A 57,671-nucleotide genomic window follows, 5' to 3' on the forward strand; every position below is an offset into this window, starting at 1 on the left:
AGAGTCAACCTCTTTCTCAGAAGTTTTTCTCCGGCGGCGCAGTCTCCTGTGCCTCCTGACCCGTTTTCCGTTGCCGGTTTGCCGTGTCAGTGGAGGCGCATTATAGGGAACGGCTCAGATAGCGCAAGTGCAAATTGAGACTTTTTTTCTGTTCGTCTGAAATTTGCACAAAAGCGCCGTTTTACCCCTTTTTAATGCGCGCCGGAAGCTCTGCCAGGCTATTAATCACCCAATCTGCTGCTGCTTCACCTTCAGCAGTGACCGGTTTGCCGCTGCGCACCAGTACTTTCTTGCCGACACCGGCAGCCTGCCCTGCCAGCATGTCTTCCAGCTTGTCACCCACCATATAAGAAGCGGCCATATCAATATTCAGTTCTTCCTGCGCCGTCAGCAGCATACCCGGCTGAGGCTTGCGGCAGTCACAGGCCTGACGGAACTCTGCTACTGTTGCTTCAGGATGGTGAGGACAGAAATAGATGCCATCAAGATCAACATCGCGATCGGCCAGCGACCAGTCCATCCATTCTGTCAGCCGCATAAAGGTATCTTCAGTAAACATACCGCGCGCGATGCCAGACTGATTGGTCACGACCACCAGCGCAAAACCCATTGTCTTAAGTTGTTGCAGCGCTTCAATCGTGCCGTCAATAAACTGGAAGTCATCGATCTCATGGACATAGCCATTGTCGACATTAAGGGTGCCATCACGATCAAGAAAAATAGCGGGGACTTTATTCGCCACGTAGAAACTCCTGCTGTAAAAATTGCCGATCAGTATCGCATGATTGCTATAAAAGGGAGAATGTCAGATTGAATCACTTCCATTGATTTAGACGTCTGGATGCCTTAACATCCATCCAGCTTTTATACCGAATAAAAGCGACGAGGCTTCCCACACCACGGACAACGCAACACGATAATAAATAACATAATGATTAAACTAGAAAATATCACCAAGGTGTTTCAGCAAGGCACGCGGTCTGTTCCGGCGTTAACGGATGTCAGCCTGCACGTGCCTGCCGGACAGATTTATGGCGTTATCGGTGCTTCCGGTGCCGGTAAAAGTACGTTGATTCGTTGCGTTAACCTGCTGGAGCGCCCTACTTCGGGCCGCGTACTGGTAGACGGTGCTGATTTAACCGCACTCAACGAACGTCAGTTAACTCAGGCGCGCCGCCAGATCGGCATGATCTTCCAGCACTTTAATCTGATGAACTCCCGTACCGTCGCGGGCAACGTCTCTCTTCCACTGGAACTCGGTAATCTCTCCCGCGCTCAGATCACGGCTCGCGTAACTGAGCTGCTGGAACTGGTGGGATTATCAGACAAGCATGATGCGTGGCCCGCCAATCTGTCGGGCGGACAGAAGCAGCGTGTCGCGATTGCCCGCGCCCTGGCCAGCAATCCCAAGGTTCTGCTGTGTGATGAAGCCACCAGCGCACTGGATCCCGCGACGACCCGCTCTATTCTGGAATTGCTTAAAGACATTAACCGCCGGCTTGGGCTGACGATTCTGCTGATCACCCATGAAATGGATGTAGTGAAACGCATCTGCGATCAGGTTGCGGTCATCAGTCACGGTGAGCTGATTGAGAAAGATAGCGTCAGTGAGGTCTTCTCTCATCCTAAGACACCGCTGGCGCAGCAGTTTATTCAGTCTACGCTGCATCTGGATATTCCGGATGATTACCAGCAGCGCCTTTCTGCCACCGCCGCTGAAGGCACCGTGCCCCTGCTGCGACTGGAATTCACCGGTAAATCGGTTGATGCGCCGCTGCTGTCTGAAGCCGCCCGCCGTTACAACGTGAATAACAACATTATCAGTGCCCAGATGGATTACGCCGGTGGCGTGAAGTTCGGCATTATGCTGGCCGAAATGCACGGCACAGAAAGCGATACCCGCGAGGCGATAGCCTGGCTGAAGGAGAATCATGTGAAAGTAGAGGTGTTAGGTTATGTCTGAAGCGATGATGTGGTTGCTGGGACGGGGCGTGTGGGAAACGCTGATGATGACCTTCGTTTCTGGATTTTTCGGTTTTGTGCTGGGTCTGCCGGTCGGCGTTTTACTCTATGTCACCCGTCCGGGCCAGATTCTGCAGAATCAGGGACTTTATCGCGTGCTCTCCGCGCTGGTGAATATCTTCCGCTCCATTCCTTTCATTATCTTACTGGTCTGGATGATTCCTTTTACTCGCGTAATCGTCGGCACCTCAATCGGACTGCAGGCGGCCATCGTGCCGTTGACCGTTGGCGCGGCGCCGTTTATCGCACGTATGGTTGAAAATGCCTTGCTGGAACTGCCAACCGGACTGATTGAAGCGTCACGTGCCATGGGCGCCACGCCAATGCAGATCATCCGTAAGGTTCTGCTGCCGGAAGCGATGCCTGGCCTGGTGAATGCTGCGACCATCACCCTGATTACCCTGGTTGGTTACTCCGCCATGGGTGGCGCGGTGGGTGCCGGTGGTCTGGGCCAGATCGGTTATCAGTATGGTTATATCGGATATAACGCCACTGTGATGAATACGGTATTGGTGTTGTTAGTGGTTTTGGTGTATCTCATTCAATTCTGTGGCGACCGCATCGTGCATGCGGTGTCCCATAAATAAGCCAGCAATATCACATTATTAAGAAGGAAAGGATATGTCTTTCAGATTCAAGAAAATTGCCGCTGTGGGTGCACTGATTGGCGCGATTGCGCTGGCAGGATGCGATCAAAAAGAGAAAGACCCTAACCACATCAAAGTGGGTGTGATTGTCGGTGCTGAGCAGCAGGTTGCTGAAGCAGCGCAGAAAGTTGCCAAAGAGAAATATGGTCTGGACGTTGAGCTGGTCACCTTCAACGATTACGTACTGCCGAATGAAGCGCTGAGCAAAGGCGATATCGACGTCAACGCCTTCCAGCACAAACCGTATCTGGATCAGCAGATCAAAGATCGTGGCTACAAGCTGGTTTCAGTGGGTAACTCCTTCGTCTACCCAATTGCGGGCTATTCGAAAAAGATTAAGTCACTGGATGAGCTGCAGGATGGCGCTCAGGTTGCTATTCCAAACGACCCGACCAACCTGGGCCGTACGCTGCTGCTGCTGCAGAAAGTGGGTCTGATCAAGCTGAAAGATGGCGTGGGCCTGCTGCCAACCTCACTGGATATCACTGAAAACCCTAAGCATCTGAAAATTGTTGAGCTGGAAGCGCCGCAGCTGCCACGCTCACTGGACGATCAGCAGATCGCGCTGGCGGTTATCAACACCACCTACGCCAGCCAGATTGGCCTGACGCCAGCCAAAGATGGCATTTTCGTCGAAGATAAAGATTCACCGTACGTGAACCTGATTGTGGCGCGCGAAGATAATAAAGATGCGGAAAACGTGAAGAAATTCGTCAAGGCTTACCAGTCTGACGAAGTCTACGATGCCGCTAACAAAGTCTTTAACGGCGGCGCGGTTAAAGGCTGGTAATTCAGCTGTTCATCTCCTTAAGGGCGGCGCTATGCCGTCCTTTCTGTTATTGGGTGCCCTGCCCGACTTGTTATTTATTCTTGTCCTTGTTTCAATAACGCCACTTTTTGAAACCTGAGGATGTTGCCATGCGTTTTTTACCGCTCTGCTTGTTAGCATTGATGCTGACAGGGTGTGTTCATGAGTATCACCCGATAAGCAGCGCACCGTCCCGGCCGCAGCAATCCAGTGAACCCACCCGCAAGCCTGTGTCACGACCGGCACCGGTTAAGCTCTATACTGATGCCGCCGATCTGGTCAGCAAGCCATTCCGCGATCTGGGTGAAGTCTCCGCTGAAGATTGCCAGATGAGTAATCAGAACTCCCCAGCCAACATCGCTACTGCACGTAAACGCCTGCAGATCAAAGCGTCACAGATGAAAGCCAATGCAGTGCTGCTGCATCAGTGTGAAATCGTCACCGGCACGCCAGGCTGCTATCGTCAGGCGGTGTGTCAGGGTTCGGCACTGAAAGTCAGCAATCAATGAGTGAATTCGCCTTTGCGCAAATTGGGGTAATCCGCTCACCATGGAAGGAGAAGTTTGCCGTGCCGCGCCAGCCAGGGCTGGTGCAGGATGGCGGCGGCGAACTGCACCTGCAGCCACCTTACAATCAGCCGGAAGCGGTGCGTGGACTGGAAGCGTTCAGCCACCTCTGGCTGCTGTTTGTCTTCCATCAGACGATGGAGGGCGGCTGGCGTCCCACGGTTCGCCCTCCCCGGCTGGGCGGCAATGCGCGCATGGGTGTATTTGCGACACGTTCAACGTTCCGTCCGAATCCCATTGGCATGTCGCTGGTTGAGCTAAAAGGTATCAGGATTGAAAAACAGCAGGTGATCCTGCAGCTTGGCAGTCTGGATCTGGTCGATGGCACCCCGGTGGTGGATATCAAACCTTATCTGCCCTTTGCCGAAGCATTGCCCCATGCCCAGGCGGGTTTTGCTCAGGCGGCACCTGCGGCTGATATGCCGGTTCGCTTCTCCGAGCTGGCACAACAGCAGCTCCACCAGCAGTCGCGCTACCCCAATCTGGCTCGCTTTATCAGTGAAGTGCTGGCACAGGATCCCCGTCCCGCTTACCGTCAGGGCGAGACACAGACGCGGGAATATGCGGCCTGGCTGATGGATTTTAATGTACGCTGGCGCATTGACGATGCCGGTACTGAAGTGATCGCCATCGACCCGCGTTAAAACCCGCTTTTGAGCCGGTGATCTCACTGGTACACTAGCCGCCAGCAAAATTCTGTCTGTGACTTTCCGATCAACTGGAACCGTAATCAATGCGTACTACTCAATATCTGCTCTCTACTCAGAAAGAGACGCCTTCCGACGCTGAAGTGATCAGCCACCAGCTGATGCTGCGCGCCGGTATGATCCGCAAACTGGCTTCTGGCTTGTACACCTGGTTACCGACCGGGGTTCGCGTGCTGAAAAAAGTCGAAAACATCGTGCGCGAAGAGATGAACAACGCGGGCGCGGTTGAGATTTTAATGCCGGTTGTGCAGCCCGCCGACCTGTGGCAGGAGAGCGGTCGCTGGGAGGAGTATGGCCCGGAACTGTTACGTATTGCAGATCGCCACGAGCGTCCGTTCGTGCTGGGTCCGACGCATGAAGAGGTGGTCACTGACCTGATCCGCAATGAGCTGAGCTCTTATAAGCAACTGCCGCTCAACCTCTATCAGATCCAGACCAAATTCCGTGATGAAGTCCGTCCGCGCTTTGGCGTGATGCGTTCACGTGAATTCATCATGAAAGATGCTTACTCGTTCCACGTTTCGCAGGAGTCGCTGCAGGAAACGTATGACGCGATGTACCGCGCCTATAGCCAGATCTTCAGCCGTATGGGTCTGGATTTCCGCGCCGTGCAGGCCGACACCGGCTCGATTGGCGGCAGCGCCTCCCATGAGTTCCAGGTTCTGGCGCAGAGCGGTGAAGATGATGTGATCTTCTCTACCGATTCTGATTACGCGGCCAACATTGAGCTGGCCGAAGCCGTCGCACCCGCTGGTGAGCGCGCAGCGCCGTCGCAGGAGATGCAACTGGTCGAGACGCCAGACGCAAAAACCATCGCGGAGCTGGTTGAGCAATTCAATGTGCCTGTTGAAAAAACAGTGAAAACGCTGATTGTTAAAGGTGCCGAAGAGAGCGGCCACGCGCTGGTTGCCCTGCTGGTACGCGGCGATCATCAGCTTAATGAGATCAAAGCGGAGAAGTCAGAGATCGTTGCGTCACCGCTGGTGTTCGCGACCGAAGAAGAGATTCGCGCCGCAGTGGGTGCCGGACCGGGTTCAATCGGCCCGGTTGGTCTGCAGATGCCTGTGATTGCTGACCGTACCGTGGCGAAGATGAGCGACTTCAGCGCCGGCGCCAACGTCGATGGTAAGCACTACTTCGGCATTAACTGGGAGCGCGATCTGCCGCTGGCCAGCGTTGCGGATATCCGTAACGTGGTCGAAGGCGATTTAAGCCCGGATGGTAAAGGTACGCTGCAGATTAAGCGCGGCATCGAAGTCGGTCATATTTTCCAGCTCGGCACCAAGTATTCTGACGCGCTGAAAGCGTCTGTTCAGGGCGAAGATGGCCGCAATCAGGTGATGAGCATGGGCTGCTACGGCATCGGCATCACCCGCGTTGTTGCGGCAGCCATTGAGCAGAACCATGACGACCGCGGCATTATCTGGCCAGCCGCACTGGCACCTTTCGAGGTTGCGATTCTGCCAATGAATATGCAGAAATCGTTCCGGGTTAAAGAGCTGGCGGAAGAGCTGTATGCCACCCTGCGTGCCAAAGGCGTTGAGGTTATTCTGGATGACCGTAAAGAGCGTCCGGGCGTGATGTTCGCTGATATGGAACTGATCGGCGTGCCACACACCATCGTCATTGGTGACCGCAATCTCGATAATCAGGAGATTGAGTACAAATCACGTCGTGCCGGTGAGAAGCAGATGATTAAGCAGGATGAAATTGTTGAATTCCTGCTGAAGGCTCTGAATAAGTAAGTTCTTAGCGTTAATCAAAGCGGGCTGAATCTGGCCGCAACAGATGAGCTCAACGCGAAGGGAACCGGGTCAGGAGAGGAAAGCGTCCCGCGCCAGGGACGGTGCGGGCCGAGCGGCCATGGATGGCTTTAGCGACTTTCCGATCTGACCCCGTTCCCTGAGCAGGCTCGAACTCTTCGCCGCTCGCCCCTGACGTTGTAAGTACTCAAACGCCCCGCCTGCGGGGCGTTTTTTATTGTACCTTGCCGCGCATCGATTTAGTTGAACTGCGGCGGGCTTTTCCTTCCAGACGGCGCTCTTTTGAGGCGCGGGTCGGCCGCGTGGCGCGCCGGGCTTTTTCCACGGTACTCAGCTCCTGGATCAGATTAACCAGACGTTGCAGCGCTGCTTCACGATTCATCTCCTGACTGCGATACTCCTGCGCCTTGATCACCACAACGCCATCACCGGTAATCAAATGATGAGTGGCGGTGAGCAGCCGCTCTTTATAAAACGCGGGCAGTGAAGAGGCAGCAATATCGAAGCGCAGATGAATGGCGGTGCTGGCTTTATTGACATGTTGTCCGCCTGCGCCCTGAGCACGAATCGCCGTCAGCTCAATCTCACTCTCCGGAATCTCAACCGAACGGGATAGCATAATCATAAGCTCGCTCCCCACACCTTAACCACGTTGACCTCCGATAACCTGTTCATCAAATTAACCTTTTGTGCTCTGATTTACTCCGCCTCAGACAGCGGAATCTGTCACTTTAGCAGTGATTCGCGCACTGTTCCTGCTTTACGCAGGCTGATTTCCTCTAAATGGCTATGATATAGTCGCCAGTTAACCAGAGTATTTACGCTCTGCCGAGGAGGGCCACGTGCAAAATTATTGTGAGTTAGTTCGCCGGAAGTATGCCGAAATCGGCAGCGGGGATTTAGGTTACATACCGGATGCGATTGGCTGCGCATTGAAGGCACTTAATGATGTTGCCGCAAATACTGAGCTAAACTCTTCTGTCAGGGAACAGGCGGCCTACGCCGCTGCTAACTTATTGGTGAGCGACTATGTTGATAAATGAAGCGTACCAACCTATCAATTGCGATGATTACGATAATCTGGAACTCGCCTGCCAGAACAACTGGATGCTGTCGCTGGAAATGAAAGATGGCGAGCAGCTTAAGGCAAAAGCCAAAGAGATCTTTTCACGTAAGAACGTTGAATATCTGGCTATCGATCTTTCCGGTGAACATCGCGAATTACGTCTCGACCATATCGCAAGCTTCACCCATCCCGAGTTGGGTACGGTGGTTGTCAGCGCAGAGTAACCTACGCATTCAGGGCGGGACCTTTCCGCCCTGTTAAACTTCAGGGCTGCAACGAACTGTAGTACGCCGCTAAATCCGCCATATCGCTGTCACTCAATCCCGCCACAAACGCCTTCATGACTTCAGCCTGACCGCCACTGCGTTCGCCATTTTTATAGGCCTGCAGCGCATGTTCCAGATAAGGTGCGTGCTGCCCGGCCAGGTCAGGATAGAGCGGCACCGCCGCTTTTCCTGCTGCGCCATGACAGGCCATGCAACTGCCCGCTTTCTGTGCGCCGCGCTGCGCATCACCCGCTGCCCATGCCGGTAACACGGTGACCGCTAAACAGGCAATAAGCCACTGTTTCATTATTGTTGTTCTCCTGCGCCGCATGCTCCGTCCCAGACTATCTGCCAGCCCTGCTGATTAGGGGCCGCGCCATCACGGGTGACAAAAAGAGTCGGAACGCAGACCAGCGTCTGGTTATAAAAAATTAACGGCAGCCGTTCACGCTGCCACGGCGGTATCTGTAACTCCTGCCACAGTTTTTTCATTTCCCTTCCGCCACGACGGCCCACCAGATGGACATGACCCTGTGCGTGAAACCGCACGCTGACCTGCTCATCCGGCTCAGGATAGCGCAACAGGCTCTCTGACTGGCTGGCACGCAGCGTGCCAAGGTTCTGCGGTAACGCCAGCGGCTGGCAGAGATCGGGCCATGCCAGCACGGTGTCGCGCAGTGAACTGAACAACGGCAGCCAGTAGAGCTGCTGACGGTAACGACGGAGTTCAGCCTGACCGAATCGCAGCCGGGGCTGCGCATCCTCCCGGCTCGCCATCACTTCGTCGTGGATGCGTTTCAGCGCTTCACGGGACGGCATCGCCCCACCCTGTCCGGCGATCCAGCGCCGCAATAAGGCATTAGCACGCAGCTCACTCATGGCCATTATGGGTGGAAAGTGCAGGCTGCCATCAGGCTGGATCAGCTCTGCCAGTTGCCCGGTGAGCAGTTCATCCAGCAACTGCTCCTGCTCACTGCATAACGCCGCACTGCGGGCCGCTGCCTCGGCAAAATGGGGCCAGCGCTGGTGAAGCTCAGGCAGCAGCCGCTGACGCAGAAAGTTGCGGTCGTAGCGAAGATCCTGATTGCTCTCATCTTCAATCCACGCCAGCTGATGCGCGTCGGCATAGGCTTCAAGCGACTGTCGCGTCTGATTCAGCAGCGGACGCACCAGCTGATGAGAACCCAGCGTGCGTGTCGCGGGCATCGCTGCCAGCCCGGCGGGACCACTGCCGCGCTTCAGCGCCAGCAGGAATGTTTCGCACTGATCGTCGAGGTGCTGCGCTGTGAGTAACACTTCGCCCGGCTGCAGTGCCGCACTCAGCGCCTGATAACGGGCAGTGCGGGCGGCTGCTTCAATGCCGTTTTCCCTGCCATCAACGTTAACGCGGAGCACTTCACAGGGCAGCTGCCACTGCGCGCAAATCGTCTGGCAATGGGTTGCCCAGCGATCGGCATTCGGGCTAAGCCCATGGTGAACATGCAGTGCCCGCAGGCGCAACTGAGGATGCTGCTGCTGCCAGCCGCGAAGCTGATGCAGCAGCACGGTTGAATCCAGTCCACCGCTGAATGCGACCACCAGGGCGGCATCAGGTTGCAAAAGGTTGTCAAAAGCGGGCAAAGACATGGCAGAATCCAGAAAATCGGGCCACTGAATGTCGCCCGCTGAGCGCGCTATTTTACGCCTGATAAAGCTCCAGCGGCAAACCATCCGGATCGGCAAAGAAAGTGCATTGTTTACCGGTCAGGTCATCAATGCGAATCGGTTCGCAGATAACGCCTTTATCGGCCAGCGTCGCGACGGCAGCGGCAACATCCGGCACGGTAAAGGCCAGATGACGCAGGCCACACGCTTCAGGATGACTGACCCGCGCCGGCGGCTCAGGAAAAGAGAACAGCTCAATGGTGTAGCGATCCTGTAGGGCAAGGTCGCCTTTCCAGGATTCCCGCGCTTCGCGGTAATATTCGCCCATCAGACGGAAACCCAGTACGTCACAATAGAATGCTTTGCTGCGCTGATAGTCAGAGGCGATGATGGCGATGTGGTGAATAGCGGTTAACTGCAACATGTTCAATTCCCTGATTCGGGCAGGCTGTCCGCAGACACCCTGCCGCTGATAGTCGTTTAAAGGTTTATGCGAGGTCGTTTTTCAGCACGCGGACGCGATACTCGCCCTCTTCGGTCAGGCTGGCGCCGTGAATATCCGTTTCGAAGCCCGGATAATGCCGTCCAATGCTGCACAGCATCAGCAGAAAATCGAGCACCGCGCGGCTCTTCTCAGTAATCATCTCGCCTGGCATCACCAGTGGAACGCCTGGCGGATAAGGCAGAATCATATTGGCCGACACCCGCCCGACCAGTTCGCTGAGATCCACCGTTTCGATGTTGCCCTTCACCTGCTGCTGAAACGCCTGATGCGGCGTCATCTTCATTTCGGGCAGGACATCAAATGCCTGCAGCATCAGACGCGGCAGATCGTGATGGCGGATCAGCTGATGGATCCCCTGCGCCAGTGTCTGAATGCGCATATTGCGATAGAAGTCAGGATCTTCGGCATAGAGATCCGGCAGCATGTTTTTCACCCGCAGATTAAGATCGTAGGCGCGTTTGAACTCGGTCAGTCCGCGCAGCACGCTCATTGCTTTGGTTTTGTCGATGCCGATGCTGAACAGGAACAGCAGGTTATAGGGACCGGTTTTCTCCACCACGATGCCGCGCTCATCCAGAAACTTCGCCACCAGCGCCGCCGGGATCCCCTCTTCCGCCATCTTCCCCAGTTCGCTCATGCCCGGCGTCAGAATGGTGACTTTGATCGGATCCAGGTACATGTGATCGCGATCGGCCTGAGTAAATCCGTGCCACTCTTCGTCGCCGGGCTGGATCGGCCAGCATTGCGCTTCGTCAACCTCTTCCGGTTGCCAGATATCAAAGAACCAGCTGTCGGACTCTTCGCGCAGGCGCTGGATCTCCCGACGGAAGTGCAGCGCGCGCTCCACCGAGCGATTGATCAGTCGTTTACCGGGATTGCCACGCAGCATGGCAGCAGCAGTTTCAATAGAGGAGACGATGGCGTAATTGGGCGAGGTGGTGGTGTGCATCATGTAGGCTTCGTTAAACGTCTGTTCGTCGTAGTCGCCCTTAATGTGAATCATTGATGCCTGCGAAAACGCCGCCAGCAGTTTGTGGGTCGATTGCGTCTCATACACCACTTTTCCCGGGATGCGGTCGCCACTCATGCCACTTTTACCGGCGTAGATCGGATGGAAATTAGTGTAAGGCACCCAGGCTGAATCGAAATGAATCGACGGTACATCCAGTGTCTCTTTGATGTACTGGGTATTGTAGAGCAGCCCATCATAGGTGGAGTTGGTGATCACCGCATGAACCGGCCACGTGGCACGGTCGGTGGCAGCCACCTTGAGCGAAATACTCTCGCGGGTGAACTCCTGCTTCGGGATACCGCCGAGAATACCCAACGCATTGCGGGTCGGCTTCAGCCAGATGGGGATAAGATCGCTCATCATCAGCAGATGGGTCAGTGACTTGTGGCAGTTGCGATCGATCAGCACGGTGCTGCCCGCCGGTGCGGCATACATGCCGACAATTTTGTTCGACGTTGAGGTCCCGTTGGTCACCATGTAACTCTGCTCGGCGCCAAAAGTGCGTGCAATGTACTCCTCCGCTTCAAGGTGCGGACCGGTGTGATCAAGCAGCGAACCCAGTTCGGTAACGGAAATTGAGATGTCCGATTTCAGGGTATTGGCCCCGAAGAAATCGTAGAACAGGCAGCCCACCGGGCTCTTCTGAAACGCGGTACCCGCCATATGGCCCGGCGTGCAGAAGGTGTACTTGCCCTCTTTCACATAGGTGAACAACGCTTTAGTCAGCGGCGGCGTAATGTGGTCGAGATAGTCATCGGTATATTGCCGGATATGCAGCGCGATATCGTCGGCGGCATTCAGCGCGTACTCAAAAAAGTGCAGCGGCATGCGCATCTCATTGACGCTGATATCCATCTGAGAGTGGGTGTTGATAAAGGCGTACAGCGGCAGGTATTCGTTGAGCTGATTAATCTCACCGCAGAGTTCCGGACTGTTGTGCGCGTCCCAGTCGAAGATGACGCCGCTGATACGCGGATTGTGCTCGATCAGTTTCAGCAGATCGTCACTGTTTTTCGGGTAAAGCAGCCTGAAGCCTTGCAGATTTAACGCCGCGTCGAGTTCGCGTAACGGTTCATCTTTATAAAACACGCCGTGCGCGCCCATGATCGCCAGAATATTCAATGCCCATCTCCCTGATTATTGTGGAACCGGACAAGCATAACCGCTAACCCGCGGAAGGTGTAGCAAGGCGGCTATCGGATGGCGCTGAAAGAGAGGGGAATAGCGTGCAGAGATAAACCGGCGGCATAAAAAAAGCGGACCGGAGTCCGCTTTTATTGATGGGGCTAAATCAGGCGTAGCCGTAGCTCATCAGGCGCTGATAACGACGATCCAGCAGCTCTTCAGTGCTAAATCCATCGAGATCGGCCAGATCGGCCAGCAGCTGCTGCTTCAGTGACTGCGCCATATCAACCGGACGGCGATGCGCGCCACCCAGCGGCTCAGGGATCACCGAGTCAATCAGCTTCAGCTCTTTCAGACGGTGAGCGGTAATGCCCATCGCTTCAGCGGCCAGCGGCGCTTTGTCAGCGCTTTTCCACAGAATAGATGCACAGCCTTCCGGCGAGATCACTGAATAGGTGCTGTACTGCAGCATATTCACTTTGTCGCCCACGCCAATCGCCAGCGCACCACCTGAACCGCCCTCACCGATGACCGTACAGATCACCGGCACTTTCAGGCCAGACATTTCACGCAGGTTGCGGGCAATCGCTTCAGACTGCCCACGCTCTTCCGCGCCCACACCCGGATAGGCACCCGGTGTGTCGATGAAGGTGATGATTGGCATTTTGAAACGCTCAGCCATCTCCATCAGGCGCAGCGCTTTGCGATAGCCTTCCGGTGCTGGCATGCCGAAGTTACGGCGAATTTTCTCTTTGGTCTCACGGCCTTTCTGGTGCCCGATGATCATCACCGGACGTCCATCAAGACGTGCAATCCCGCCCACAATCGCTTTGTCATCGGCATAAGCACGGTCGCCCGCCAGCTCATCGAAATCGTCGAAGGCGTTGCGCACGTAGTCAAAGGTGTAAGGACGCAAAGGATGACGCGCCAGCTGAGCGATTTGCCATGCGCCCAAATCGGCGAAGATTTTACGGGTCAGCTCAACGCTTTTCTCACGCAGACGCTGAACTTCTTCATCCAGATTAACGTGTTTATCATCCTGACGACCAATTGAGGTCAGCGAATCGATCTTCGCTTCCAGTTCTGCAATTGGCTGTTCAAAATCCAGGTAATTAAGACTCATAATGTTCCTGTTCTAGTCAAACTCCAGTTCCACCTGCTCCGATCCAATCAACGAGCGCAGATCGTTAAGTAAACGATCGCTGGGCGAAATTCGCCACGCTGCACCAAAGCGCAGCTTCGCTCGCGCGTCGGCTCTCTGATAGTAGAGATGCACCGGAATAGTCCCTGATCGATGAGGTTCCAGAGACTGACGGAGTCGGTTTAATAGCTGGTCATCAATTTGCCTGTCCGTCAGCGAGATAGCAAGTCCGCGCGCGTATTTTTCGCGAGCTTCGTCGATGTCCATGACTTCACGAGCGGTCATTTTAAGGCCACCACTGAAGTCATCAAAGCTGACCTGTCCGCTGACGATCAGAATTCGGTCTTTCTCCAGCAACTGCTGGTATTTATCTAACGCATCGGTAAATAACATCACCTCAAGACGACCGGAGCGATCGTCCAGAGTACAGATACCAATTCGGTTGCCGCGTTTGGTGACCATTACCCGTGCCGCGATCACCAGACCGGCCGCCACGGTAATTTTACCCCGATCGGTAGGATGCATATCTTTCAGCCGCACCCCGCCAACGTAACGCTCAATTTCTTTCAGGTACTGATTAATCGGGTGGCCGGTAAGGTAAAGCCCCAGCGTTTCCCGTTCGCCATCCAGCTGCACCTGCTCAGGCCACGGCGTGACGCTGGCGTACGATTTCTCAACCTGTTCCGGCTCTTCCGCCAGTACGCCAAACATATCAGCCTGGCCAATCGCTTCCGCTTTCGCGTGCTGATCGGCCGCTTTTAACGCGTCACTGAGTGAACTCATCAGCGCAGCACGATGCGGTCCAAGGCGATCAAAGGCCCCGGACATGATCAATTTTTCCATTACCCGACGGTTGATCTTTTTGGTGTCGGTACGGGCGCAGAGATCAAACAACTCGCGGAAATAACCGCCTTCGTTACGGGCGTCGATGATCGCTTCGATCGGGCCTTCACCGACGCCTTTGATCGCGCCGATACCGTAAACGATCTCGCCCGCGTCATTAACATGGAACTGATAGAGACCGGAGTTGATATCAGGCGGCAGGACTTTCAGTCCCATCCGCCAGCACTCATCGACCAGGCCAACCACTTTCTCGGTGTTATCCATATCGGCGGTCATGACCGCAGCCATAAACTCAGCCGGATAGTGCGCCTTCAGCCACAACGTCTGGTAGGAGACGAGTGCGTAGGCCGCAGAGTGTGACTTGTTAAAGCCATAACCTGCAAATTTTTCTACCAGATCGAAGATCTTCATCGACAGTTCCCCGTCGATGCCCATACTTTCGGCACCGTCGCGGAATACAGAACGCTGTTTGGCCATCTCCTCGGGTTTCTTTTTACCCATGGCGCGACGCAGCATATCCGCACCGCCCAGCGTGTAACCGGAGAGAACCTGGGCGATCTGCATCACCTGTTCCTGATAGAGGATGATGCCGTAGGTCGGTTCCAGCACCGGTTTCAGGCTTTCATGCTGCCACTGAATGTCGGGATAGGAGATCGCTTCACGGCCATGCTTACGGTCAATGAAGTTATCCACCATGCCGGACTGCAGTGGGCCGGGACGGAACAGCGCCACCAGTGCGATCATATCTTCGAAGCAGTCGGGCTTCAGACGCTTAATCAGATCTTTCATGCCGCGCGATTCAAGCTGGAACACCGCGGTGGTTTCCGAGCGCTGCAGCATATCGAAGCTTTTCTTATCATCCAGCGGGATAGAGGCGATATCGATCGGCTCCAGTCCCTGCTTTTCCCGGCGCGGGTTGATCATCTTCAGCGCCCAGTCGATGATGGTCAGCGTACGCAGACCCAGGAAGTCGAACTTCACCAGGCCGGCATATTCCACATCATTTTTATCGAACTGGGTCACCGGGAACTGCCCATGCTCATCGCAATAGAGCGGCGCAAAATCGGTGATCTTCGTTGGCGCAATGACCACGCCGCCCGCATGTTTACCGGCGTTACGCGTGACCCCTTCCAGCTTGCGCGCCATGTCGATCAGCGCTTTAACCTCTTCGTCCGCGTCATACATGGCGGGAAGCTGCGGTTCAGCAATAAAGGCTTTTTCCAGCGTCATGCCGGGATCGGGCGGGATCAGTTTTGAAATGCGGTCAACGAAGCCGTAAGGATGTCCCAGCACGCGGCCCACATCGCGAATGACCGCTTTCGCCGCCATGGTGCCGAAGGTAATAATCTGGGAAACCGCTTCACGTCCGTACATATCTGCAACGTGTTCGATCACCTGATCGCGCTTCTCCATGCAGAAGTCGACGTCGAAATCGGGCATCGAGACGCGTTCCGGGTTCAGGAAGCGTTCGAACAGCAGGTCAAATTCCAGCGGATCGATATCGGTGATTTTCAGCGCATAGGCCACCAGCGAACCGGCACCGGAACCACGCCCCGGCCCGACCGGCACGCCGTTGTCCTTGGACCACTGGATGAACTCCATTACGATCAGGAAGTAGCCGGGGAAACCCATCTGGTTAATAACGTTGAGTTCAATCTCCAGACGTTCATCATATTCCGGGCGTTTCTCAAGGCGTTCGGCTTCGTCCGGGAACAGGAACTCGAGACGCTCTTCCAGACCCTCACGGGATTTCACCACCAGATAATCTTCGGTGGTCATGTCACCGGTCGGGAACTGCGGCAGGAAGTATTCGCCCAGCCGGACCGTGACGTTACAACGCTTAGCAATCTCTACGCTGTTTTCCAGCGCTTCCGGGATGTCCGAGAAGAGCTCGCACATCTCTTCTTCGCTGCGCATATATTGCTGAGGACTGTAGTTGCGCGGACGCTTGGGATCATCCAGCGTATAGCCGTCATGAATGGCAACGCGAATTTCGTGCGCATCGAAATCTTCTGCATTGATAAAGCAGACTTCATTGGTGGCAACCACCGGTATTCCCTCTGCAATCGCCAGTTCAACTGCCGCATGCAGATAGCTCTCTTCGTCCTGACGGCCGGTACGAATCAGCTCCAGGTAGTAGCGATCGGGGAAATGTTGCTGGTAAAACGACAGGCATTGCGAAACCAGGGCATTGTTGCCGCGCAGCAGGCTGCGACCCACATCGCCACGCCGTCCGCCCGACAGCAGGATTAATCCTTCCTGCAATTCAATCAGCCAGTCGCGGTCGATGATCGGTCCGTCCACGCCATACCCACGCTGATAGGCACGGGAGATCAGCAGCGTCAGGTTCTGATATCCGGTATTACTGGACGCCAGCACAGTAAGCTGTGTCAGTTCATCCCCCATCAGCTCACTGGCAACGTTGAAATCGGCACCAATGACCGGCTTTATCCCTGCGCTGTGCGCGCCACCGTAAAATTTCACCAGGCCACAGAGGTTAGTGAAGTCGGTAATCGCGATAGCCGGCATGCCAAGGGCAGCCGCCTTCTTGATTAACGGCCCGGTTTTCGCCAGGCCATCAACCATCGAATAGTCACTGTGGACACGCAGATGTATAAAACGGGGTTCAGCCATATCAGTTTCCGGTTAAAACAGCGTCAGGCTATTAAAGAGTAAGGGTCTGGCGTGCAGCCAGTACTTCAGCATCGAGCAGCGCATTGCGTACGGGCGCAAAACTGCGACGGTGGTGCGGCGTGACGCCATACTGCGTCAGTTTTTCCATATGCAGCGCCGTCGGATAACCTTTGTGCTGCGCAAAACCATACTGCGGGAACAGCAGATCGAGTTCGGTCATCTCCTGGTCACGCGACACTTTGGCGATGATCGATGCTGCACTGATTTCGGCAACCAGACTATCCCCTTTAACTACCGCCTGTGAAGGCATTGGCAATGCCGGGCAACGATTACCATCAATCAGCACATAATCGGGCTGAATGCCAAGGCCAGCTACGGCGCGCTGCATCGCCAGCATAGTGGCATGCAGAATGTTGAGCTGATCGATCTCTTCAGGCTCTGCGCGTCCCAGACTCCATGCCAGCGCTTTCTCTTTGATTTCGTCATACAACGCGAGGCGGCGCTTTTCAGACAGTTTCTTCGAGTCGGCCAGGCCGGTAATCGGGTTTGCCGGATCGAGGATCACCGCGGCAGTAACGACCGCGCCAACCAGCGGACCGCGCCCCACTTCGTCCACACCGGCAATCAGTCTGGCGACAGGATAGATAAAATCAGGCATTCACCAGCTCCAGTACCGCATCCGCTGCCTGCTCATCGGCGTTCCAGCGGATCTGTTGATGTAATTCATGAAACGTCTGCAGGAGTGTTTCTCGCTCAGGCCCGGCATGCAGCAGCGGATCTAACGCTGCGGCCAGGGCTTCAGGCTGACACTCATCCTGCAGTAACTCTTTGACCAGCTCACGCCCTGCCAGCAGGTTTGGCAGCGAGACGTAAGGGGTTTTGACAAGCCGTTTCGCCAGCCAGAAGGTGGCCGGCTTCATGCGATAACCGACGACCATTGGGCATTTTGCCAGCATGCACTCCAGTGCGGCAGTGCCTGACGCCAGGAGTGCGGCATCGCTCGCAATCATCGCCTCACGTCCCTGACCATCAAGCAGATGCATCGGCAGTTCGGGGGCGGTTTCGGCTTTAATCTTCTCAAACTGTTCGCGGCGACGGGCGTTGACCAGCGGCACCACGATTTCCAGCGCCGGATAGTGACGACGCAGCAACTGAGCGGTTTTCAGAAAATCGGCGCTGAGCATTTCCACTTCCGCACCCCGGCTGCCGGGCAGCAAGGCCAGGCAGAGCGCATCATCGGCAATGCCCAGATGACGGCGTGCAGCCAGCTTATCGGGTTGCAGCGGCATGGCATCCGCCATGGTGTGACCGATAAAACGACAGGGAACGTTATAGCGATCGTAAAAAGCTTTTTCAAATGGCAGGAACGCCAGCACCAGGTCGGTGTTACGACCAATCTTAAAGACACGCTTTTGCCGCCATGCCCACACCGAGGGGCTGACATAATGGATAGTGCGAATGCCAGTGCGTTTAAGATTGCCTTCCAGCGTGATATTGAAATCGGGCGCATCAATCCCGACAAAGACATCGGGTCGGAGTTCGGTAAAACGCCGGGTGAGATCGCGACGGATTGTCAGCAGGCGTCGCAGGCGACCGAGCACCTCGACAATGCCCATCACCGCCAGCTCTTCCATCTCATACCAGGCTTCACACCCTTCTGCCTGCATCAGGGGACCCGCCACGCCGACAAAGCGAGCATCCGGATGACGGGCTTTCAGGGCACGGATCAGACCTGCACCAAGAATATCGCCGGAGGTTTCTCCGGCGACCAGGGCAATCGTTAAGGGACGCGCTGACATGGATTAACGAATTAATCCACGGGTTGAACGGGTGAAGAAATCGTAGAAAGGTTGCACTTCGCTGTGCTGCTGTGCGATGGCTTCGATCTCCGGTTTCACTTCCTCCAGCGTTCTGCCGCTGCGATAGAGCAACTTGTAGGCGTTGCGGATAGCGTGCAACGACTCTTTGCTGAAGCCACGACGCTTGAGACCTTCGATATTGATCCCGAACGGCGTAGCGTGGTTGCCCTGCGCAATAACGTAAGGCGGCACATCCTGCGCCACGCCCGAACAGCCGCCAACCATCACGTGAGCACCGATGATGCACCACTGATGTACCGCTGTCATGCCGCCAATAATGGCGAAATCATCGACCGTCACGTGACCACCCAGGGTGGCGTTGTTGGCGAAGATACAGCGGTTGCCAATCACGCAGTCATGCGCGATGTGAGCATTAACCATCAGCAGATTATCGCTGCCCACTGTGGTGACCTGGCCACCCTGCGTGGTGCCGCGATGAATCGTCACGCTTTCACGGATGCGGTTACGATCACCGATCTCAACCCGTGTTGGCTCACCGGCATATTTCAGATCCTGATTCACTTCGCCAATTGAGGCGAACTGATAAATCTGATTATCTTTACCGATGCGCGTGTGGCCGTTCACCACAACATGTGACTTCAGTACCGTTCCTTCACCGATCTCAACATTCGCACCAATAAAGCAAAACGGGCCAATGTGAACGCGGGCGCCAATAATAGCGCCCTCTTCGATGACAGAACTGGGATGGATAGTGGCTGTTGGATCAATCACGAATTATGCCTCCCGGCTGCGGGCACACATCATGGTCGCTTCACAAACGATTTTACCGTCGACAGTCGCCACGCCTTTAAAGCGGGTCAGACCACGGCGGGTTTTCTCGAAAGTGACTTCCATGATCATTTGGTCGCCTGGTACCACAGGGCGCTTGAAACGGGCACTGTCGATACCGGCAAAGTAGTAGAGTTCGCCTGGCTCCAGTTTACCTACGCTTTTAAACGCCAGAATACCGGTAGCCTGCGCCATCGCTTCCAGGATCAGAACGCCAGGAAAAATCGGTTTACCAGGGAAGTGCCCCTGGAAAAACGGTTCATTAACAGAAACGTTCTTCACTGCACGCAGGTATTTGTGCTCTTCAAATTCCAGCACGCGGTCTACCAGCAGAAACGGATAGCGGTGCGGCAGCAGCTCTAAAATCTCTTCAATTTTCAGAGTATGAGTTTCAGTAGTCAAAATACTCTTCCTGTCCTAAAAATCTGATGACATCAATAACACGGCCTGCACAGATCAAAATGATCTTCCGCAGGCCGCAAATAGGTTCTGTGGCGCCGGGCTTCCCTGCTTAACATTTTTATTATGAAAGCCGGTCAGTTTTGGGATGGCGGTTAGTCGTCTTTGCCGACCTTGCGCTCGATGGCTTTTAAGCGTTTGCTTATGTCATCGATGTTCATCACCAGCGCTGCAGTTTTGCGCCAGGTTTTGTTGGGTTGCAGCGGAATGCCTGATGAATAGACACCAGGCTCTGTGATAGGACGCATGACCATACCCATACCGGTCACCGTTACTTTGTCACAGATTTCCATATGGCCGTTAATGACGCTGGCACCGCCAATCATACAGTAACGCCCAATTTTCAAACTACCCGCCATGATCACACCGCCTGCAACCGCAGTATTGTCGCCAATAACTACGTTGTGAGCGATCTGGCACTGGTTGTCTATGATAACACCATTGCCGATCAGAGTGTTATCCAGCGCACCGCGATCGATAGTGGTGCAGGCACCTATTTCTACGCGATCGCCGATTATCACTGCGCCTAACTGCGGGATTTTCACCCAGTTACCACGATCGTTGGCATAGCCGAAACCATCAGAACCGATGACGGTACCTGACTGAATCAGGCAATCCTGACCGATTTCAATTTCGTGATAAACAGAGACGTTGGCCCAGAGACGGGTACCGCTGCCGATACGGGTTTTTTTGCCAACAAAACATCCTGCACCAATGACCACGTTATCGCCCAGCTCAACATCCGCTTCGATCACCGCATTGGCGCCAATGGCGACGTTGCTCCCGAGTCGGGCTGAGGGATCGATCACTGCACTGGGGGCAATATTTTGCGCTGGCTGTGGCGTGGTATCGAGTATTTGTGCCATACGCGCATAGGTCAGGTAGGGATCTTTCACCACCAGCGCTGCGGTATTGCACCACTCCAGATCCGCTTCCGTCAGCACCACGGCTGAGGCCTTAATCAGGGCGAGTTGCTCGCGGTAACGGCTGTTTGCAAGAAAAGTGATTTGGCCAGTTGTGGCGGATTGCATAGAAGCAATGCCGGAGATGACGATATCGCCATCTCCGTGCAATTCTGCATCCAACTGCTGGGCTAAATCAGCCAGTCGAATAGATGACATGAATTATTTAACCTGTTTCAGCACGTCAGCAGTGATGTCTTTTGCGTTTGACGCATAAGCCACCGCGTTAGCGTCGATCACGACGTCGTAACCATCGCTGTCAGCGACTTTCTTCACGGCATCCTGAATACGGCTCAGCAGCTTGTTACGCTCTTCCATCTGACGACGGCGATTATCCTGCTCAAAAGACTGGGCTTTTGTAGAGAAAGCTTCACGCTGAGACATGACATCTTTTTCCATACGGCTGCGTTCGCTCGCCTTCATGGTAGAACCGTCACGCTGCAGACGCTGCATTTTGGTTTGCAGATCGCGCTCCTGGCTCTGCAACTCAGTTGCACGGCCTTTGAACTCGTTTTCCAGCTGTTTAGCAACAGTCGCACGTTGCGGTAACTGTTGGAAAATGCTGGACACGTTTACCACTGCAATTTTGTCGGCAGCCTGAACACCAGCGGAGACCGCTAAAGCAAGACCCAGACCTGCGGCACACAACAACTTTTTCACTATAAACTCCTTACCATCAACGTTTGTGTCAGCGACACAGTGTTTGCCCCGGAACAGCAACAGGTGCTGTCCGGCAGCAATACTTCAGCTATGCATCCATGCTCAGAACATTACCAGGTTTTACCAATGTTAAACTGGAACTGCTCTGACTTGTCTCCATCGACTTTCTTCATCGGCTGGGCGTAAGAGAACACCAGCGGGCCGAGCGGTGACATCCACTGTAGCGCAACACCGCTGGATACACGGATATTGTTTGGATCGCTGTAGTCAGGAATGCCCGCCGCACGCGTTTCTGCGGTATTTTCCCAATGGGTATCCCACGCTGTACCGGCATCGACAAACACCGAGGTACGAACCGAGTTAGCATACTTCTCGCTCAGGAACGGCGTTGGCGTAATCAGCTCAAGGCTGGCAATCGCCATGGCGTTACCGCCCACCGCATCGTCAGACTTACAGACGCCATTTGGATCGGCGATTCGGCAGTTCGACGAGTTGTTATTTAAGTAGGCTGCTTTCGGTCCAATGGTGTTGGACTGGAAGCCACGCACGGTGCTTGAACCACCGGCGTAGAAGTTCTCGTAGAACGGCATTTCTTTGCCGTCGAGACCATCGCCATAACCTACGCGACCACGGCCTAACAGCACCCAGGTACGATCCTGGTTAATCGGCACATACTGCTGAGTATCCAGCGTGGCCTTATAGAAGCTGTTATCCGAGCCCGGAATCGTCACCTTACCGTTCAGGTTGGTACGGTTACCGGACGTCGGGAAGAAGCCGCGGTCCAGGGTGTTATAAGTCCAGCCGTAGTTAAAGGTGAAGTCATCTGCTGAGAAATCACCTTCATCATTGAGCTGCTGCGGCTTGCCGACCGAGTCAAGATAACGCCACATCGCCACCTGAGGCTGCATGTTTGACAGGTCATTGTGGACATAGCCCAGACCGACACGCAGGGTGTTGTTTTCGTTAACCGGGAAGCCAAGCGTGCCATCCAGACCATAACTTTTGTTGGTATAGTCAGAAAGGTCCGCGTTATCTGCTTTAAAGTCGTTGTAGAACAGACGACCACCCAGACTGACACCATCAACGGTGAAGTAAGGGTCAGTCAGCGAGAATTCAGCATAGGTCTGGTAATCGTTCTTGGTCCCGCTGATGCCCACGGTATTACCGGTGCCCAGCCAGTTATCCTGCGTGACGCCGACCTGGAAGCTCACACCACTTTCGGTGCCGTAGCCGACGCCGAAGTTAAAGGTACCGGTGTTACGCTCTTTAACCTTGTAGACCACGTCAACCTGGTCTGGCGAACCTGGCACACGCTGAGTATCCACATCAACGGTTTCAAAGTAACCGGTACGGTTCAGACGCTCTTTACCCTGTTCAACCAGATCGCTGCCCAGCCACGCGCCTTCCATCTGACGCATTTCGCGACGTAACACGGAGTCTTTCGACGTGTCATTGCCTTCGAAACGGACGTTACGGACATAATAACGATTACCCGCATCCACATTAATATGCAGTTTTACGGTTTTGTCGGCGTCGTTGATTTCTGGCTGTGTTGCCACGCGCGGATAAGCATAGCCGTAGCGGCCCAGCAGTTTCTTGATGTCATCTTCCATTTTCGTGACTTTGGCGCCGTTATAAAGCTCGCCCGCCGGAATCTTGGTCAGATGTTCAATTTCTGCTGAATGGCCCGCCATGCTGCCATTGACGATCACGCCTGCGATTTTGTACTGGTCACCTTCGGTGATGTTCACCGTGATGTAGATGCCTTTTTTATCAGGCGTCAGGCTGACCTGCGTTGAATCGATGTTAAAGCGTGCATAGCCACGATCCAGATAGAAGCTGCGCAGGGTTTCAAGGTCACCCGCCAGTTTCTGCTTCTGATATTTACGATCGCCGACCACGTTCCACCATGGCACTTCATCGCGCAGCTGGAAGCGGGAAATCAGCTCATCGGAGCTAAAGGCTTTATTACCGACGATGTTGATCTGCTGAATTTTTGCAGAGACACCTTCAGTAAAGACCAGCTTCAGATCCACACGGTTACGCGGCAGTGGCGTGACCACGGCTTTCACGTTGGCGGTATATTTACCTACGCTGTAGTAGAAATCCTCAAGTCCCTTCTCGATAGAGGAGATGGTGGTACGGTCCAGCGCTTCGCCGACACGGACACCTGAGGCTTCCAGATTTTGTTTGAGCTGATCCTCTTTCACCGCTTTGTTACCGGTGAAGGTAATGCTGGCAATGGTAGGACGTTCTTTGACCTGGACAATCAGCGTTGTACCGTCTCGCAGGACCTGAACATCCTCAAAGTTGCCAGTAGCGAACAGCGAGCGAATGGTATTTCTGACATCATCGTCATTCACCGTATCGCCAACCCGTACTGGCATGCTCAGCAGAGCCGCGCCGACGGCGACTCGCTGCAGCCCTTCGAAATGAATATCCTTCACTACGAAATCGTCTGCACCGTAAACGGTGGCGCTGCTAAACAGCAGCGACGCTATGAGCAACTTTTTCATCGCCATCGTTGTTATGCGTTTTCCTAACACATCCCTCGAATGTTCGCGTTCCAGCGGTTACAAACGTGAGAAATCATTGAAAAGTGCAAGCCCCATTAACAGCACCAGTAAAATTGAACCGATGCGATAACTAAAGTCCTGAACTCGCTCGGACACCGGTCCACCCTTGATCTTTTCGATCGCCAGGAAGAGCAAGTGCCCACCATCTAAAACCGGCAGAGGGAACAGGTTGATGATGCCCAGGTTGACGCTAATCAACGCCAGGAACATCAGGTAGTAAATCAACCCATACTCTGCTGACAACCCTGCACCCTGCGCAATCGAAATTGGCCCGCTCAGGTTGTTCAGCTTCACATCACCGGTTATTAACTTGCCCAGCATGGAGACGGTGAGCTTCATCAGTTGCCAGGTTTTTACACTAGCCTCACCGATAGCCGCAAACGCGCCATACTGTCTTACCGTCTTGTACTCTTCTGGCAGAGGAACAATGCGCGGAATGACACCCGCAAATCCCGCTTTACTGCCAGATTTCGCTTCTGGCGTCATCGTCAGCGCAATAGACTCACCGCCGCGATCCACCTCAAGCGCCATGCTTTTGCCGGGGTTATCCCGGACCTGCGTGACAAAAGTCTGCCACTGCGATAATGGCTGACCATCGACTTTAACGATCCTGTCGCCTGCTTGCAAACCGGCTTCACTGGCTGGCGAGTTCGCCTGCACTTCTGCCAGCGTGGTCTCAATCTGCGGACCGCGTGGCTGAATCCCTAACGCGACGACCGGATCCTGCTTATCAGGCTCAAACTGCCAGTTACGCAAATCCAGCTGTTTCTGCTGGGTCGCGTCCTCGCCAAATCGAGCCACCGTTAAGGTGGTGCTGCTGTCGCCGATTTTACCCACCAGCGCCATACGCACAGCATCCCAGTCAGGCGTTTCGATACCGTCAACAGCCTTAAGTTCCATGCCGGGCGTAATTTGAGCTTCCGCAGCCACCGAACCGTTTAAAATTTCACCGATTACCGGGCGCACGCCGGGCACGCCGTGAATAAACACAACCCAGTAGGCAAAGATGGCAAAGATGAAATTAGCGACAGGACCTGCCGCAATGATGGAGGCGCGTTGCCAGACGGCTTTGTTGTTAAAAGCCTGATGACGAAATTCGGCTGGCACGCTTTCAACACGCTCGTCGAGCATTTTAACGTAGCCGCCAAGGGGAATCAGCGCGATGACAAATTCGGTGCCGTGGCGATCACGGCGCTGCCAGAGCGACTTACCAAAACCAATGGAAAAGCGCTCAACTTTGACGCCACAGCGACGAGCGACCCAGAAATGGCCAAACTCATGAACGGTAATTAATACGCCCAGCGCAACGATAAAGGCGACGAAACTCCAGAGTATGCTCAACATCTTTGCCTGTCCTTAAAGGGTGCGAAACACCAGCAGCAATAAACAGGCAAACACCGGCACCGCCGCAGTCAGACTATCAATACGATCAAGAATGCCACCGTGACCAGGAATCAGATTACCACTGTCTTTGATGCCCGCTTCACGTTTAAACATGCTCTCAGTGAGGTCGCCCAGCACAGAGGCCAGCGTCGCGATAATCGCGCAAATCACCAGCGTACCGGTGGAAACCGTCAGTGGCGCCAGCGTCGCAAACAGCACTGCAATCAGCGCCGAGGTGACCAGACCGCCCAGGAAGCCTTCCCAGGTTTTGCCTGGTGAGACCTTTGGCGCCAGCTTGTGCTTGCCGAACATCTTGCCAAACATATAGGCACCTGAATCCGCTCCCCATACCAGCAGCAACACAAACAGCAGCCACCAGGCACCGGCGAAGTGGTCGGTGTCATAGTGATACTGGCGCAGCGCCACCATGCCCCAGAAAAAAGGGACCAGCGTTAACACGCCAAAGAGTAAGCGAAGTGGACGCGAATGGCGCCAGAAGGCCGCAGAAGCGGGATAGGAGAGCACCAGCAGCAGTGCAACGATCCACCACACCAGCGACGCCCAAAGCGATGTCGCGATCTGTGGCAGATGCACCGTGTGTTGATAAGGTGGCAGCGTAAACTGCATCAGCGCCAGCAGCAGACCACAAAGTACAGCCAGCCAGACGCGCTGTTGCCGTGATGCCATCCCTGCAAACTGGCCCCATTCCCAGGCTGCCAGCATGCAGATAACGATGGTTGTCAGGGCGAAGCCAACAGGCGGTAACCAGAACAGTGCAGCTATTACCAGCGGAATTAATATCAACGCGGTAATCAGACGAGACTTCAGCAAAGGTTACCCCCAGATTGCTCAGGCGCCGCCTGGTGCAGCGCCGCCAAAACGACGCTCCCGCAGAGAGAATGCATTCAGTGCACCTTCAAAAACGTGTTCATCGAAATCCGGCCAGAGCACATCGGTAAAATAGAATTCAGCATAGGCAATCTGCCACAGCAGGAAGTTGCTAATCCGATGCTCTCCCCCGGTCCTTATCACTAAATCCACTGGCGCCAGCTCCTGCATACAGAGCTGCGACGTCAGGCTCTCTTCGGTAATCTGGTCAGGTCGCAGTAATCCTTCCTGAACCTGTTCAGCCAGTTTTTTCACGCCTTCGATAATATCCCAACGGCCGCCATAGTTGGCAGCAATGTTGAGCGTCAGGCCACTATTATTTGCGGTCAGCGTCTCAGAACGGCGAATACGTTCCTGAATACGCGGGCTGAAACGGCTGGTATCGCCAATGACGCGTAAGCGAACATTGTGTTTGTGCAGGCTCTTCACTTCACTATCAAGCGCCCAGACAAAGAGTTCCATTAACGCGGTGACTTCCTGCGGCGGACGACTCCAGTTTTCACTGCTGAAGGCGTAAAGCGTCAGGGCTTCAAGATTGTTACTGACCGCAAAGCTGACGGCACGGCGTACCGATTTAACGCCAGCTTTGTGGCCTGAAATGCGCAATTTTCCCTGATTTTTGGCCCAGCGGCCATTGCCATCCATGATGATAGCGACGTGGCGCGGACCGTTTCCCTGCTGGTCATCAGTGTTGTTGTGATTGTTAGACGACATAACGCTTAACCAATTCCTTTCATCAGAAATGCTGTGGTTTCTGAATACATTGCGCCCGATTCAAATCCCGACACACTCTCAGTGCCGGGCCACACCGAATTCGGTGACAGACCGTGAAACGCGAGCCAGCGACTATATCATTTTCACCTGAAGCGAACAAATGGCCTCATAACGATCGGCATCACGACGTGAAACGCGGCAACATTTCTGTCGCCAGCGCGCGCGCAGTGCGATCGATTTCAAGGACAGCGTCCACCGAATCCGGCTCCGGACACACTTGTGCCGCCATCACCTCACTATTAAGCGCGGCAATGTCGGTGAAGCGGATCTGGTGATTCAGGAAAGCCGCGACGGCAACCTCGTTGGCTGCATTCAGCGTGGTGGTCGCCGCCTGCCCTGCATCACAGGCATCAATGGCCAGTTTCAGACAGGGGTAGCGACTAAAATCAGGTTCTGCAAAGGAGAGCGCCGACATGCGGGTAAAATCCAGCGGCGTCACGCCTGCATTGATGCGCGAAGGCCAGGCCATGCTGTGGGCAATCGGCGTACGCATATCAGGAGAACCTAATTGAGCCAGCACGCTGCCATCGCAGTATCGCACCATGGAGTGAATCACCGACTGTGGGTGGAGTATCACTTCCATCTGCGCTGCGCTGGCATTAAACAACCAACGGGCTTCAATGTACTCAAGACCTTTATTCATCATGGTGGCCGAATCGACAGAGATTTTTCTCCCCATCGACCAGTTCGGATGTGCACAGGCCTGATCTGGCGACATGGCGCTGAGATCCGCTAAATCTGTGTCACGAAAAGGACCACCCGATCCCGTAAGGATAATCGACTCAATGCCATTATCCCGCAGGTCAGCGTAACCTAACTGATGCTGGATGGTAGCCGGTAAACTCTGAAAAATGGCGTTATGCTCGCTGTCGACCGGTAGCAACTGTGCGTTATGATGACGCACGGCCTCCATAAACAAACGGCCGCAGGTGACAAGCGATTCTTTGTTGGCCAGCAGCACCGTTTTTCCGGCGCGAATGGCCGCCAGCGTTGGCAGCAAACCCGATGCGCCGACGATCGCCGCCATCACCTGATCCACCTCATCCAGCGCAGCCAGCTCACAGGCTGCCTGAACGCCGGAGAGCACTTCAGTATTGACCCTGATTGCTCTCAGTCGCTCACGCAACGCAGCGGCGGATGCCTCGTCTGCCATGCAGGCGAAGCGCGGTGTAAAGGCCGCACACTGCTCGGCCATCAGCGCCACGTTATGGCCGGCAACCAGCGCCGTAATCTGATAAAGCGCCGGGTTGGCGCGCACCACCGCCAGCGTACTGGTGCCGATAGAGCCGGTGGATCCCAGCAGAGTTAATCGCTTCATGAAGCTATCCGTGTGAAGTCAGCGTGCCCAAAGGCACAATGTAAAACGCCGCCAGATGTCGCATTCATACGAATACCTCTCTGTACGGCGTTTTGTCCGGCAGTGATGGGATTAGAAATCCATCAGCTCCGTCTCTTTTTCTGACAGTGCAGCATCAACTTTCTTGATGTACGCATCGGTCATTTTTTGCACTTCATCCTGCGCACGACGTTCGTCGTCTTCGCTGATCTCTTTATCTTTCAGCAGCGCTTTGATTTTATCGTTGGCATCGCGACGGACGTTACGTACCGACACACGGCCCTGCTCGGCTTCGCCGCGCACGATTTTAATCAGATCTTTACGACGCTCTTCTGTCAGCGCAGGCAGCGGAACACGGATGTCGGTACCGGCTGAACTTGGGTTCAGACCGAGATCGGACTTCATGATCGCTTTTTCGACTGCCGGACTCAGTGACCGATCAAACACGTTGATTTTCAGCGTGCGTGAATCTTCCACAGTGACAGAAGCCAGCTGACGCAGTGGCGTCGGCGTGCCGTAATATTCGACGACGATGCCGTCGAGCAGCGAAGGTGAAGCACGACCGGTGCGCACTTTGCTGATGGTGGTTTTGAATGCTTCAACGCATTTTTCCATGCGCGTGTCAGCATCTTTTTTGATGTCGTTAATCACGTTGAAACCCTTGGATTCGGTTTGACCTGGCCAGTTCCGGCGTAACCGGAAGCGGGATCGATAATCATCGATAATCCTGACTGGTGCGCGATGCATTATCATCGCGCTGACAGAATATACCTTATTTTATCTCGCCTCGGGTATTAATGCGTAATCAGGGTGCCTTCTTTTTCACCCATCACTACGCGACGCAGTGCGCCAGGCTTATTCATGTTGAAAACACGGATAGGTAATTTGTGGTCACGCGCCAGGGTAAAGGCCGCAAGATCCATCACTTTCAGCTCCTGATCCAGCACTTCAGCATAGGTCAGTTGCTCATACAGCGTTGCGTCCGGGCTTTTCACCGGATCCGCAGAGTAGACGCCGTCCACTTTGGTCGCTTTCAGCACGACGTCCGCTTCAATCTCAATGCCGCGCAGACACGCTGCAGAGTCAGTGGTGAAGAACGGATTACCGGTACCGGCGGAGAAGATCACCACGCGGTTGTTACGCAGCAGGCTGATTGCTTCTGCCCAGCTGTAGTTGTCACAGACGCCATTCAGTGGAATCGCTGACATCAGGCGTGCATTCACATAGGCGCGGTGCAGTGCATCACGCATCGCCAGGCCGTTCATCACGGTTGCCAGCATACCCATGTGGTCACCCACAACGCGGTTCATGCCGGCCTGCTGCAGGCTCGCTCCACGGAACAGGTTCCCTCCGCCAATCACCACGCCAACCTGGATGCCCAGTTCAACCAGCTCTTTTACCTCTTGTGCCATGCGGTCAAGCACACTCGCGTCGATACCAAAACCTTCAGCGCCTTGCAGGGCTTCGCCGCTGAGTTTAAGCAGGATACGTTGATAAACAGGTTTTGCGTTGGTCGCCATGGTCAGTTCTTCCTGGAAGATTGGGTGTAAAGGAGAAGTAAATTCTGATCGATCATCCGCTTACCGCAATGAAATTGCTATTGGGATGAAACTGAAAACGTATCTGTTGCGATTTACAGACAAAAAAGAACCGCCATCTGGCGGTTCTTTCAAAGCATTAAGACTGTTTGGACATTGCTGCAACTTCTGCAGCGAAGTCAGACTCAACTTTCTCGATGCCTTCACCGACTTCGAAGCGGATGAAGTTGATAACGTCAGCGCCCTGCTCTTTCAGAGCCTGGCCAACGGTTTTGCTTGGGTCGATAACGAAAGCCTGACCAGTCAGAGAGACTTCGCCGGTGAATTTCTTCATACGGCCTTCAACCATCTTCTCTGCGATCTCTTTTGGCTTGCCAGACTGCATCGCGATGTCCAGCTGAACCTGGTACTCTTTATCAACCACGTCAGCAGAAACGTCTTCTGGCTTAACGAATTCAGGCTTGCTTGCCGCAACGTGCATCGCGATCTGTTTGATCAGATCTTCGTTAGCGCCTTTGGTTGAAACCAGAACGCCGATACGTGCGCCGTGCAGGTAGCTGCCCAGCTCTGCGCCTTCCAGGATAGCAACGCGACGGATGTTGATGTTCTCACCGATTTTAGCAACCAGTGCAACGCGCTCTTCTTCGAACTGCGCTTTCAGAACTTCAACGTCGGTAACGCGATCAGCTGCAGCCACATCCAGAACTTTGTCTGCGAACGCCTGGAAACCGCCATCTTTTGCAACGAAGTCAGTCTGGCAGTTTACTTCCAGAATCACGCCGTAGTCGCCAACGATCTTGGTTTTGATTACGCCATCAGCAGCAACGTTGCCTGCTTTTTTCGCTGCTTTGATTGCGCCAGACTTACGCATGTTCTCAATCGCCAGCTCAATGTCGCCATTCGCTTCAGTCAGCGCTTTTTTGCAATCCATCATGCCAGCGCCAGTACGCTCACGCAGTTCTTTTACCAATGCAGCGGTAATGTCAGCCATTCCAGAATCCTCGGTTCGTGCCTGTGTACGTTTGCACCAGCAGACACTTATTTGCGGAAAATTTACTCTGTCCCGCCGTCCGGTTGGGGGCGTAACAGACTTAGATAAAATAAAGGGGCCAGTATAGGCCCCTTACAGATCACATCTGAATGCTAAGGGCTCTTATGCAGAGCAAACCTTATTAAGCGTTTTCTAAAGACGCTTCTTCAGCTTGCTCAGCCAGGTCCTGAGAGCGGCCTTCGCGAACGGTGGTCGCAACGGCAGTCAGGTACAGGTTTACAGCACGGATCGCATCGTCGTTACCTGGGATAACGAAATCAACGCCATCTGGATCTGAGTTGGTATCAACGATAGCAAATACCGGGATACCCAGGTTGTTTGCTTCTTTGATTGCGATGTGTTCGTGGTCAGCATCGACAACAAACAGCGCGTCTGGCAGACCGCCCATATCTTTGATACCGCCCAGGCTGTTTTCCAGCTTGGCCAGCTCACGCGCACGCATCAGCGCTTCTTTTTTGGTCAGTTTGTCGAAAGTACCATCCTGAGACTGAATCTCCAGATCTTTCAGACGCTTGATTGACTGACGCACGGTTTTCCAGTTAGTCAGCATGCCACCCAACCAGCGGTGGTTTACGAAGAACTGGTCGCAGCTCAGTGCAGACTCTTTTACCGCCTGAGCAGCAGCACGCTTAGTACCTACGATCAGGATCTTACCTTTACGGGAAGAGATCTTGTTCAGTTCAGCCAGAGCTTCGTTGAACATAGGTACAGTTTTTTCCAGGTTGATGATGTGAACCTTGTTACGAGCACCAAAGATGAATGGCTTCATTTTTGGGTTCCAGTAACGGGTCTGGTGACCGAAGTGAACACCAGCCTGGAGCATGTCGCGCATGGAAACAGTTGCCATGATAAAACCTCTAAAGTTTGATTGGGGTTGGGCCTCCATGTATCCCATACGACCGACCTCTTTCAAGGCACCCCGGCGTATGTGTCGATACATGTGTGTTTTATTACACATAATGAGAGTTATGCGTTTCCTGCTGACCGAAACGGCCATACAGAGAATCGTCGGCGCGCTTTATACCACAACCAGCCCAGGGACGCCAATAAATGATCGCTGACGGAGGTCAGCGCGTTCTCTATTTGGCAGCCCATTTGCTGGCTGCTAACATGACAGCACAGAACTTATTATTGTCGAAAATTTCGACAACTGCGGATTAATTTAATGGCAATTTCAATTAAAACCCCTGAAGAAATCGAAAAAATGCGCGTCGCGGGCCGACTGGCCGCCGAAGTGCTGGAGATGATCGAGCCTTACGTAAAACCGGGTGTGACCACCGGTGAACTGGACCGTATCTGCCACGATCACATTACTCAAAAGCAGCAGGCTGTCTCCGCCTGCCTCGGCTATCACGGCTTTCCGAAGTCGGTCTGCATCTCGGTGAATGAAGTGGTGTGCCACGGGATCCCCAGCGATGATCGTCCGTTAAAAGATGGTGATGTAGTGAATATCGATGTCACCGTAATTAAAGATGAATACCACGGCGATACCTCAAAGATGTTTATCGTCGGTAAGCCGACCATTCAGGGTGAACGCCTGTGCCGTGTCACGCAGGAGAGCCTCTATCTCTCACTGCGTCTGATCAAGCCCGGCATCCGCCTGCGCGAACTGGGTCGCGCCATCCAGAAATATGTCGAAGCCAACGACTTCTCTGTGGTGCGCGAATATTGCGGTCACGGTATCGGCAAGGGTTTCCATGAAGAGCCTCAGGTGCTGCATTACGATGCCGATGATGGCGGCGTGGTACTCCAGGCAGGTATGACCTTTACGGTAGAACCGATGGTCAACGCCGGGGATTACCGCATCCGCACCATGAAAGATGGCTGGACGGTAAAAACCAAAGATCGCAGCTTGTCCGCGCAGTATGAGCATACTATTGTGGTGACGGAGAACGGCTGTGAGATTTTAACCCTGCGCAAAGACGACACGCTGCCCGCTGTGCTTGTCGCCGAAGGGTAATTCCCCCATTACAGATCAAGCCGGCGCTGAGCCGGCTTTTTTTTGGCTAAAAAAGAGAAGAGCTGCATGAGCGTGAGTCTGTCAGAAGATGTGAAAAACGGTCTGGTCGATTCGCCAGCCGAATGGGGTGACGACCAGCTGACGCGTGACATTCTGAAGCCGCGGCTGGAGCAGTTTCAGCAACATCTGGCCGCCGCGTTTGATGCCGGTGAACCCGTTGAGCCGCTGATTGATGCCCGCACGCTGTTTATCGATCGGCTGCTGCGTCGCCTGTGGCGCTTCTTTGGCTTTGATGAGATGCCGGCTATCGCGCTGGTCGCCGTTGGCGGCTATGGCCGTGCCGAACTGCATCCGCTCTCTGATATTGACGTCCTGATCCTGAGCCGCCAGCCGCTGAATGAACAGGCTGCGCAGCGCACCAGCGATCTGTTAACGCTGATGTGGGACCTTAAGCTGGAAGTGGGTCACAGCGTCCGCACGCTGGAAGAGTGTCTGCTGGAGGGGTTATCTGACCTGACCGTTGCCACTAATCTGATTGAGTCACGCATGCTGACCGGCGATGTGGCGCTGTTTCTGGAATTACAGAAAAACATCTTCAGCGATGGTTTCTGGCCCTCATCCTGCTTTTTCGCCGCCAAAATTGAAGAGCAGCAGGAGCGCCACAAGCGTTATCACGGCACCAGCTATAACCTTGAACCGGACATTAAAAGCAGCCCCGGTGGCCTGCGGGACATTCATACGCTGCAGTGGGTCGCCCGACGCCATTTTGGCGCCACCACGCTGGATGAGATGGTCGGCTTTGGTTTCCTCACCGACGCCGAGCGCAGCGAACTCAACGAATGTCAGGCATTTCTCTGGCGCATCCGCTTTGCCCTGCACCTCTCCCTGCCCCGCTACGATAATCGCCTGCTGTTTGATCGCCAGCTCAGCGTGGCACAACGCCTGAATTATCAGGGCGAGGGCAATGAGCCGGTCGAGCGGATGATGAAAGATTTCTATCGGGTCACGCGGCGTATCGGCGAACTGAATCAGATGCTGCTGCAGCTGTTTGATGAGGCGATTCTGGCGCTCTCCACCAGCGAAAAGCCCAGGCCTATTGATGACGATTTCCAGCTGCGTGGCGATTTGATCGATCTGCGCGACGAAACGCTGTTCCGGCGAGAGCCGCAGGCAATCCTGCGCATGTTCTACGTCATGGTGCGTAACGACAGCATCAAAGGGATCTACTCCACCACCCTGCGTCACCTGCGCCATGCGCGTCGTCATCTTAAACAGCCGCTGTGTCAGATTCCGGAAGCGCGCCGCACCTTTATGTCGATTCTGCGACATCCCGGCGCGGTCAGCCGGGCGCTGGTGCCGATGCATCGCTACAGCGTGCTGTGGGCTTATACGCCGCTGTGGGGCCATATCGTCGGACAGATGCAGTTCGATCTGTTTCACGCCTACACCGTGGATGAGCACACCATTCGGGTGTTGCAGAAGCTGGAAAGTTTTGCCAATGAAAGCACCCGCCCGCAGCATCCACTGTGCGTCGAGTTATGGCCGCGCCTGCCGCAACAGGAGCTGTTGCTGATGGCCGCGCTGCTGCATGACATTGCCAAAGGGCGCGGCGGCGATCACTCTATTCTCGGCGCGCAGGATGCGCTCGACTTTGCTGAAATGCACGGCCTCAACTCACGTGAAACCCAGCTGGTGGCCTGGCTGGTGCGTCATCATCTGCTGATGTCGGTGACAGCACAGCGGCGCGATATTCAGGACCCGACGGTGATACAGCAGTTCGCCGAGGTGATGCAGAATGAGAACCGGCTGCGCTATCTGGTTTGCCTGACCGTAGCCGATATCTGCGCCACCAATGAAAGTCTGTGGAACAGCTGGAAGCAGAGCCTGTTACGTGAGCTCTTTTTCGCCACCGAGAAGCAGTTGCGACGCGGCATGGAAAACAGTCCGGATCTGCGTGAGCGGGTGCGTCATCATCGCCTGCAGGCGCTGGCGCTGCTGCGGATGGACAACATCGATGAAGAGCGTCTGCACCAGATCTGGAATCGCTGCCGCGCTGACTACTTCCTGCGCCATACGCCGAATCAGATCGCCTGGCATGCCCGCCACCTGCTGGTTCACGACCTGAAAAAACCGCTGGTGCTGGTCAGTCCGCAGGCCACGCGCGGCGGGACCGAAATCTTTATCTGGAGTCCCGATCGCCCGCACCTGTTTGCCGCCGTTGCGGGTGAACTCGATCGCCGTAATCTCAGCGTGCACGATGCGCAAATCTTTACCAGCCGCGACGGCATGGCGATGGATACCTTTATTGTGCTGGAGCCGGATGGCAGCCCGCTCTCTCCGGATCGCCATCCGATGATCATTCAGGCGCTGGAGCAGGCGATAACCCAGTCAGAGTGGGCGCCGCCGCGTACCCGCCGTCCGTCGGCCAAACTCAGGCATTTCAGCGTCGATACCGAGGTCAATTTCCTGCCGACGCATACCGATCGTCGCAGCTATCTGGAACTGGTGGCGCTGGATCAGCCAGGCCTGCTGGCGCGGGTCGGTGAAGTCTTTGCCGATCTCGGAGTCTCACTGCATGGCGCACGCATCAGCACCATCGGCGAGCGGGTCGAAGATTTGTTTATTCTGGCCAACAGTGAACGTCAGGCACTGGACGAAGAAATGCGAAAAGCGTTGCGACAACGGTTGACAGAGGCCCTTAATCCAAACGATAAAGTGTGACCAGACTCGATTTGTAAACATTAATCTCTTTACTTGTGTCGGGGTATTGCCCGGCATCGCACATGACAGATCAGGAAAAAAATATGCAACAGTTACAGAGCGTTATTGAATCCGCCTTCGAACGTCGCGCTGACATCACACCCGCCAGCGTCGACAGCGAAACCCGTGATGCCATCAACCAGGTGATCGCCCTGCTGGACAGCGGTGCACTGCGCGTTTCTGAGAAGATCGACGGCGAGTGGGTAACGCATCAGTGGCTGAAGAAAGCCGTACTGCTCTCTTTCCGCATCAATGACAATCAGGTGATGGAAGGTGCAGAAACCCGCTTTTACGACAAAGTGCCGATGAAGTTTGCTGGCTGGGATGAAGCACGTTTCAAAGAAGCCGGTTTCCGCGTCGTGCCGCCTGCGGCTGTGCGTCAGGGTGCCTATATCGCCCGCAACACGGTGCTGATGCCTTCTTACGTCAACATTGGCGCCTTTGTGGATGAAGGCACCATGGTGGACACCTGGGCAACCGTTGGTTCCTGTGCGCAGATTGGTAAAAACGTTCACCTTTCTGGCGGCGTGGGTATCGGTGGCGTGCTGGAGCCGCTGCAGGCGAACCCGACCATCATCGAAGATAACTGCTTCATTGGCGCGCGCTCTGAAATCGTTGAAGGCGTGATTGTTGAAGAAGGTTCCGTGATCTCAATGGGCGTTTACATCGGTCAGAGCACCAAAATCTATGACCGCGAGACCGGCGAAGTGCATTACGGCCGTGTTCCTGCGGGATCCGTGGTGGTCTCAGGTAACCTGCCCTCTAAAGATGGCAGCTACAGCCTCTACTGTGCCGTGATCGTGAAGAAAGTGGATGCGAAAACGCTTGGCAAAACAGGCATCAACGAACTGCTGCGCACCATCGACTGATTTAAGCGACGGGCTGGTTTCCAGCCCGTCATCTTTTCTTTACAGTGATTCCTGAATAACATGCTTCGCGTCGCGAATTAACTGGTGCGTTTAGTTTTTATCCAGGTCATAATCCGCGCCAGTTAAATCCTGTCGCGCAATGTTCATCCCGCTTATTTATGTCTACAGTTGACGGACGTCATGAACAAGTCTGCGCGCTTCTCACTTTTGATGGAAACAACGCTATGTATGACAATCTGAAAAGCTTAGGTATCAGTAACCCGGACGACATTGACCGCTATAGCCTGCGTCAGGAAGCCAATAACGACATTCTGAAAATCTACTTCCGCAAAGATAAAGGTGAGTTTTTCGCGAAGAGCGTTAAATTCAAATATCCGCGCCAGCGCAAAACGGTTGTTGCCGATCACGCGACCCAGGGCTACAAAGAAGTTCAGGAAATCAGCCCGAATCTGCGTTATGTCATCGATGAACTGGACCAGATTTGCCAGCGCGATCAGGTTGAAGTGGATCTGAAACGCAAAATTCTGGATGACCTGCGTCACCTGGAAAGCGTGGTTTCACATAAGATCACTGAAATTGAATCGGATCTGGAAAAATTAACCCGTAACGGTCGTTAATTTCCTGCCCGACCAGAGAGGCCAGCATTGCTGGCCTTTTTTATGCCGCAAATCTTCACTTCAGCCCTGCTCATCCAGTTGCAAAGCAACATAGAGCAACAGCCTGTCATCAAAATGGCCAAGATTCAGTCCGGTCAGTTCAGAAATCCGGTTCAGCCGGTATTCCAGCGTATTACGATGAATGAACAGCGCACGCGCGGTGGCGCTCGGCTGGACGTTATGGGTAAACCAGGCGATCAGCGTACGGCGCAGCAAGCCGTTGTTATCCATGCTCTTGAGCTTCGCCAGTGGCCGGGCGAGCTCATTGGCCTGCCAGCCACCCCGCAGGCTGTCGAGCAGCACGGGTAGCACCAGATCCTGATAAAAATAGCTGCGCACCTCGGGCATACGTTGCTTGCCCACCATCATCGTGGTGCGCGCCGTCCGGTAAGAGCGTGCGATGCTGCCGGGTCCGGTAAAGAAGTTGCCCAGCGCGATACGCATCCGAAGATGACCGCTCTCTTTCATCCGCTGTAGTAGCTGCTCTACGCGGCGGCGATGATCTTCCTGATCGTGACGCCCATGCCCATTCAGGGCCGGTTTCAGCACCACCATTTCGGTCAGTGACACAATCGCGATCAGATTGTCCCGCTCCGGCGTGGTCAGCAGCGTTTGCAACTGCTGTAACTCTGACATCGCGCTGTCGACGCCGAGCTGACCACTATCCACTTCCACCACGGCGACCACACGCGGCTGATTGAGATCGATCCCGAGCCGCTGCGCCCATTCGGTCAGCTGTGGCGACAGGGTATCGCTGCGGATCAGGTTCAGCACCAGCTCTTCACGCAGACGGCTGTCCTGCGCCAGCATATGCAGCAGCCGGGCTTGCTCCAGCATCATCTCCGCGGTCATGCAGACCAGCTCGCCATAATGCCGCAGCGCCAGCGGCTCGCCGGTCAGGCCGATCACCCCGACGATGTCACCATCAATGCGCAGCGGCAGGTTAATGCCAGGCCGCACGCCATGAAGATGTTTAGCCACGGCCTCATCGATGTCGACAACGCGCCCCTGAGAGAGCACCAGCAGTGCACCTTCGTGCAACTCCCCAATACGTTCCCGGTCACCGCTGCCGATAATCCGGCCCCGCGCATCCATCACGTTGACATTGCTGTCAATAATTTTCATGGTGCGCGCCACGATATCCTGTGCCAGCCGGGCATCAAGGTGATAGGTAGCCATCCATTACTCCTGAAAAGAGGGGGGAGAAACAGAATACGCATGCACAGCACGCAGAACATTGTGCAATTGCACAGAGCCAGGCCGTCATTTGCCGAATTTGCGGTGAGCATCACACTCTGACGAGGCAGAAAGTGGACATAAAAAAGGCGGACCGCAGTCCGCCTCTTCATCCGTTGCTGTTCGCTTACTGCATCAGCAGATAGATACTGCTGTCGCCGCGTTTCACATTCAGCGCCAGAACGGACGGCTTGCTGTCGAGAACTTTGCGCAGCTCACCCAGGTTGGTCACTACCTGCTGGTTAACGCCCTGGATCACATCGCCCTTTTTCAGGCCGATACGCGCCGCAGCACTGCCCGGTTTCACGTTATCAACCCGGACACCTTTGGTACCCGCTTCGATATTGCTGAGATCGGCGCCTTCAATGCCAGTGTAGATGGTCGCGGACTGCACTTTTGACTGGCTGCTCTGCTGCAACTTAACAGAGACATCGACCGGTTTGCCGTCACGCAGCAGCCCCAGTTTCAGGGTGGTGCCAACCGGCAGTGAGCCCACTTCCGCACGCAGCGAAGCAAAGCTGCTCAGCGGTTTACCGTTCATCGAGACAATGACGTCGCCCGCCTTAATACCGGCTTTGGCGGCCGCTGAGTCTGGCAGCACCTGGCTGACAAAGGCACCACGTTGTGCGTCGACCTTCATCGCTTTTGCCAGCTCGGAGTTCAGCTCAGTCCCCTGCACGCCCAGCTCGCCGCGTTTCACCTGACCAAACTCGACCATCTGTGCCGTCAGGTTTTTCACCATGTTGCTGGGGATAGCAAAGCCGATACCGATGTTGCCGCCATCAGGCGCCAGAATGGCGGTGTTAATCCCAATCAGTTCACCGTTGAGGTTAACCAGCGCACCACCGGAGTTGCCCCGGTTAATGGCCGCATCCGTCTGGATAAAGTTTTCGTAGTTTTCCACGTTCAGGCCACTGCGTCCCAGCGCGGAGACGATACCTGAGGTGACCGTTTCACCCAGACCATAAGGGTTGCCGATCGCCACGGTATAATCGCCGACGCGCAGGTTGTCAGAATCAGCGATTTTGACTGCGGTAAGATTTTTGGCTTCCTGCAGCTGAATCAGGGCAATGTCAGAGCTGGGATCTTTACCGATGACTTTGGCGTCATAGCGACGACCGTCGCTGAGCTGTACCTGAATTTTGGTGGCATTATTCACGACGTGGTTATTAGTTACCACATAGCCTTTGTCAGCGTTAATGATGACGCCCGATCCCAGAGCACGGAATTTTTCCTGCTGTGTATCAGGCACTGGCGCGCCGCCGTTACCGCCTGCACCGTCGCCGTTCTGGCACATCGGTGAACCCTGGAACGGGGAACCATCCTGGCAGAATGGCGAATTGTCGCCAAAGAATTGCTGAAATTGCTGCGGCATACGCGGGGTTTTCACCGTGGTGGTCCCCTCAACGCTGATACTGACCACAGACGGCATCACCTTCTCCAGCATCGGTGCCAGACTTGGCTGTTGCAGGCTATCGGAAGAGGCCGTTTGCGCAGCAGAAACAGTAACAGGGGCGAGCGCCATGCTCAGGCTCAACGCCAGCGCACTTAACATTAAGGTCTTTTTTTTCATTTTTCGTTTCTCAATAAGATTACTGTTCAGACCATTGCTGTGGTCGAAAGGTGAGATAAATGTTTTAGCGCGAAGTTCCTTTAAAAGTTTAAGGCAAAAGTAAAAATTTATTCGCGCTCTTTACAATTGGCGGCTTATTCTACCGCCATCAGTCGTCGGTACTCATCCCAGGCATAGAGATCGGTCATACCACTGATATAATCCTGAATGAGCCGGAAGCGATAATAACGTTCCCACAACAGACGCTGATATTTATGTTCTACAACCAGATTACGCATCTTATGCAAATAGGCTTTACGGTGTTTACCCGAGAGCTTATGAAAAAGCCGGGTTTCGATCGGATGCTGACGCAGGAAATCTTCATTTATCAGCGTGGTAAAGGCTTCGTAATTAAGGCGCATCAGCGGCTGATAGATCTCCAGCAGCCCTTTAATCACCCGGTAACCCTGCAACTCCAGCTGCTCTACTTCAGAATGATTAAAGACCTGCTGGCGCGCAACGGTTTTAAACAATTGCAGTAAGCGGCCCTCTTCACCCTCATCTTCCAGTAGCGCATGGTTAAAACTTCCATCGAATATAGCAGGAAGATTATCAACAAAACGTTTCACCGCATAGCTTACCAGTACGCTCTGAACATTTACGCGGAGTGACATAAAAAATTGATCGCTGCGGCTTCGGCGTTTTTTACTGCAGGCTTCACGCCAGGCTTCGCCAATAGTCCGACTGAAAGCGTCATTATTTTTAACCGGCCCCCAGGCTTTATTGAGAAACTCATACAAACTTTCAACATTAAAGATATCTTTTTCTACAGCGTCGTCCAAATCGGCAATACAATAGGAGATATCATCCGCAGCTTCCATTATATAAGTCAGCGGAAAACGGTGGTGTTCTTCCATATTGGTGGCAGCACGCAGGTCGGCAATATAATCCTGCTCAGAGAGATAAAACCCAGGCTTCTTCATGAGTACGCTAAATTCGGCGGGCTTTTCCCCCTGCCACCAGGCAGGCGCGGTATATTTCAGGATGCAGGCGACCTGAGAATAACTGAGATTCAGTTGCAGCAGCGTATGCACCATCCGGATCGCCTGCGCATTGCCTTCAAAGTGACAGAGATCCTGGCGGATCATGGCGTTGAGTTGATCAAAGGCTTTACGCTGTGCTTCTCCTTCCACGCTGGCCACCAGCGGATCAACCAGCTCGGCAGAGAGGTTCTCTTCAAACCAGTCATTAATCGCCGCCTCGCCAAAATGGCCAAAAGGTGGATTACCGACATCATGCATCAGACAGGCCATCTCAATCAGACTTTCAAAGGCGCCTTCCAGTTCATCAAGACCATACTGCGCCAGCCCGCCCTGCATCTTCAGGGTTTGCAGAATCTCTTTGGTGATGTAACGCCCGGTCTGCTGCACCTCCAGCGAATGCGTCAGGCGGGAACGAACGGCAGCGTTACGCTCCAGCGGAAACACCTGCGTTTTTTGCTGCAAACGCCGGATAGCGGCGGAGTTTATAATCCGTCCGCGATCGCTCTCAAAATGGCGCGTAATGTAATATTCGCCTTCCGGTTCCTTGCGGCTGTTATAAGGGCGCGAGAAGCTGATCTTCTTCCTGAAATTGATCGCTGACATGGATTACCCCTTATTTTTTCGTGAATTAATCCCCTGAATGCCATGGTAGACTATGCCCTAAATTTTGATTCTTTACATTAGCGGAACTCACTATGAAAGCAGGCATTATTGGCGCGATGGAGCAGGAAGTCACACTGCTGCGCGACAAAATTGAAAACCGTCAAACGCTGTCGCTGGCGGGTTGTGAAATTTATACCGGCACCCTGCAGGGCGTTGAGGTGGCTCTGCTGAAATCGGGCATTGGTAAAACCTCTGCCGCGCTGGGTACCACGCTGCTGCTGCAGCTCTGCAAGCCGGATGTGGTGATCAACACCGGTTCGGCTGGCGGTTTAGCGCCGTCGCTCAGCGTCGGTGATATCGTGGTGTCAGAAGAAGTGCGTTATCACGATGCTGACGTCACCGCTTTTGGTTATGAGCCGGGTCAGATGGCGGGTTGTCCTGCCGCGTTTGTGGCAGACAGCAAGCTTATCGCCGCTGCAGAAGCCTGTATTCAGCAGCTGGATCTGAAAGCCGTACGCGGTCTGGTAGTCAGCGGTGATGCCTTTATCAATGGTGCCGAACCGCTGGCGCGCATTCGTAATCTGTTCCCGCAGGCGATTGCCGTTGAGATGGAAGCCACCGCTATCGGCCATGTCTGTCATCAGTTCCAGGTGCCTTTTGTGGTCGTTCGCGCCATTTCCGACGTGGCCGATAAGCAATCTCACCTCAGCTTTGATGAGTTCTTAAGCGTTGCGGCGAAGCAATCTTCGCTGATGGTGGAGAACCTGCTGGCGCATCTGGCGCGTGGCTAAAACGCTACTCCTCTGCTGGCTGCTGCTGTTAAGCGGCAGCCTGCTGGCTTCACCGCCACGCGTGATTACCCTCTCCCCTCACCTTACCGAACTCGCCTTTGCTGCCGGGATTACCCCGATTGCGGTCAGCGCCTGGTCCGACTATCCGCCGCAGGCGAAACAGATTGAGCAGGTCGCAAACTGGCAGGGCATCAAGGCTGAACGTATTCTGCAGCTTAAGCCGGATCTGGTGTTAGCCTGGCGAGGCGGTAATCCGCAGCGGCAGATTGACCAGCTACAGCAGCTCGGCGTGCCGGTTAAATGGATTGATCCGCTGACGCTGGATGAGATGTTCACGGCGCTGGCCGATCTGGGCCACTGGAGCCCCAGACCGGAGCAGGCAACTCGCGCTGCCCGCCAGTTACGTCAGCAGGAAGCCGCGCTGCGTCAGCGCTATGCTCATCTGACTGCGGTTCCGCTTTTTTTGCAATTTGGTCAGCAGCCCCTGTTTACCGCCGCCAGAGCCACGCTGCAGAATGAAATTATTACGTTATGTGGCGGCAGGAACATCTTTGCTGACAGCCGCGTCAGCTGGCCGCAGGTCAGCCGTGAGCAGGTGCTGATGCGCCATCCTCAGGCCGTTGTGACGGGTGGCAGTGCGCAGCAGGCGGAAAACATCCGGGTGTTCTGGCGACCGCAGCTGGATGTACCGGTGATTGCCATCAACGAGGACTGGCTTAGCCGGCCAGGCCCGCGACTGCTGCTGGCCGCGCAGCAACTCTGTGCGGCCCTGCATCCCGATGAATAAATCAGCGAATTGATTAAAGTCACTGCGATTTTTGCCGTTGATCAATACCAGAGACGAACGCGCCACGTATGCTCGCCGTCCTTTTAGCGCTCCGGCGCTTTTTTAAAACACCAGGAACCTTATATGACCAGAGCACTGCTGCTGGCCATAGGGCTGTCGATCGCCGGTTCTGCCTTTGCAGGATCGATAAATGGCTCTATTGGCGCCAGACTTGTCATCTATTCACGCTGTGAAATCAACACGGCTAACGGCCAGCCCGCGCCGCAGATCAACTGCGGCAGACAGGCAAGCGCGCAGCCGCGCGTAACAAACGGCCAGATTCAATCGCAGGGAAGTGTGAAGCAAAGTAACCGGCTGGTCACAATAGAATGGTAAACGAGGCCGTCTGTATGACGGCCTGCATTATCAGATACTGAAGGAAGAGCCACAGCCACAGGTGGTTTTGGCATTCGGGTTGGTCACGATAAAGCGTGAGCCTTCCAGACCTTCCGTGTAATCCACTGAACCGCCCACCAGATATTGCAGGCTCATCGGATCAACCACCAGTGAGACGCCCTGCTTTTCAATCGTCATGTCGCCATCATTCATCTGGTCATCAAAGGTGAAGCCGTACTGGAAACCACTGCAACCGCCACCGGTGATATAGACGCGAAGTTTCAGCGCCGGGTTCTCTTCGTCGGCAATCAGGTTCTTCACCTTGGTGGCTGCGGCGTCGGTAAACTGCAACGGCAGTGCTACTACTTCATCACTCATGTTTTACTCCGGTAAACGCCCAGGTCAGAAAACGACCTTAATTACACTATTATCAGCCAGCACCTCAGCGCAATCAAGCTCTGCCCTTCGCACTCTGTGCCGCTTTCACTCCTGTTAAGGGCACAGGGGGCGAATCCACCTTTCGTCTGCTGCCCCTCTTCCGTAGAATGGCGCAATATTTTTCTGAACCGCTGGAGCCGAAAATGAGTAAGTCCGAACAACTGTTTGCCGAGGCACAACGCCTGATCCCGGGTGGGGTAAACTCGCCAGTACGCGCATTTACCGGTGTGGGCGGCGTTCCGCTGTTTATTGAACACGCTGATGGCGCCTATCTCTATGACGCTGACGGCAAAGCCTATATCGACTATGTCGGCTCATGGGGTCCGATGGTGCTGGGTCATAACAACGCGGCGATTCGTAACGCCGTGATTGAAGCGGCACAGCGCGGCCTAAGTTTTGGCGCACCGACCGAAATGGAAGTGACCATGGCGCAGCTGGTGTGTGAGCTGGTGCCGAGCATGGAGATGGTGCGGATGGTCAACTCCGGCACCGAAGCGACCATGAGCGCTATCCGCCTGGCGCGTGGCTTTACCGGCCGCGATAAAATCATCAAGTTTGAAGGCTGCTACCACGGCCACGCCGATCATCTGCTGGTGAAAGCCGGCTCCGGTGCGTTAACACTGGGTCAGCCGAACTCGCCGGGCGTACCGGCCGATTTCGCTAAACATACTCTGACCTGCACCTTTAACGATCTCGACTCAGTGCGCAGCGCTTTTGAGCAATATCCCGAGTCGATTGCGGCCATCATCGTTGAGCCGGTGGCTGGCAACATGAACTGCATCCCACCTCAGCCGGAGTTCCTGCCGGGTCTGCGTTCACTGTGTGATGAGTTCGGCGCACTGCTGATTATTGATGAAGTGATGACCGGTTTCCGTGTCGCGCTGGGTGGCGCGCAGGCTCATTACAATGTGCGCCCTGATTTGACCTGCCTTGGGAAAATCATTGGTGGCGGAATGCCCGTCGGTGCGTTCGGTGGCCGTCGCGAAGTGATGGCAGCGCTGGCCCCGACCGGTCCGGTTTATCAGGCGGGAACGCTCTCTGGTAACCCAATCGCCATGGCGGCGGGTTTCGCCTGCCTGACGCAGATCGCGCAGCCGGGCACCCATGAGAAGCTGGATGCCCTGACCCGCAAGCTGGCAGAGGGTCTGCGTGAAGCAGCACAACAGCAAAATATCCCGCTGGTGATTAACCATGTTGGCGGGATGTTCGGCCTGTTCTTCACCGATGCTGACAGTGTGACCTGTTACGCCGATGTGACCCGCTGCGATGTGGAGCGCTTTAAAACCTTCTTCCACCTGATGCTTGAAGAGGGCGTTTACTTTGCGCCTTCAGCCTATGAAGCGGGCTTTATGTCGCTGGCGCACAGCGAAGAGGATATTCAGCGCACTGTCGACGCCGCGCGTCGTTGTTTCGCGAAGCTGTAATTGCGGCAGCGTTAAAGATGAAGACCGGCAGCAGCCGGTCTTTTGTTATTGATGAGGCTTGCCCCGCTCTGTTGTGAGAGGGTGCACGCACAGGAAACAGGGTCAGATCGGAAAGGCGCGAAAGCCGTCATCCATGACTCGCTCGGCCCGCGCGATTACGCACCTCATCCATGAGGTGCGCCCGTTGCCGGGCCAACGCTTCGCGTTGTTCAAAAACGCTCCCGGCGTTTTTGTCCCTGGCGCGGGACGCTTTCCTCCTCTGACCCAATTTCCTGCGCATTGAGCTTCTTCGTTGTTGTCAGATTCACCCTACTTTGGATCTGGCCGGCGTCTGAAACCAGCCTGCTTTTTCCTCTTAACCTGAACGCCGCAGCAGCCAGATAAAGTAAGGCGCGCCTAAAAAGGTCGCCATCAGCCCGGCTGGGATCTGATCCGGGAATGCCAGCATCCGTCCGCACCAGTCAGCCAGCACCATCAATCCCGCCCCCAGTAATCCTGACAGCAGCAGTTGCGGTAACGCCCGCCGGAATCCCAGCATGCGCGCCATATGGGGCGCCATTAGTCCGACAAAACTCAGCGGACCGATAGTCAGTGTCGCGCTGGCGGTCAGCGCGGCCGCCAGCAGCAGCAGACTCAGCCGCGCAGGCGTCAACGCCATACCGGCCGAGCGTGCGGTAGCGCTTCCCAGCGGCAGCAACGTCAGCCAGCGACTGGCCAGCGGTGCCAGCGACACCAGCACCAGCGCGCAGATTGCGCTCTGAACCGCCTGAGTGCCGCTGATGTTATAGGTCGAGCCGGAGATCCAGCTCAGCAGCCCGCCCATACGCGGATCGCCACTCGCCAGCAGTAGCATCAGCAGGGTGACAAAGGCGCTGTTAAGCGCCATGCCCGCCAGCAGCATTCGTTCCGGCGAAAAGCCGCCCCGACTGGCTACCGCCATGATCACCAGCAACGTCAGCGCCGCGCCCAGCGCACCGGCGGGCAGCAGCCAGGCCAGCGCATCGCCCGGCACAAAGAACATCATCATCACCACGCCAAAAGCGGCACCCGAACTGATGCCCAGCACTTCCGGACTGGCCATGGGATTGCCGGTCAGCCGCTGAATCAGACTCCCCGCCACGCCCAGCATCAGGCCGGTCACCAGCGCGGCCAGCACGCGCGGTGCGCGCCACGGCAGCAGCGATTGCAGCATCTCACCCGCTGACCAGACCCAGCCCTGCGCATCTCGCCCAAACGCCAGACCGCCCCACCCCAGCAGTGCCAGGATGGCAAGTCCCGTCAGCGCCCAGCGCAGCAGGTTCTGTCGCTCGACGGGCACCTTATCACCCTGATTCAGCGCGGGCGGCACCGAACCGGTGCGCAGTCGCGGCAGCAGCCACAGCAGAATCGGTACGCCGAGCAGCGCCGTGGCGGTGCCGGTCGGGATATCGCGCCAGTGAGTGCTGAGCCACAACACGCAACTGTCCGCCAGCCACAGCAGCAGCGCGCCAGTCAGCGGAGCCAGCAGCATCCGGGTGATGAGCCGTCGTCCACCCAGCATCTTCGCCAGCAGCGGCGCAAACAGCCCGATAAAGCCGATGATACCGGCGACGTTGACCAGCTGTGCGCTGAGCAGGATCGCCAGCCCGAGGCCACCGACACGCGCCACGGAGAGCGCAAGGCCAAGGTTTTTCGCTACGCCATCATCCAGCCCCATCAGCGTCAGCGGACGCAGCAGCGCCAGCGCCAGCACAAACGCCAGCAGCAGGCGCGGCCAGAGTTGCTGCACATTTTCCCAGCTCATCTGATTCAGCGCGCCGGTGCTCCACAGAAACATGTTCTGCAGCTGATCGTGATTGAAGATAGCGAAGATTTGATTCACCGCGCCGCTGTAGAGGCTCAGCACCAGCCCGGCCAGAATCAGCGTTACCGGCGACAGACGTTTGCCCCAGGCCACACCAAACACCAGCGCGCCCACCAGCAGCGCGCCACTGAGCGCGGCAAACTGCTGTGTCAGCGCCCCGCCCGGCAGATGCCACAGCGTCGCCACGGTAATGCCCAGCTGTGCGCCGGAAGAGACGCCCAGCGTGGTTGGCTCCGCCAGCGGATTACGCAATATCTGCTGAAACAGCAGACCGGCTAACCCCAGTCCACTCCCCACCAGCAGCGCCAGCACGATACGCGGCAGCAGGCTGTGGTGAAACACCATCTGCGGCAGGCTATCGACCGCCGGTGACCAGAGTGCCTGCCACCATTCAGCCTGTGGCAACGCCTGATGCAGATTGACCAGCGTCAGGCTGAGCGCTAGCAGAAACAGCAGGCTGAGGAGGCCTGCGGGAAACAGAGCATGGCGCATCAGTGCGACTCCAGCGCGCGTTCCAGCACGCGAACAAAGTGCAGCGCCGAGAGCGTCGCACCGTAATACCAGACGGCCGGGACGCGCTGAAAGCGTCCGGTGCGTACAAACGGCAGCGACTGCCACAGCGGGCTGCGCATCAGTTGCTGCATCTCCGCATCGTTATCATGATCAAAACAGATGACATCCACATCCCCGACCTGCGCCAGCTTTTCAATGCCGATCACCGCACTGCCCCAGAAATTTGTTTCGCCCTGCCAGCCATTTTTCAGGCCCAGCAGAGTCATCACTTCCAGAAACAGACTGTTTTTGCCGAAGGTAATGGCGTGACGACTGTCGAGCAGCGACATCAGCAGGATAGTGCGTCCGGCATAGGGCGCCAGCCGCTGGCGCGCCGCCGCCAGCTGATCATCGACCTCGCGCAAATGCTGTTCCGCTCGCGCGCTTAATCCAAGGCGCGCCGCCAGCTGACGCAGCGATGCACGCGCGGCAGTGAGAGGTTTCCCGTCGCCGCTGTGGAGGTCGAAGCCCATAATGGGCGCGATGCGCGTCAGTTTCTCTTTAGGCGGGCCGTAGCCGTTGGAGCAGAGGATCAGCGACGGCTGCATTTGCGCCATCAGCTCAAGATTGGGTTCGGTGCGCAGACCTACATCGATCACGCCTTCAGGCAGCGGCGGCTCCCCTACCCAGATGTTGTAGTTGTGCAGATCGGCCACGCCCCAGGGCGTGACGCCTAGTGCTATCAGCAGTTCGGTGGGTAACCACTCCAGTGCAATAATCCGACCCGGATTTGGCGTGGCGGCACGCAGGGGAAGCGCACAAAACAGCGGAGAGACTGCCAGCGCCAGCATCAGTCGGCGGCGATTAAGATCGGGCATCATCCTCTCCTTAACAGACAAAACTGACCGGCGCGCCGCCCTGCGGGTGCGGTAAAATGCCCATCGGAATGCCATAAATTCCACCGAGCACCTCAGGCTGCATAATCGCCTCTGCGTCACCTTCGGCAATCATCGCGCCCTGACGCAGCGCCACCAGATGATCGCAGTAGCGTGCTGCCATATTGATATCATGCAGCACCGCAATCACGGTTAAGCCGCGCTGCTGGCTCAGCGCTTTTATCAGCGCCAGCACCTCAACCTGATGGGCAATATCCAGCGCCGACGTCGGTTCATCCAGCAGCAGACAGCGGCTGTTCTGCGCCACCATCATCGCCAGCCAGGCGCGCTGACGCTCGCCGCCCGACAGGCTATCTACCAGCCGTCCGGCAAAGGCATTAAGTCCGACCTGGGCAATCGCATCCTCTACCCGGTCGCGATCTTCCTGACCAAAGCGCCCCAGCGCGCCGTGCCAGGGATAGCGGCCAATCGCCACCAGTTCACGCACCGTCATCCCTTCGGCTGCCGGTAACTGCTGCGGCAGATAGGCTACCTGACGGGCAAAGGCTTTGCTGTTCCAGCGCCCGACGGGCTGCTGATTCAACAGCACCTCTCCGCTGCTGGCTGCGTGGTGACGACCCAGCATTTTTAACAGTGTTGATTTGCCCGAGCCGTTGTGACCGATCAACCCGGTCACTTTTCCCGGCGGAAAGGTCAGCGACAGTGGCTGAAGGAGAGTCCGGCCCGGCACTTCAAAACTGGCGTTTTTCAGCGTAAAGGTCGCCTCTTCTGCGTGCGGATGCGGCATGGTTATCCCTGTGAACGGGCGCCGAAGCGCCCGGTTAAATCAGAATCTGAAGGTCGCGGTGCCGACAATCTGGCGTTCCGCACCCCAGTAGCAGGCGTATTCACGGTAGCAGCTGGCGACGTAGTCGCGGTCAAACAGATTGTTGACGTTGACGCCCACTGTCGAACCCGGCAAACCGAAACGACCCAGATCATATTTCAGCGCCGCATCCACCGTGGTGTAACCGGCAACTTTAAAGTTCTGGTTCTGCTCAGTGCCAGTGCTGTAAAGGCCCTGACTCTCACCGACATAACGCACACCCGCGCCCAGCGTTACGCCCGAAAGGGCTGTCTCGTGGAAGGTGTAGTCGCTCCACAGTGAGGCCATATGTTTCGGCACCTGCACCGGCGTTTTGCCTTTGAGCTGGGTGTCTTCGGTATATTCCGCATCGGTGTAGGTGTAGGACGCCGTCAGGTTAACGTTGGCATTCAGCGCCGCTTTAGCTTCCAGCTCTACGCCCCGTGACCGGATTTCACCGCTCTGAACGCTGAAATTGACATTACCGGGTTCAGCCGTCAGGTTTTTGGTTTTGGTCAGTTGGTAAACTGCGGCGGTAAGCACCACCGGACGCTCTTTGGGAACATATTTCACGCCAGCTTCATATTGCTTTGCGCGCGAAGGATCAAACGGTTGACCGCCGGACGTAGTGCCGGTGTTGGGAATGAATGATTCGCTATAGCTAAAGTAGGGAGCCACACCATTATCAAACACATAGTTCAGACCACCGCGCCAGGTGAATGCCTGGTCGTGATTTTTCACTTCGGTACTGCTGCTGCGGTTAAGCGCAGAGGTTGTGGCGTAATCGTAACGGCTACCTAACGTCAGTACCCAACGATTCCACTCCATCTGATCCTGTGCATAAAGACCGGTTTGTTCTTGTTTATTCAGATAGTGATAAGGGAATGGCGTACCGATTGCAGTGTCATTGCCATATTGGGGATTGATCGCATTAAGTGGCGTAACAGTGCCGAAGGCAGCATCAATATCGTTACGGGTCCGTTGATAATCGACGCCCAGCAGCAGCGTATGATCAACCTGGCCGGTGGCGAATTTCGCCTGCGCCTGGGTATCGACCGCCAGTTGGTTAAGCTTCTCTTCTGAAACCGCCGAACCGCGCGTGATTTGCTGAGTCTCCGGCAGGAAACCATTGCCGTAAATGCTGCGGTAATCGGTGCGCAGGTCGGCATAACGCAGGTTCTGGCGCAGCGTCCAGGTGTCGTTAAAGCTGTGCTCGGCGTTATAACCGACCATTTTGGTGTTGCGTGAAATCTTGTTGCTCTGCTCGCCTTCATCAAAGTTGGTTGGCAGTTTGTACTGGCTGCCATCAGCGCGGGTGATCGGTACCACCGTGCCCTGACGCGGTAGCCAGCCGTAATAACCGGTTTCTGGCTCGTTCTGGAAATAGGTCAGCAGGTCAATGCGGGTGCGATCGTCGGGACGCCAGCTGAAAGCCGGTGCGATGGTGTAGCGCTTCTCTTTGTTCATCGCCTGCTGCGCATCCTGACTGCGCGCCTGGCCGGTCAGGCGATAGCTGTAGACGCCGTCGTCGTCCAGCGCGCCGCCAAAGTCAAAGCCGGTCGAGAAGAGGTTATCGTTGCCCATCTGGAACTGCACTTCGCGCAGGGTTTCCTGGGTCGGACGCTTACTCACCAGCGAGACCACGCCGCCGGGATTGCTCTTACCGTAGAGCACCGAAACCGGGCCGCGCAGCAGTTCAGCGCGTTCCAGGAAGTAAGGATCGATGGCAAACTCAGAGTAGTTATCACCCTGCAGTTTCAGACCATCCAGATACTGATTGGTGTTGGTTTCGCTGAAACCGCGAATCGACAGCGCATCAATCACGTCTGAGCTGCCCCGGTTACCGGTCAGCACGCCAGGCGTGTAGTTAAACGCCCCTTTCACGCTGGTTACGTTACGCATCTCCATCTCTTCACGGGTGACCACGGAGATGGACTGCGGATTTTTTTCAATGGGGGTATCAGTTTTGGTCCCGGTGGCGCTGCGTTTCGCTGCCACGGTGGGTGCCGGTCCCCAGGCGCTTTCCGCCTCGACGCCGCTGCCGCCATCAGCCGAGACGACCATCGTCTCCGCCTGCGCGGCGTAAAGAGAGGAGCTCAGGCTCAGTGAGATCATGATGCCCAGAAGCGGTCGGGAAAATGTTTTTTTGGTGTTGTCAGAAAAAGTCGTTCGCGCATTCATAAAAGTGTCTCTTAACAATAGGCTCAGGCAGGCGAATCGAAACGATAATGATTATTATAACGCTTAGATAATATGCGAAATTCAGCAGGCACTGCAAGAAGAAATCCCAGTAGTGACGCCGTTTGCAGGCCGATTGACGCGTATTGATCAGGAACAAAAAAAGGGCGCCGAAGCGCCCTTTTTAACCTGTCTGACTGATTTATTTGCCAAACATATCTTTTATCCACCCTGCTACGCCGTCGCTATCTTTCTGCTCCTGCTGTTGCTGTTGCTGGGCCGGTTGTTGCGGCTGCTGCTGTTGCTGTTGTTGCTGCTGCTGATCGAAGAGCTGTTGTTGCTGCTGAACCTGCTGCTGCTGTTGCTGACACAGCGCATTCGGATCCAGCGCCCACACTGGCAGAGAACGCCAGGTGCTGCTGCCTGTGCCGCAGACAAAGTTACCGGCAGAATCCACATTCATCAGCGACACATCTTCCGGCGGCGTCAGCTGTAACGGCATCGGGGCCTGAATGTCCAGGTAGCGACGGTAGAGCTGCATCGCGCCGCTGGCACCATAGAGTTTGGTCGGCTGGTTGTTATCGCGTCCCACCCAGGTGATCGCCACTTCTTTACCATCAATACCGGCAAACCAGCTGTCCACCAGATCGTTGGTGGTACCGGTTTTGCCCGCCAGATGCGCATTCGGGAAACGCGCGCCCAGCGCACGGGCGGTACCGTGGTCAGCTACCTGTTGCATGGTGTAGAGCGTCAGATAAGCGGCCTGCGCCGGCTCAACACGCTGCGCCTGCGGATAGCTCTGATAGAGCACGCTGCCATCTTCCGCAATCACCGAACGCACCGCTGACAGCGACGCGCGGTTGCCGCCGCTGGCAATCGACTGGAACGCCTGAGCCACTTCAACCGGCGTCAGGTTTAAGGCACCCAGCAGCATCGATGGCACCGGATGCAGCTGCTCTTTCGGCACGCCCAGCTTGTTCCAGGTATCCACCACCGCATCCAGCCCCAGCGTCATGCCGAGGTTTACGGTCGGCACGTTCATTGAGTTGGTCAGCGCATCTACCAGCATCACTTTGCCGCTGAAGCGACGATCGTCGTTCATCGGTTTCCAGATGCTGCCGTTTGGCTGTTTCAGCGCAATCGGTTCATCGGCGATCCAGCTGTTCAGCCGGTAGCTGTTTGGCTGACTCAGCGCGGTCAGGTAAGTCGCCGGTTTCGCCAGTGAGCCGATAGAGCGGCGTGCCTGCAGCGCACGGTTGTAACCGGCATACTGTGGATCGGCACCGCCGACCATAGCGCGGACTTCGCCGCTGAAACGGTCAACCACCACCATCGCGGTTTCCAGATCTTTCAGACCACGCTGTTTTTTCAGCGTCGGAATGCCATCGATCACCGCCTTTTCGGCCGCATCCTGCGACACCGGATCCAGCGTGGTGAAGATTTTCACCCCGGAGAGATCTTTCACCTTGTCGCCCAGTTTTGCCTGAAGCTCGTTACGCACCATCTGCATAAAGGCCGGCTGCGGCGTAATCACGCCGCCTTTCGGCTGCACGCCCAGCGGACGGGCCGACAGCATGTCATACAGCTCCTGGTCGATTACTTTCTGCTGCTGCAACAGGCGCAGCACGAGGTTGCGTCGTTCCAGCGCCAGTTTCGGGTTACGCCACGGATTATAGAGCGACGCACCTTTCACCATGCCGACCAGCATCGCCTGCTGATCCAGACTCAGCTCATCAACCGGACGGCCAAAGTAGTAGAGGCTGGCCAGCGGGAAACCGCGGATCTGATCGCTGCCAGCCTGACCGAGATAGACCTCGTTCAGGTAGAGCTCCAGGATGCGATCTTTGCTGTAGCGCGCATCCATGATCACCGCCATGTAGGCTTCACGCGCTTTACGCCACAGCGAACGCTCGTTGGTGAGGAACAGGTTCTTCACCAGCTGCTGCGTCAGCGTACTGCCGCCCTGCACCGCTTTCCCGGCCGTGATGTTCGCCAGGAAGGCGCGGCCGATGGAGTAAGGGCTGATGCCATCATGCTCATAGAAATGGCGATCTTCGGTGGCGATCAGCGTATCGACCAGCAGATCCGGGAAACCGGCGCGCGGTACGAAGAGTCGCTGTTCACCGTTCGGCGACTGCAGCATGGTGATCAGACGCGGATCGAGGCGGAAAAAGCCAAAATCACGACCGGTTTCGAGGTTTTTAATCTCGCTCAGCTCATCTTTACTGAAGCTCATGCGCGCGTGGATCTGCCCCTCTTTACTGTCGGGGAAATCAAACGGGCGACGCAGCAGATCGATGGTGTTGCCCTTCACCGAAAACTCGCCAGGGCGGGTAATACGGGAGACTTCGCGATACTGAGTACCTTCCAGCAGCGCCACCATTTCACTTTTGTTGTAGGCCATGCCGGGTTCCAGGCTGACCATGCGGCCATAGACGGTGGCGGGCAGTTGCCACACTTTACCGTCAATCCGGCTGCGAATTTCCGAGTCGAGGTAGATGCCCCACGCGGCCATGACCACCACAAACACCAGGAACAGTTTGATTACCCATCCCAGCCAACGGCGTTTGCCGCGCGGCGGTTTTCCACCTTTACCTTTACGTGGCACCGGCGCTTCCTCCTCGTCATCATTAAAATCGTCCTGATCGATATCCTGTTCGATATCCCTGCGTCGTCCCCGGCCCGCACTGCTGCGCGGCGGCAACGGTTTACCTTTGCGCCCTATTGGTTCGCGATCGTTCCCAGACATTACTTTTCTTCTCCAGGCAGTGCTTACGGCAGCGCCGCTACTCTAACTGCTTTCTCGCGTGCCGCATGGCAGAACCCTCTGAATTCGATCCAGCGGACTCAACCCTGCGGGGACATTTTTTTGGTTCGCCTTGTTGGCAAGGCGGTGGCCGGATCCTCGGGCCAGGGATGTTTAGGATAACGTCCCTTCATCTCTTTCCTGACCTCCGGCCAGGCACCGCGCCAGAACGCCGCCAGATCGCGGGTGATCTGCAACGGGCGCTGGGCGGGCGATAACAGCTCCAGCACCAGCGGAATGCGTCCTTCCGCCACGGTGGGATTCTGCGCCTCGCCAAACATCTCCTGAATCCTTACCGCCAGCGCGGGCGGCTTCTCCGCATCGTAGCGGATTGGCAGCCGGCTTCCGGTGGGCACAGTGTAATGAGTTGGCAGCACAGTATCCAGCCGCTGACGCTGTGACCATGTGAGTAAATGTAAGAGTGCCGTGGTCAGGTTCACCGCCTGCAGGCTGCGGAGATCGCGTACCGCTGACATCTGCGGCAACAGCCACTGCGACAGGCTCTCAAGCAGCGTTTCATCGTCGGTCGCGGGCCAGCTCTCTTCCGGCAGCCACCGGGCCGCACACTGGATTCGCAGACGCAGCTGTTCGGCCTCCGGTGTCCAGCCCAGTACCGACAGACCTTTTTCGACGATCCAGCGCAGCATGGCCGCGTGCAGCACCTCCGGTTCCGGGCGCGCCATCGGCTGGGTTTTCAGTATCAGCGCGCCAATCTGCTCACGTCTGAAAGCACGCAGCGTGCCTTTCTCTTCGTCCCACTCTACTTCGGTCCGGCGCTCAATCAGGGCGGGCTGCTGCTGGCACAGCGTTTCAATATCGACCGGCAGTGCCAGCAACATCCGGGCATCCGGTGTGGCACTGCCCTGCAACAGAGCAGGCGCAATCAGCCACTCATTACGCGTCAGGCCATCCTGCTCATCGAGTCTGGCGCCCAGCCCGTTGGCCAGCTGATAGCGACCGCTCTGATCGCGTCGCCGCGCCAGCCGATCGCCAAAGCCCACCGCCAGCAATCCGGCGAAACGATCTTCATCGATGCGCCCGCCACGGATTTTAAGCCGCTGCTGCCACTGCTGCGCCCGCCGCTGCCATTGCGCCTGCGGCCGATGCAGCGCATCACGCAGGTCGGCGCTGCCGCTGCGGGGAGGATCTTCCAGAATCGCCACCAGCAGCGCGGCGCTGGCGACCGCATCCGGCTCATCGCCTGCGGCACACAGTATGGCGGCGAGTCGGGGATCGCATCCCAGCTGCGCCATGCGCCGTCCCAGCGTGTTGAGCAGGCCGTTGTTGTCCAGTGCTCCCAGTCGGGTCAGCTGCTGCTGCGCCGCATCCAGATTTCTGGCGGGCGGCTGGTCCAGCCACTGCAGCTGTTGCGGCTGGGTACAGCCCCACTGCAGCAGATCCAGCCACAGTGACGAGAGATCGCTGTTAACGATTTCCGGTTCACTCTGCGCCGCCGCTCGTGATGCCTGCTCCTGCGGCACCAGATGCAGGCAGAGCCCCGGCATCAGTCGCCCGGCGCGACCCGCTCGCTGGATCATCGATGCCTGGCTGACTCGCTGGGTCTGCAGACGCGTCACGCCGCTGCGGGCATCAAACAGTGCGCTGCGTTCCAGCGCACTGTCGACCACCAGCCGAATCCCCTCAATGGTCAGGCTGGTTTCGGCGATATTGGTGGCAAGCACCACTTTGCGGCGGCCGTCGGCAGCAGGCAGAATTGCCCGGCGCTGCGCCGCCAGCGGCAGTGCGCCATAGAGCGGCGTCAGATCAACGTCGTCACTGATGCGTGATTCCAGCTCGCGCTTCACCCGTTCGATCTCCGCCACACCCGGCAGAAACAGCAGCAGCGAACCGCTCTCATCCCGCAGCAGCTGGGCGACTTCACGCGCGACCGCCTCTTCAAAACGCACATTCTGATTCAGTGACGCGTAACGCCGCTCAACCGGATAGCTGCGCCCTTCTGAGACGATCAGTGGCGCATCCGGCAGCAGCGCCGCCAGCCGGGCGTTGTCCAGCGTGGCGGACATCAGCATGATTTTAAGGTCGTCGCGCAGCCCCTGCTGCACATCAAGCAGCAGCGCCAGCGCCAGATCGGCCTGCAGGCTGCGCTCGTGAAATTCATCGAGGATCACCAGCGACACGCCTTCCAGCATCGGGTCGTGCTGAAGCATACGGGTGAGCATCCCTTCGGTCACTACCTCCAGCCGGGTCTGTGGCCCGACGCAGCTTTCGCCACGCATCCGGAATCCCACCGTGCCGCCCGGCTGCTCGCCGAGTTGCTCCGCCAGCCGCTGCGCCACATTACGCGCCGCCAGCCGACGTGGCTCCAGCATGATGATCCGTCCTGGCAGCGCCGCCTGCTGTAACAACTGCAGCGGCAGCCAGGTCGATTTGCCCGCGCCGGTTGGTGCAGCCAGCAGGATTTGTGGGGCGTCACTCAGCGCCGCCAGGATGTCAGGCAGCACCGCGCTGACCGGTAAATCGCTCACAGCAAACTCCGCTTCTGCCTGTGCTAAGATGGCGCGCATTGTAGCATCCATCCGTGATATTTGCCGGAGAGCGCCATGGCGACACAACGCTTATTTTTTGCCATCAGCCTGCCTGACGAGATGCAGCAAGAGCTGGTGCGCTGGCGGGCCGATACCTTTCCTGCGGAGGCGGGCCAGCCGGTGGTCGCGGCGAATCTGCACCTGACGCTGGCGTTTCTGGGTGAAGTTGCGCCGGAAACCTCACAGCGCCTGCAGACGCTGGCCTCCCGTATTGTGCAGCCCGGTTTTGATCTCGACCTGGATGATGCCGGACACTGGCCGCGCCCCGGCGTGGTCTGGCTCGGCTGCCAGCGCGCGCCACGCGGTCTGTTGCAGCTCGCCAGCCTGCTGCGGGCCCAGGCCGCCCGGCATGGCTGTTACCAGAGCCCCCAGCCGTTTCATCCGCACATCACGCTGTTACGCCACGCCACGCAGCCGGTGACGTTACCGCCGCGCGGCTTTCACTGGCGTTTTCGCGTCTCCACCTTTTCTCTGTTCGCCTCTGAATATGCCCGGGGCCGCACCCGCTATCGCGCCCTGGCTAGCTGGCCATTACATTCTCAGGATCC

At 55.9% G+C, this 57,671-nt stretch carries 50 protein-coding genes (1 of these 50 running past the window's edge); 17 read left to right on the forward strand and 33 right to left on the reverse strand.

Annotated features, from left to right (window positions below):
- Positions 1–181: 181 nt before the first annotated feature.
- On the reverse strand, positions 182–742 hold the full coding sequence (gene gmhB, locus ACK13D_RS18370; protein WP_010671870.1) for a D-glycero-beta-D-manno-heptose 1,7-bisphosphate 7-phosphatase: 561 nt from the start codon (positions 740–742) through the stop codon (positions 182–184).
- Between the two features lie 189 nt (positions 743–931).
- Between gmhB and metN the strand changes: the two genes are divergently transcribed.
- From metN to proS, 6 genes are all read left to right on the forward strand, one after another.
- On the forward strand, positions 932–1,963 hold the full coding sequence (metN, locus tag ACK13D_RS18375; protein ID WP_010254188.1) for a methionine ABC transporter ATP-binding protein MetN: 1,032 nt from the start codon (positions 932–934) through the stop codon (positions 1,961–1,963).
- The gene (locus tag ACK13D_RS18380; RefSeq protein ID WP_003852613.1) at positions 1,956–2,609 is read left to right on the forward strand and encodes a methionine ABC transporter permease MetI; all 654 of its coding nucleotides are present in this window, start codon (positions 1,956–1,958) and stop codon (positions 2,607–2,609) included. The genes metN and ACK13D_RS18380 overlap by 8 nt, the downstream gene beginning before the upstream one ends.
- Positions 2,610–2,643: 34 nt before the next feature.
- Positions 2,644–3,459, forward strand: a complete 816-nt coding sequence (locus ACK13D_RS18385) for a MetQ/NlpA family lipoprotein (RefSeq protein ID WP_010254184.1) — start codon at positions 2,644–2,646, stop codon at positions 3,457–3,459.
- Between the two features lie 128 nt (positions 3,460–3,587).
- Positions 3,588–3,986 carry an Rcs stress response system protein RcsF gene (gene rcsF, locus ACK13D_RS18390; protein ID WP_010254182.1) on the forward strand — a complete coding sequence of 133 codons (399 nt, stop codon included), beginning with the start codon at positions 3,588–3,590 and terminating at the stop codon, positions 3,984–3,986.
- Positions 3,983–4,687 carry a tRNA (N6-threonylcarbamoyladenosine(37)-N6)-methyltransferase TrmO gene (gene tsaA, locus ACK13D_RS18395; protein ID WP_031591196.1) on the forward strand — a complete coding sequence of 235 codons (705 nt, stop codon included), beginning with the start codon at positions 3,983–3,985 and terminating at the stop codon, positions 4,685–4,687. Before rcsF ends, tsaA begins: the two co-directional genes overlap by 4 nt.
- Before the next feature lie 89 nt (positions 4,688–4,776).
- Positions 4,777–6,495: a proline--tRNA ligase gene (gene proS, locus ACK13D_RS18400; RefSeq protein ID WP_022625458.1), complete on the forward strand. Its 1,719-nt coding sequence runs from the start codon at positions 4,777–4,779 to the stop codon at positions 6,493–6,495.
- Between the two features lie 232 nt (positions 6,496–6,727).
- Here proS and arfB read toward each other — a convergent pair whose 3' ends face one another.
- Positions 6,728–7,138 carry an alternative ribosome rescue aminoacyl-tRNA hydrolase ArfB gene (gene arfB / locus ACK13D_RS18405; RefSeq protein ID WP_010254175.1) on the reverse strand — a complete coding sequence of 137 codons (411 nt, stop codon included), beginning with the start codon at positions 7,136–7,138 and terminating at the stop codon, positions 6,728–6,730.
- A gap of 217 nt (positions 7,139–7,355) precedes the next feature.
- Between arfB and ACK13D_RS18410 the strand changes: the two genes are divergently transcribed.
- A complete protein-coding gene (locus ACK13D_RS18410) occupies positions 7,356–7,556 on the forward strand; it encodes a YaeP family protein (RefSeq protein WP_010254172.1) in 201 nt (66 codons plus the stop codon).
- Positions 7,543–7,803, forward strand: coding sequence for a Rho-binding antiterminator (gene rof / locus ACK13D_RS18415; RefSeq protein ID WP_010254167.1), 261 nt, complete (start codon positions 7,543–7,545; stop codon positions 7,801–7,803). Before ACK13D_RS18410 ends, rof begins: the two co-directional genes overlap by 14 nt.
- Positions 7,804–7,843: 40 nt before the next feature.
- On the opposite strand, the gene ACK13D_RS18420 is transcribed toward rof, so the two are convergent.
- The 21 genes from ACK13D_RS18420 to rpsB all read right to left on the reverse strand — a co-directional run bounded on the left by ACK13D_RS18420 (position 7,844) and on the right by rpsB (position 31,871).
- Positions 7,844–8,152, reverse strand: a complete 309-nt coding sequence (locus ACK13D_RS18420) for a c-type cytochrome (protein ID WP_033787335.1) — start codon at positions 8,150–8,152, stop codon at positions 7,844–7,846.
- Positions 8,152–9,471, reverse strand: coding sequence for a tRNA lysidine(34) synthetase TilS (tilS, locus tag ACK13D_RS18425; RefSeq protein WP_418796978.1), 1,320 nt, complete (start codon positions 9,469–9,471; stop codon positions 8,152–8,154). Before tilS ends, ACK13D_RS18420 begins: the two co-directional genes overlap by 1 nt.
- A 52-nt stretch (positions 9,472–9,523) precedes the next feature.
- Positions 9,524–9,913 carry a VOC family protein gene (locus ACK13D_RS18430; RefSeq protein ID WP_010254157.1) on the reverse strand — a complete coding sequence of 130 codons (390 nt, stop codon included), beginning with the start codon at positions 9,911–9,913 and terminating at the stop codon, positions 9,524–9,526.
- 64 nt (positions 9,914–9,977) lie between these two features.
- On the reverse strand, positions 9,978–12,128 hold the full coding sequence (locus tag ACK13D_RS18435; RefSeq protein ID WP_033756642.1) for a lysine decarboxylase LdcC: 2,151 nt from the start codon (positions 12,126–12,128) through the stop codon (positions 9,978–9,980).
- A gap of 169 nt (positions 12,129–12,297) precedes the next feature.
- Positions 12,298–13,254, reverse strand: coding sequence for an acetyl-CoA carboxylase carboxyl transferase subunit alpha (gene accA, locus ACK13D_RS18440; RefSeq protein WP_010254150.1), 957 nt, complete (start codon positions 13,252–13,254; stop codon positions 12,298–12,300).
- A gap of 12 nt (positions 13,255–13,266) precedes the next feature.
- Positions 13,267–16,749, reverse strand: a complete 3,483-nt coding sequence (gene dnaE / locus ACK13D_RS18445; RefSeq protein WP_010671865.1) for a DNA polymerase III subunit alpha — start codon at positions 16,747–16,749, stop codon at positions 13,267–13,269.
- A 31-nt stretch (positions 16,750–16,780) separates the two neighbouring features.
- A complete protein-coding gene (gene rnhB / locus ACK13D_RS18450; RefSeq protein WP_022625455.1) occupies positions 16,781–17,407 on the reverse strand; it encodes a ribonuclease HII in 627 nt (208 codons plus the stop codon).
- On the reverse strand, positions 17,400–18,548 hold the full coding sequence (lpxB, locus tag ACK13D_RS18455) for a lipid-A-disaccharide synthase (RefSeq protein WP_010254138.1): 1,149 nt from the start codon (positions 18,546–18,548) through the stop codon (positions 17,400–17,402). Before lpxB ends, rnhB begins: the two co-directional genes overlap by 8 nt.
- 3 nt (positions 18,549–18,551) lie before the next feature.
- Positions 18,552–19,340 (reverse strand): acyl-ACP--UDP-N-acetylglucosamine O-acyltransferase, encoded by a 789-nt coding sequence (gene lpxA / locus ACK13D_RS18460; RefSeq protein ID WP_010254134.1) that lies wholly within the window; start codon positions 19,338–19,340, stop codon positions 18,552–18,554.
- Positions 19,341–19,343: 3 nt separating this feature from the next.
- Positions 19,344–19,799 (reverse strand): 3-hydroxyacyl-ACP dehydratase FabZ, encoded by a 456-nt coding sequence (gene fabZ, locus ACK13D_RS18465; protein ID WP_003852639.1) that lies wholly within the window; start codon positions 19,797–19,799, stop codon positions 19,344–19,346.
- Between the two features lie 152 nt (positions 19,800–19,951).
- Entirely contained in the window at positions 19,952–20,977 is a 1,026-nt protein-coding gene (gene lpxD, locus ACK13D_RS18470) for a UDP-3-O-(3-hydroxymyristoyl)glucosamine N-acyltransferase (RefSeq protein ID WP_346551276.1), read from the reverse strand.
- A 3-nt stretch (positions 20,978–20,980) separates the two neighbouring features.
- Positions 20,981–21,478 carry a molecular chaperone Skp gene (skp, locus tag ACK13D_RS18475; protein WP_010254125.1) on the reverse strand — a complete coding sequence of 166 codons (498 nt, stop codon included), beginning with the start codon at positions 21,476–21,478 and terminating at the stop codon, positions 20,981–20,983.
- Between the two features lie 110 nt (positions 21,479–21,588).
- Positions 21,589–24,000: an outer membrane protein assembly factor BamA gene (gene bamA / locus ACK13D_RS18480; RefSeq protein WP_010254119.1), complete on the reverse strand. Its 2,412-nt coding sequence runs from the start codon at positions 23,998–24,000 to the stop codon at positions 21,589–21,591.
- A 51-nt stretch (positions 24,001–24,051) separates the two neighbouring features.
- On the reverse strand, positions 24,052–25,398 hold the full coding sequence (rseP, locus tag ACK13D_RS18485; protein ID WP_010671861.1) for a sigma E protease regulator RseP: 1,347 nt from the start codon (positions 25,396–25,398) through the stop codon (positions 24,052–24,054).
- Between the two features lie 12 nt (positions 25,399–25,410).
- Positions 25,411–26,268, reverse strand: coding sequence for a phosphatidate cytidylyltransferase (cdsA, locus tag ACK13D_RS18490; protein ID WP_124889710.1), 858 nt, complete (start codon positions 26,266–26,268; stop codon positions 25,411–25,413).
- Positions 26,269–26,286: 18 nt separating this feature from the next.
- Entirely contained in the window at positions 26,287–27,039 is a 753-nt protein-coding gene (gene ispU, locus ACK13D_RS18495; protein ID WP_010254107.1) for a (2E,6E)-farnesyl-diphosphate-specific ditrans,polycis-undecaprenyl-diphosphate synthase, read from the reverse strand.
- A gap of 181 nt (positions 27,040–27,220) precedes the next feature.
- Positions 27,221–28,417 (reverse strand): 1-deoxy-D-xylulose-5-phosphate reductoisomerase, encoded by a 1,197-nt coding sequence (gene ispC, locus ACK13D_RS18500; RefSeq protein ID WP_010254105.1) that lies wholly within the window; start codon positions 28,415–28,417, stop codon positions 27,221–27,223.
- Positions 28,418–28,528: 111 nt separating this feature from the next.
- Positions 28,529–29,086, reverse strand: coding sequence for a ribosome recycling factor (gene frr, locus ACK13D_RS18505; protein ID WP_010254103.1), 558 nt, complete (start codon positions 29,084–29,086; stop codon positions 28,529–28,531).
- A 143-nt stretch (positions 29,087–29,229) separates the two neighbouring features.
- Complete coding sequence (pyrH, locus tag ACK13D_RS18510) at positions 29,230–29,955, reverse strand: UMP kinase (protein WP_010254099.1); 726 nt, start codon at positions 29,953–29,955, stop codon at positions 29,230–29,232.
- A 157-nt stretch (positions 29,956–30,112) separates the two neighbouring features.
- A complete protein-coding gene (tsf, locus tag ACK13D_RS18515) occupies positions 30,113–30,964 on the reverse strand; it encodes a translation elongation factor Ts (protein WP_010254097.1) in 852 nt (283 codons plus the stop codon).
- A 181-nt stretch (positions 30,965–31,145) separates the two neighbouring features.
- Positions 31,146–31,871 carry a 30S ribosomal protein S2 gene (gene rpsB / locus ACK13D_RS18520; RefSeq protein ID WP_008925636.1) on the reverse strand — a complete coding sequence of 242 codons (726 nt, stop codon included), beginning with the start codon at positions 31,869–31,871 and terminating at the stop codon, positions 31,146–31,148.
- A 318-nt stretch (positions 31,872–32,189) separates the two neighbouring features.
- Here rpsB and map point away from each other — a divergent pair, with 318 nt between their 5' ends.
- The 4 genes from map (at position 32,190) to ACK13D_RS18540 (ending at position 37,230) form a co-directional block, all read left to right on the forward strand.
- Entirely contained in the window at positions 32,190–32,984 is a 795-nt protein-coding gene (map, locus tag ACK13D_RS18525; protein WP_010254092.1) for a type I methionyl aminopeptidase, read from the forward strand.
- Positions 32,985–33,050: 66 nt separating this feature from the next.
- Entirely contained in the window at positions 33,051–35,705 is a 2,655-nt protein-coding gene (gene glnD, locus ACK13D_RS18530) for a bifunctional uridylyltransferase/uridylyl-removing protein GlnD (protein WP_010671860.1), read from the forward strand.
- 83 nt (positions 35,706–35,788) lie between these two features.
- Positions 35,789–36,613, forward strand: coding sequence for a 2,3,4,5-tetrahydropyridine-2,6-dicarboxylate N-succinyltransferase (dapD, locus tag ACK13D_RS18535; protein WP_010671859.1), 825 nt, complete (start codon positions 35,789–35,791; stop codon positions 36,611–36,613).
- Positions 36,614–36,837: 224 nt separating this feature from the next.
- On the forward strand, positions 36,838–37,230 hold the full coding sequence (locus ACK13D_RS18540; protein WP_010254085.1) for a DUF3461 family protein: 393 nt from the start codon (positions 36,838–36,840) through the stop codon (positions 37,228–37,230).
- Positions 37,231–37,290: 60 nt separating this feature from the next.
- Here ACK13D_RS18540 and ACK13D_RS18545 read toward each other — a convergent pair whose 3' ends face one another.
- The 3 genes from ACK13D_RS18545 to dgt all read right to left on the reverse strand — a co-directional run bounded on the left by ACK13D_RS18545 (position 37,291) and on the right by dgt (position 41,703).
- On the reverse strand, positions 37,291–38,448 hold the full coding sequence (locus tag ACK13D_RS18545) for a CdaR family transcriptional regulator (RefSeq protein ID WP_010254083.1): 1,158 nt from the start codon (positions 38,446–38,448) through the stop codon (positions 37,291–37,293).
- A gap of 184 nt (positions 38,449–38,632) precedes the next feature.
- The gene (gene degP, locus ACK13D_RS18550; RefSeq protein WP_010671858.1) at positions 38,633–40,078 is read right to left on the reverse strand and encodes a serine endoprotease DegP; all 1,446 of its coding nucleotides are present in this window, start codon (positions 40,076–40,078) and stop codon (positions 38,633–38,635) included.
- 134 nt (positions 40,079–40,212) lie between these two features.
- Positions 40,213–41,703: a dGTPase gene (gene dgt, locus ACK13D_RS18555; protein ID WP_346551279.1), complete on the reverse strand. Its 1,491-nt coding sequence runs from the start codon at positions 41,701–41,703 to the stop codon at positions 40,213–40,215.
- 92 nt (positions 41,704–41,795) lie between these two features.
- Here dgt and mtnN point away from each other — a divergent pair, with 92 nt between their 5' ends.
- The 3 genes from mtnN (at position 41,796) to ACK13D_RS18570 (ending at position 43,656) form a co-directional block, all read left to right on the forward strand.
- Complete coding sequence (mtnN, locus tag ACK13D_RS18560) at positions 41,796–42,494, forward strand: 5'-methylthioadenosine/S-adenosylhomocysteine nucleosidase (protein WP_033756625.1); 699 nt, start codon at positions 41,796–41,798, stop codon at positions 42,492–42,494.
- Positions 42,487–43,281 carry a vitamin B12 ABC transporter substrate-binding protein BtuF gene (btuF, locus tag ACK13D_RS18565; RefSeq protein WP_010671857.1) on the forward strand — a complete coding sequence of 265 codons (795 nt, stop codon included), beginning with the start codon at positions 42,487–42,489 and terminating at the stop codon, positions 43,279–43,281. Before mtnN ends, btuF begins: the two co-directional genes overlap by 8 nt.
- A 123-nt stretch (positions 43,282–43,404) precedes the next feature.
- Positions 43,405–43,656 carry a hypothetical protein gene (locus tag ACK13D_RS18570; RefSeq protein ID WP_010254068.1) on the forward strand — a complete coding sequence of 84 codons (252 nt, stop codon included), beginning with the start codon at positions 43,405–43,407 and terminating at the stop codon, positions 43,654–43,656.
- Between the two features lie 30 nt (positions 43,657–43,686).
- Here ACK13D_RS18570 and erpA read toward each other — a convergent pair whose 3' ends face one another.
- The gene (gene erpA, locus ACK13D_RS18575; RefSeq protein ID WP_010254064.1) at positions 43,687–44,034 is read right to left on the reverse strand and encodes an iron-sulfur cluster insertion protein ErpA; all 348 of its coding nucleotides are present in this window, start codon (positions 44,032–44,034) and stop codon (positions 43,687–43,689) included.
- A gap of 203 nt (positions 44,035–44,237) precedes the next feature.
- Here erpA and hemL point away from each other — a divergent pair, with 203 nt between their 5' ends.
- Complete coding sequence (gene hemL / locus ACK13D_RS18580) at positions 44,238–45,518, forward strand: glutamate-1-semialdehyde 2,1-aminomutase (protein WP_010254062.1); 1,281 nt, start codon at positions 44,238–44,240, stop codon at positions 45,516–45,518.
- 355 nt (positions 45,519–45,873) lie between these two features.
- Here the strand turns inward: hemL and fhuB are convergent, their stop codons facing one another.
- The 6 genes from fhuB to hrpB all read right to left on the reverse strand — a co-directional run bounded on the left by fhuB (position 45,874) and on the right by hrpB (position 57,102).
- Positions 45,874–47,853: a Fe(3+)-hydroxamate ABC transporter permease FhuB gene (gene fhuB / locus ACK13D_RS18585; RefSeq protein WP_163639943.1), complete on the reverse strand. Its 1,980-nt coding sequence runs from the start codon at positions 47,851–47,853 to the stop codon at positions 45,874–45,876.
- The gene (gene fhuD / locus ACK13D_RS18590) at positions 47,853–48,731 is read right to left on the reverse strand and encodes a Fe(3+)-hydroxamate ABC transporter substrate-binding protein FhuD (RefSeq protein WP_132499976.1); all 879 of its coding nucleotides are present in this window, start codon (positions 48,729–48,731) and stop codon (positions 47,853–47,855) included. Before fhuD ends, fhuB begins: the two co-directional genes overlap by 1 nt.
- 10 nt (positions 48,732–48,741) lie before the next feature.
- On the reverse strand, positions 48,742–49,536 hold the full coding sequence (gene fhuC, locus ACK13D_RS18595; protein ID WP_060679487.1) for a Fe3+-hydroxamate ABC transporter ATP-binding protein FhuC: 795 nt from the start codon (positions 49,534–49,536) through the stop codon (positions 48,742–48,744).
- A 39-nt stretch (positions 49,537–49,575) separates the two neighbouring features.
- Positions 49,576–51,774, reverse strand: coding sequence for a ferrichrome porin FhuA (gene fhuA / locus ACK13D_RS18600; RefSeq protein ID WP_418796979.1), 2,199 nt, complete (start codon positions 51,772–51,774; stop codon positions 49,576–49,578).
- Between the two features lie 199 nt (positions 51,775–51,973).
- On the reverse strand, positions 51,974–54,520 hold the full coding sequence (gene mrcB / locus ACK13D_RS18605) for a bifunctional glycosyl transferase/transpeptidase (protein WP_346551285.1): 2,547 nt from the start codon (positions 54,518–54,520) through the stop codon (positions 51,974–51,976).
- Between the two features lie 98 nt (positions 54,521–54,618).
- Complete coding sequence (hrpB, locus tag ACK13D_RS18610; protein WP_045140765.1) at positions 54,619–57,102, reverse strand: ATP-dependent helicase HrpB; 2,484 nt, start codon at positions 57,100–57,102, stop codon at positions 54,619–54,621.
- A 36-nt stretch (positions 57,103–57,138) separates the two neighbouring features.
- Between hrpB and thpR the strand changes: the two genes are divergently transcribed.
- On the forward strand, positions 57,139–57,671 hold the 5' portion of the coding sequence (gene thpR, locus ACK13D_RS18615; RefSeq protein WP_010671851.1) for an RNA 2',3'-cyclic phosphodiesterase. Its footprint extends 25 nt past the window's final position; the window shows 533 of its 558 coding nt (coding positions 1–533); its start codon is at positions 57,139–57,141; its stop codon lies off the right edge, out of view.

Origin of the sequence: Pantoea sp. K16 (genome assembly GCF_048452805.1) — a bacterium.
In the GTDB taxonomy this organism is placed as follows: Bacteria; Pseudomonadota; Gammaproteobacteria; order Enterobacterales; family Enterobacteriaceae; genus Pantoea; species Pantoea agglomerans.

Excerpts from the sequence above, each read along its gene's own strand:
- metN (WP_010254188.1), top strand. The coding sequence starts at position 932 with ATGATTAAACTAGAAAATATCACCAAGGTGTTTCAGCAAGGCACGCGG.
- ACK13D_RS18380 (WP_003852613.1), top strand. The coding sequence starts at position 1,956 with ATGTCTGAAGCGATGATGTGGTTGCTGGGACGGGGCGTGTGGGAAACG.
- ACK13D_RS18385 (WP_010254184.1), top strand. The coding sequence starts at position 2,644 with ATGTCTTTCAGATTCAAGAAAATTGCCGCTGTGGGTGCACTGATTGGC.
- rcsF (WP_010254182.1), top strand. The coding sequence starts at position 3,588 with ATGCGTTTTTTACCGCTCTGCTTGTTAGCATTGATGCTGACAGGGTGT.
- tsaA (WP_031591196.1), top strand. The coding sequence starts at position 3,983 with ATGAGTGAATTCGCCTTTGCGCAAATTGGGGTAATCCGCTCACCATGG.
- proS (WP_022625458.1), top strand. The coding sequence starts at position 4,777 with ATGCGTACTACTCAATATCTGCTCTCTACTCAGAAAGAGACGCCTTCC.
- arfB (WP_010254175.1), bottom strand. The coding sequence starts at position 7,138 with ATGATTATGCTATCCCGTTCGGTTGAGATTCCGGAGAGTGAGATTGAG.
- rof (WP_010254167.1), top strand. The coding sequence starts at position 7,543 with ATGTTGATAAATGAAGCGTACCAACCTATCAATTGCGATGATTACGAT.
- ACK13D_RS18420 (WP_033787335.1), bottom strand. The coding sequence starts at position 8,152 with ATGAAACAGTGGCTTATTGCCTGTTTAGCGGTCACCGTGTTACCGGCA.
- tilS (WP_418796978.1), bottom strand. The coding sequence starts at position 9,471 with ATGTCTTTGCCCGCTTTTGACAACCTTTTGCAACCTGATGCCGCCCTG.
- ACK13D_RS18430 (WP_010254157.1), bottom strand. The coding sequence starts at position 9,913 with ATGTTGCAGTTAACCGCTATTCACCACATCGCCATCATCGCCTCTGAC.
- accA (WP_010254150.1), bottom strand. The coding sequence starts at position 13,254 with ATGAGTCTTAATTACCTGGATTTTGAACAGCCAATTGCAGAACTGGAA.
- dnaE (WP_010671865.1), bottom strand. The coding sequence starts at position 16,749 with ATGGCTGAACCCCGTTTTATACATCTGCGTGTCCACAGTGACTATTCG.
- rnhB (WP_022625455.1), bottom strand. The coding sequence starts at position 17,407 with ATGCCTGATTTTATCTATCCTGTCGCCAGACTGATTGCCGGTGTGGAC.
- lpxB (WP_010254138.1), bottom strand. The coding sequence starts at position 18,548 with ATGTCAGCGCGTCCCTTAACGATTGCCCTGGTCGCCGGAGAAACCTCC.
- lpxD (WP_346551276.1), bottom strand. The coding sequence starts at position 20,977 with ATGTCATCTATTCGACTGGCTGATTTAGCCCAGCAGTTGGATGCAGAA.
- bamA (WP_010254119.1), bottom strand. The coding sequence starts at position 24,000 with ATGGCGATGAAAAAGTTGCTCATAGCGTCGCTGCTGTTTAGCAGCGCC.
- rseP (WP_010671861.1), bottom strand. The coding sequence starts at position 25,398 with ATGTTGAGCATACTCTGGAGTTTCGTCGCCTTTATCGTTGCGCTGGGC.
- ispU (WP_010254107.1), bottom strand. The coding sequence starts at position 27,039 with ATGTCGTCTAACAATCACAACAACACTGATGACCAGCAGGGAAACGGT.
- ispC (WP_010254105.1), bottom strand. The coding sequence starts at position 28,417 with ATGAAGCGATTAACTCTGCTGGGATCCACCGGCTCTATCGGCACCAGT.
- pyrH (WP_010254099.1), bottom strand. The coding sequence starts at position 29,955 with ATGGCGACCAACGCAAAACCTGTTTATCAACGTATCCTGCTTAAACTC.
- tsf (WP_010254097.1), bottom strand. The coding sequence starts at position 30,964 with ATGGCTGACATTACCGCTGCATTGGTAAAAGAACTGCGTGAGCGTACT.
- rpsB (WP_008925636.1), bottom strand. The coding sequence starts at position 31,871 with ATGGCAACTGTTTCCATGCGCGACATGCTCCAGGCTGGTGTTCACTTC.
- map (WP_010254092.1), top strand. The coding sequence starts at position 32,190 with ATGGCAATTTCAATTAAAACCCCTGAAGAAATCGAAAAAATGCGCGTC.
- glnD (WP_010671860.1), top strand. The coding sequence starts at position 33,051 with ATGAGCGTGAGTCTGTCAGAAGATGTGAAAAACGGTCTGGTCGATTCG.
- dapD (WP_010671859.1), top strand. The coding sequence starts at position 35,789 with ATGCAACAGTTACAGAGCGTTATTGAATCCGCCTTCGAACGTCGCGCT.
- ACK13D_RS18540 (WP_010254085.1), top strand. The coding sequence starts at position 36,838 with ATGTATGACAATCTGAAAAGCTTAGGTATCAGTAACCCGGACGACATT.
- ACK13D_RS18545 (WP_010254083.1), bottom strand. The coding sequence starts at position 38,448 with ATGGCTACCTATCACCTTGATGCCCGGCTGGCACAGGATATCGTGGCG.
- degP (WP_010671858.1), bottom strand. The coding sequence starts at position 40,078 with ATGAAAAAAAAGACCTTAATGTTAAGTGCGCTGGCGTTGAGCCTGAGC.
- dgt (WP_346551279.1), bottom strand. The coding sequence starts at position 41,703 with ATGTCAGCGATCAATTTCAGGAAGAAGATCAGCTTCTCGCGCCCTTAT.
- mtnN (WP_033756625.1), top strand. The coding sequence starts at position 41,796 with ATGAAAGCAGGCATTATTGGCGCGATGGAGCAGGAAGTCACACTGCTG.
- ACK13D_RS18570 (WP_010254068.1), top strand. The coding sequence starts at position 43,405 with ATGACCAGAGCACTGCTGCTGGCCATAGGGCTGTCGATCGCCGGTTCT.
- erpA (WP_010254064.1), bottom strand. The coding sequence starts at position 44,034 with ATGAGTGATGAAGTAGTAGCACTGCCGTTGCAGTTTACCGACGCCGCA.
- hemL (WP_010254062.1), top strand. The coding sequence starts at position 44,238 with ATGAGTAAGTCCGAACAACTGTTTGCCGAGGCACAACGCCTGATCCCG.
- fhuB (WP_163639943.1), bottom strand. The coding sequence starts at position 47,853 with ATGCGCCATGCTCTGTTTCCCGCAGGCCTCCTCAGCCTGCTGTTTCTG.
- fhuD (WP_132499976.1), bottom strand. The coding sequence starts at position 48,731 with ATGCCCGATCTTAATCGCCGCCGACTGATGCTGGCGCTGGCAGTCTCT.
- fhuC (WP_060679487.1), bottom strand. The coding sequence starts at position 49,536 with ATGCCGCATCCGCACGCAGAAGAGGCGACCTTTACGCTGAAAAACGCC.
- fhuA (WP_418796979.1), bottom strand. The coding sequence starts at position 51,774 with ATGAATGCGCGAACGACTTTTTCTGACAACACCAAAAAAACATTTTCC.
- mrcB (WP_346551285.1), bottom strand. The coding sequence starts at position 54,520 with ATGTCTGGGAACGATCGCGAACCAATAGGGCGCAAAGGTAAACCGTTG.
- hrpB (WP_045140765.1), bottom strand. The coding sequence starts at position 57,102 with ATGCGCGCCATCTTAGCACAGGCAGAAGCGGAGTTTGCTGTGAGCGAT.